Source organism: Nostoc sp. FACHB-892, from assembly GCF_014698795.1.
Lineage (GTDB): Bacteria > Cyanobacteriota > Cyanobacteriia > Cyanobacteriales > Nostocaceae > Nostoc.
Map to the genome: position 1 here is coordinate 403093 of NZ_JACJTR010000002.1, position 52025 is coordinate 455117.

Genomic DNA, 52025 nt, shown 5'->3' on the forward strand with positions numbered 1-52025 from the left:
CCAGGTAAGCGGATGGCAGGGCGTTTAGGTGGCAAACGTATCACAATCCGTAAGCTGACCATAGTGCGAGTTGATGCAGAACGCAACTTATTACTTATTAAAGGAGCAATTCCTGGTAAACCGGGCGCTCTAGTAAGTATTTTGCCTGCAAAAGTAGTGGGATAGTCAAAAGTCATTAGTCAAACGTCATTAGTCATTAGTCATTGGCTAAAGACAAATGGCATAAAGACAAATGACAAATGACCAATGACAAAGGACAAATAATAAAGATGGTTGAAAGCGTAGTTAAAAATTGGCAAGGAGAACAGGTCGGCGAGACGACCTTCGAGTTGCGCGTTGCCAAGGAAGAAACAGCGTCTCATATTGTGCACCGCGCCTTAGTACGGCAATTGACTAATGCTCGTCAAGGAAATGCCAGTACAAAAACTCGTTCAGAAGTCAGAGGCGGTGGCCGTAAACCTTGGCGACAAAAAGGTACTGGTCGCGCTCGTGCAGGTTCTATTCGTTCACCACTGTGGCGTGGTGGTGGTGTAATCTTTGGGCCAAAGCCCAGAGACTTCAACCTCAAGTTGAACCGCAAAGAGCGACGTTTGGCACTGCGGACAGCATTTGTAAGCCGCATTGACGACTTAATCGTAGTAGAAGAATTTAGCAGCGAGTTATCTCGCCCCAAGACTAAAGACTTAGTGGCAGCGCTTGCCCGTTGGGGAGTAGTACCAGAGAGCAAGTCCCTGTTAATTTTGTCTGAAATTGCGGATACAGATAATGTTTATTTGTCAGCCCGCAACATTGAAAATTTAAAACTAATTGCAGCCGACCAGCTAAATATTTTTGATTTACTGCACGCTGACAAAATTGTAGTTACGGCATCAGCCCTAGAAAAAATCCAGGAGGTCTACAGTGCCTAGCTTTGACCCCCGTGACCTTGCCGACTTAGTACGTCGCCCAATCGTCACCGAGAAAGCGACCATCTTAATGGAGCAGAATAAGTACACCTTTGAAGTAATTCCAAAGGCATCTAAGCCAGAAATCAAGGCTGCGATCGAAGACTTGTTTCAGGTCAAGGTTGTAAAAGTCAACACCAACTTACCACCACGTAAAAAGCGGCGCGTTGGTAAATTTATTGGTTATAAGCCTCAATATAAGCGAGCTATTGTTACAGTCGCACCTGGGGATGAAGACAAGATTAGACAAGTTCTATTCCCAGAAGTTTAACAAAGTTATGAGTTAGGAGTTAAGAGTTACTAAACTCAAAACTCAGCACTCAGCACGGGCTAAACACCCCGCTAACGCTATCAGCACTCAGCACTTAAAAATATGGGTACTCGTTCTTATCGCCCTTATACCCCCAGCACTCGCCAAGTTACAGTTTCTGACTTTGCGGAGATCACAAAAACCGAGCCAGAAAAATCCCTAACTACCTCGAAGCATCGCGCCAAAGGTCGGAATAATACTGGGCGGATTACCAGTCGTCGCCGGGGTGGCGGACACAAACAACTTTACCGGATCATCGATTTTAAAAGGGATAAGCATAATATTCCTGCCAAAGTCGCAGCAGTTGAATACGATCCTAACCGCAATGCCCGAATTGCCCTTTTGTATTACCAAGATGGCGAAAAACGGTATATCCTTCATCCCAACGGATTGAAAGTTGGAACAATAATTATTTCTGGGCCTGAAGCTCCCTTTGAAGATGGTAATGCTTTACCTCTCTCAAGGATTCCCTTGGGTACTGGTGTTCACAACGTAGAACTGACTCCTGGCAAAGGTGGTCAAATTGTGCGTGCTGCTGGTGCTAGCGCTCAAGTTGTAGCAAAAGAAGGTAATTATGTAACTCTCAAGTTGCCATCAGGAGAAGTCCGCTTGATTCGGCGCGAATGCTACGCCACCATTGGGCAAGTAGGCAACACCGATGCGAGAAACTTGAGTGCAGGTAAAGCCGGACGAAATCGTTGGAAAGGTCGCCGTCCTAAGGTTAGGGGTAGCGTCATGAACCCAGTGGATCACCCACATGGTGGTGGTGAGGGTAGGGCACCTATCGGTAGATCAGGGCCTGTTACACCTTGGGGTAAACCCACATTGGGCGCGAAGACACGCAATCGCAAGAAACTGAGCAGCAAATTGATTATCCGTCGTCGCCGTAAGTCTTCCAAACGCGGTCGCGGTGGTCGTGAGTCTTAAAGAGTTAGGAGTTATGAGTTAAGAGTTATAAGTTGAGAGTAAAATCTAACTCCTAATTCCTCACTCCTCACTCCTCACTCCTAATTCCTAAATCCTAAATCCAAAATTGAACTATGGGTCGTTCTCTAAAAAAAGGTCCTTTCGTTGCGGATCATCTCCTAAAAAAAATTGAAAAGCTCAACGACAACAACAGAAAAGAAGTTATTAAAACTTGGTCAAGAGCTTCGACAATTTTGCCTCTAATGGTAGGTCATACCATAGCTGTTCACAACGGACGCCAACACGTTCCAGTTTTTGTAAATGAACAGATGGTAGGACACAAGTTGGGTGAATTTGCCCCGACACGCACCTACAGGGGTCATGGAAAAAGTGACAAGAAAGCAGGTAGGTAGTCATTAGTCATGAAGTCATTAGTCATTAGCTAAAGACAAGTGACAAATGACAAATGACAAATGACAAAATTGGAGAAAACTATGGCTACTAATACTACTGAAGTAAAAGCGATCGCTCGTTTTATCCGCATCTCGGCCTACAAAGTACGTCGGGTACTGGATCAAATTCGGGGGCGATCGTACCGAGAAGCGTTAATCATCCTAGAATTCATGCCCTATCGCGCTACTGAACCCATATTGAAGGTTCTTAGAAGCGCTGCTGCCAATGCCGAACACAACGCTGGGTTAGATCGGACTCAATTAGTGATTACTCAGGCTTATGCCGATCAAGGTCCATCGCTGAAGCGGTTCCAACCAAGAGCGCAAGGTAGAGCTTACCAAATTCGCAAACCGACGTGTCATATTACTGTGGCTGTAGCAGCTGCCCCAGAAAAATAAGCTTTTTTTACACGAAATAAATTGCGTAAAGTAAGAAATTTTAGAGGAAGCATTCGTGGGACAGAAGATTCATCCAGTTGGTTTTCGCCTGGGTATTACACATGAGCATCAATCCCGTTGGTTTGCTGTTCCTGATCGTTATCCAGAACTTTTACAAGAAGACTACAAACTGCGTCAATATATAGAACAAAAGCTGGGTAGGCAGGCTCAAAACAACGCCGGAATTTCCGAAGTGCGGATTGAGCGCAAAGCCGACCAAATCGATTTAGAAGTACGTACAGCTAGACCAGGTGTAGTAGTGGGCCGTGGTGGACAAGGTATCGAATCCTTGCGTACCGGACTCCAAGGACTGTTGGGTAGTAACCGCCAAATTCGCATTAACGTAGTTGAAGTTCAACGAGTTGATGCTGATGCCTACCTAATTGCTGAATACATTGCTCAACAATTAGAACGCCGGGTATCCTTTCGGCGGGTAGTGCGGCAATCGATTCAACGTGCCCAACGCGCTGGTGTCCAAGGGATTAAAATCCAAGTCAGCGGTCGCCTCAACGGTGCAGAAATTGCCCGGACAGAGTGGACTCGTGAAGGTAGAGTACCTTTACATACTTTACGGGCTGACATTGACTACTCTTATTGCACCGCAAAAACTGTTTACGGCATTTTGGGTATCAAAGTATGGGTGTTTAAGGGAGAAATTATTCCTGGACAGGAACCAGATCCCCTACCACCAGCAAGCCGCGATCGCGAACGTGATCCCCGCGATCGCGATCGGGAACCCCGTCGTCGTCAACAACAACGTCGTCGCCAGCAATTTGAAGACCGCTCAAATGAAGGATAAATCGTCATTAGTCATTAGTCATTAGTCATTAGTAAATGGCAGATGACAAATGACAAAAGACAAATGACAAATGACAAGTAACAAACCATGTTAAGCCCTAGAAGAACTAAATTCCGCAAACAACAGCGCGGACGGATGGAGGGACTAGCCAGCCGTGGTAGCACCCTCAACTTCGGTGATTTTGCACTCCAAGCACAAGAACCAGCTTGGATTACTTCCCGGCAAATCGAGGCTTCTCGACGGGCAATGACTCGTTATATTCGTCGGGGTGGACAAATCTGGATTCGGATTTTCCCTGACAAACCTGTAACCATGCGTGCTGCTGAAACCCGGATGGGTTCCGGTAAAGGTAATCCAGAGTTTTGGGTAGCTGTAGTCAAGCCAGGACGAATTTTGTTTGAAATCGGTGGGGTTTCGGAAGAAATCGCCCGTGAAGCTATGCGTTTGGCTTCATTTAAACTGCCTATAAAAACTAAGTTTATTGTGCGCTCTCAACCACAGGAGCAGGAGTAGCTTATGCCTCTTCCCAAGATTTCAGAAGCTAGAGAATTAAGTGACGAGAAGCTCTCTGATGAAATTGTTGCGATCAAAAGACAACTATTTCAGTTGCGCTTGCAAAAAGCAACAAGACAATTAGAGAAGCCCCACCAGTTCAGACAGGCTCGACATCGCCTAGCCCAATTGTTGACATTAGAGACAGAACGCAAACGGGCAGCAAGTCAATTGGCTAAAGAAGAAAAGTAGGAGATTATGGCAGTTAAAGAACGAGTTGGCTTGGTAGTGAGCGATAAAATGCAAAAAACTGTGGTAGTCGCCATAGAAAACCGCGCTCCTCACCCCAAGTACGGCAAGATTGTGGTTAACACCCAAAGATATAAAGTTCACGACGAAGAAAATAAGTGTAAAGTAGGCGATCGCGTTCGCATTCAGGAAACTAGACCCCTGAGCAAAACCAAGCGCTGGAAAATCACAGAAGTCTTGAACGTCAAACCTACTTAAACCTCATCGTTGTTAGAAACTAACAACATCACAAGGGAGAATAATTGTGATTCAACCCCAGACTTACCTGAATGTCGCAGATAATAGCGGCGCCCGTAAACTAATGTGCATCCGCATCTTAGGTGGAGGCAACCGCCGTTATGGTTTTATCGGTGATAAAATTATCGCCGTTGTTAAAGATGCTACACCCAACATGGCTGTAAAAAAGTCTGATGTTGTGGAAGCAGTAATTGTCCGCACTCGCAAAGCTGTATCTCGTGACAGTGGCATGAGTATTCGCTTTGATGATAACGCTGCTGTAATCATCAACAAAGACGGTAATCCCAGAGGCACACGGGTTTTTGGCCCAGTTGCACGGGAACTACGCGATAAAAACTTTACCAAAATTGTTTCTCTGGCTCCGGAGGTGCTTTAATGGCAACCAAACAGGGTACGCCCAAAGTATTCCACAAAATGCACGTCAAAACTGGTGACACCGTACAAGTGATTGCTGGCAAAGACAAAGGAAAAGTTGGTGAAATTATCCAGGCACTTCCCCAACTGAGTAAAGTCATCGTCAAAGGTGTCAACATTAAAACTAAGCACGTCAAACCCCAGCAAGAAGGGGAATCTGGGCGAATTATGACCCAAGAGTTCCCAATTCATAGCTCCAACGTAATGCTTTATTCCACTAAGCAAAACGTTGCCAGTCGTGTTTGTTATACCTTTACTTCAGAAGGCAAAAAAGTCAGAAAACTTAAAAAAACTGGCGAGATTCTGGATAAATAGTTAGAAGTTAGGAATTAAGAGTTAGGAATTAAATTTAACTCATAACTCATAACTCATAACTCATAACTCGTAACTTTGTTCCCTGACCAAGCCCAGGGATATCAGGACAAAAAACTATGGCGACAACAAGACTCAAAAGCTTATATCAAGAGACAATCGTCCCCAAACTGATCAATCAGTTTCAATATACCAACGTTCATCAAGTACCGAAGTTGGTAAAGGTTACTATTAACCGGGGTTTGGGTGAAGCAGCTCAAAATGCGAAGTCGCTAGAAGCATCCATAAACGAAATTGCGCTGGTAACAGGTCAAAAGCCAGTGGTGACACGGGCAAAAAAGGCGATCGCTGGCTTTAAAATTCGTCAAGGGATGCCTGTGGGAATCATGGTTACCCTCAGAGCCGAACGAATGTATGCCTTTTTTGACCGACTGGTTAGCCTATCACTGCCCAGAATTCGAGATTTCCGTGGCGTTAGCCCTAAAAGCTTTGACGGACGGGGTAACTATACTCTGGGTGTGAGAGAACAGCTAATTTTCCCAGAAGTCGAATATGACAGCGTTGATCAAGTACGTGGTATGGATATTTCCATCATCACCACAGCAACAAACGACGAAGAGGGCCGCGCCTTACTTAAAGAATTAGGAATGCCCTTTCGCGATCAGTAAGTTCATCTATAGAGGGAACGATGGCGGCTAACGACACAATTGCAGATATGCTGACGCGCATCCGCAATGCCAACCTGGCGCGGCATCAAACTACACAAGTGCCAGCTACAAAAATGACCCGCAGCATTGCCAAAGTGCTACGGGAGGAAGGCTTTATTGCTGAAATCGAAGAAGCAGAAGAAGGGGTAAAGCACAACCTAGTGATTTCCCTGAAATACAAAGGTAAGAATCGTCAGCCTCTAATCACCGCCTTAAAGCGAGTGAGTAAGCCAGGCTTGCGTGTTTATTCCAACAGAAAAGAATTACCAAGAGTACTAGGCGGCATTGGCATTGCCATTATTTCTACATCCAGTGGGATTATGACTGACCGCGAAGCGCGGCGTCAGAACTTGGGTGGCGAAGTGCTTTGCTACGTCTGGTAGTCATTGGTCATTAGTCATTTGTCATTAGTCATTAGTGAAAGACAAAGGACAAAAGGCAAAGGACAAATAACAAAGGACAAAAAGTAATGTCTCGTATTGGTAAACGTCCAATTACTATTCCCGCCAAAGTTCAAGTGGCGATCAATGGTACGAATATTGTGGTGAAAGGTCCGAAAGGGGAACTTTCTCGCACTCTCACACCTAATGTTTCACTCTCTCAAGAGGGAGACATATTACAGGTAAATCGTCGGGATGAAACTCGTACTTCAAAGCAACTGCACGGCTTGAGCCGCACTTTAGTTGCCAACATGGTCGAGGGAGTTTCCCAAGGTTTTCAGCGCCGTTTAGAAATTCAAGGTGTTGGCTACAGGGCACAAGTTCAAGGACGTAACCTAGTTTTAAATATGGGTTACAGCCATCAAGTGCAAATTGAACCCCCAGATGGAATTCAGTTTGCAGTCGAAGGTACCACTAACGTTATTGTCAGCGGCTACGACAAAGAAATCGTAGGCAACACAGCTGCAAAAATTCGCGCCGTTCGTCCACCTGAACCTTACAAAGGTAAAGGCATTCGTTATGCCGGTGAAGTGGTAAGACGTAAGGCTGGTAAGACTGGTAAGGGTGGTAAGAAGTAGAAATGAAACTTACTCGTAGAGAATCAAAAAACCGTCGTCATCGACGCGTTCGTGGCAAAGTTGTTGGCTCTCCAGAACGTCCGCGTTTAGCCGTATTTCGTTCTAATGAGCATATTTATGCCCAGGTAATTGATGATAGTCAGCATCAAACCATAGTGGCAGCATCGACTTTAGAACCAGATTTGAAATCTAGTTTAGCGTCAGGTGCAAACCGCGACGCATCGGTGCAAGTTGGTAAGTTGATCGCAGTGCGATCGCTAGAGAAAGGCATCACCAAAGTAGTCTTTGATCGCGGTGGTAACTTATATCATGGCCGTGTCAAAGCATTAGCTGATGCAGCACGCGAAGCTGGTTTAGATTTCTAAAGTCATTGGTCATTAGTCATTGGTCATTAGTTATTGGACAAATGACAAAGGGCAAATGACATAAAGATCAAATGACATAAAGACAAATGACGTTCACCAGAGCATAAATTATGGCAACAGAGCGTAAAAGTAAAACAAAGCGTGCCAAAAAAGAAGAAACTACTTGGCAAGAGCGGGTTATCCAAATCCGCCGCGTGAGCAAGGTCGTCAAAGGTGGTAAAAAACTCAGCTTCCGAGCGATCGTTGTTGTCGGTAACGAACGCGGTCAAGTTGGTGTCGGAGTAGGCAAAGCTTCAGATGTAATTGGCGCCGTCAAAAAAGGCGTAGCCGACGGCAAAAAACACCTCATCGATATCCCAATCACCAAATCCAACTCCATTCCCCATCCCATTGATGGTGTCGGTGGTGGTGCGAAAGTCATGATGCGCCCAGCTTCACCTGGTACTGGGGTAATTGCTGGTGGAGCTGTGCGGACTGTGCTGGAATTGGCAGGAGTTCGTAACGTCTTAGCCAAGCAGCTTGGCTCTAACAATCCGCTCAATAATGCTAGAGCCGCAGTCAATGCCTTATCTACGCTGCGGACTCTTGCTGAAGTCGCGGAAGATCGCGGTATTCCTATTGAAAGTCTCTACATTTAGTAGAGTCGCAATTGCAGAGGTTTTGTGTAAACAAGAACTAATTACATCATGAGACTCAACGATGTTAAGCCGCAAAAAGGCTCAAAAAAACGCAAGAAGCGTGTAGCCAGAGGCATTTCTGCTGGTCAAGGCGCCAGTGCTGGTCTAGGTATGCGTGGTCAGAAATCTCGATCTGGTAGCGGGACTCGACCAGGTTTTGAAGGTGGTCAGCAGCCATTGTACCGCCGCTTACCTAAGCTGAAGGGCTTTCCGATTGTGAATCAGAAGATTTACACTACGATTAATGTAGAGAAGCTAGCCTCCCTTCCCGCTAATACGGAAGTAACTTTGACCTCATTGAAGGCAGCAGGTATCCTTACTGCTGTGAAGGGGCCATTGAAAATTTTAGGTAATGGGGAATTGAGCACTCCGCTTAAGGTACAAGCGGCAGCTTTCACAGGTACAGCTCGTAGCAAAATTGAGGCAGCTGGTGGTAGTTGTGAAGTCTTATGAGTGAGCCGGAACAGCGCACTTAAATAGAAGCCAACTCGCTGTCAGCGCCTGGTTCACTATAAAGGTAGCACTCTATGATCAGTCGAGATAAAGCCCCAACGGCTCAAGAAACTTTTATGCAGATGGCACAAGCAGCTGGCCTCAGAGGTAGGCTGCTTGTCACCGTCGGTATTTTAATTTTGGTTCGCCTGGGCATCTTCTTGCCCGTACCAGGGATTGATAGACCGAGATTTGCCGAAGCCATATCGGGTAGTAATTCTATATTCGGCTTATTGGATATATTTTCCGGGCGAGGACTTTCCACCTTAGGAGTCTTTGCTTTAGGGATTTTGCCCTTCATTAATGCGTCTATTATCATCCAATTACTGACCGCTGCAATTCCATCTTTAGAAAATTTACAGAAAAATGAAGGCGAAGCAGGTCGGCGAAAAATATCGCAAATTACCCGCTATGTAACTGTAGGTTGGGCAATTCTTCAAAGTACAGCTTTTTCGGCATTATTCCTCCAGCAATTTGCCTTAAACCCAGGGCCAATCTTTGTAGCTGAAACTGCGATCGCTCTGACTGCTGGTTCTATGTTCGTAATGTGGGCATCAGAACTCATTACAGAACGTGGCATAGGTAATGGAGCATCTTTGTTGATTTTTGTCAATATAGTTGCGTCATTACCAAAAGCTTTGGGTGATACCATCGACTTGGTACAAGCCGGTGGTCGGGAAACAGTAGGTCGTGTGATCGTGTTGATCTTAGTTTTCCTAGCAACAATTGTTGGTATCGTGATTGTGCAAGAAGGAATGCGCCGCATCCCAATTATTTCGGCTCGTCGCCAAGTAGGTCGGCGAGTGTTGGCAGAGCAGCGTAGCTATCTGCCTCTGCGGCTAAATCAAGGCGGCGTAATGCCAATTATTTTTGCTGCTGCCATCCTCAGTTTGCCACTGCTGATCGCCAATTTTACTAAAAATGCCGATTTAGCCAATATAGTTAACACTTATTTGAGTCCAGGCGGTTCTAGTTCCTGGGTCTATGCCCTGGTGTACATGATTTCCATTGTTTTCTTCAGCTACTTTTATTCTTCGTTGATTCTCAACCCAGTAGATGTGGCGCAAAACTTGAAGAAAATGGGTTCTAGTATTCCTGGTATTCGTCCCGGCAAGGCAACTAGCGAATATATCGAACGCGTATCCAACCGACTTACTTTTTTGGGTGCGATCTTTTTGGGCTTGGTTGCTATTATCCCCACTGCCGTGGAAAGCGCTTTGAATGTGAAAACTTTCCAGGGAATAGGTGCTACCTCTTTGTTAATTTTAGTTGGTGTGGCAATTGAGACAGCTAAACAAGTCCAAACTTATGTCATCTCTCAGCGCTATGAAGGAATGGTGAAATAATAGTGACGCGATTAATCTTCTTGGGGCCGCCTGGAGCTGGTAAAGGAACACAAGCTCAAACTTTGGCTGGACACTTAAATATTCCCCATATTTCTACTGGTGAAATATTAAGACAAGCCATGAAAGAGCAAACTCATTTGGGAATCAAGGCTCAAAACTATGTAAATAGCGGCGAGTTAGTCCCCGACCAGCTAGTGCAGGATTTGGTACAGGAGCGCCTCAAACAACCAGATGCAGAAAATGGTTGGATTCTTGATGGTTTTCCCCGCAAAGTGACGCAAGCGGCTTTTCTAGAAGAATTGCTGGAAAGAATACATCAGAGTGGTGAAAGGGTAGTCAATTTAGATGCACCAGATGATGTTGTGGTAGAACGTTTGCTAACTAGAGGGCGAAAAGATGATACCGAAGAGGTGATCCGTCGTCGTTTAGAAGTGTACCGCGCTGAAACTGAACCTTTAATTGATTATTATCGCGATCGCCAAAAACTTTTAACGGTAAATGGCAATCAGTCCCAAGAAGATGTCACTAGTGAACTGCAACAGGTCATAACTTCCTAACTTGAGAAGAGGGAGTAGAGCATTCAGCACTCAATACTCCCCACTCCCCCTACCAAGAAAAAGATGAATTTTAGCTAAGATATATTAATAAACTGTTGATATATTTCTTAAAGTGTGTTCTCTTGCAGATGAAGCGCTGCAACTGAACACGAAATTGTTGAGTTGAGGAAAAAACAAATTGTCTAAGCAAGATTTGATTGAAATGGAAGGCACGGTTACAGAGTCCCTGCCCAATGCAATGTTTCGCGTTGACTTGGACAATGGATTTAACGTGCTAGCTCACATTTCCGGCAAAATTCGCCGAAATTATATCAAGATTTTGCCCGGCGATCGCGTCAAGGTGGAGTTAACTCCTTACGACTTGACCAAAGGCAGAATTACCTATCGACTACGAAAGAAGTAACTATATGTAGAAAATTTTACCATAAAACCATTCTTTTGACTGTTTACTAGTTAATTAGCTGGATTAATTTCCCTAGAAATGCTATAATTTAATATTTGGAGTCAAAAAATAAAAGGCATGAAAGTTAGAGCCTCAGTCAAGAAAATCTGTGAAAAGTGTAACGTGATCAAACGTCGTGGTCGTGTCATGGTGATCTGTGTGAACCCCAAGCACAAGCAACGTCAAGGATAACGCTCTTAACAACAGAGTGAGTTATAACACCCATATCATCAATTAAAACGAAAAGACGCGATTAATCACGTTTTTCTAACTAACCAACAGTAATTGCGAAAACAATAGGGAGAGTTCATTGTGGCACGTATTGCCGGAGTAGACCTTCCACGCGATAAGCGCGTTGAGATCGGTCTGACTTACATTTATGGAATTGGTTTATCACGCGCTCAAGAAATTATAGCGACTACTGGTGTGAACCCAGACACCCGCGTTAAAGACTTAAGTGATGCCGATGTAACAACCCTACGAGGGGAAATAGAAAGCAACTATCAAGTTGAAGGCGACTTGCGGCGCTTGGAGTCTTTGAACATCAAGCGCTTAGTTGACATTGGTACCTACAGAGGACGTCGTCATCGCATGGGACTACCAGTCAGAGGACAAAGAACTCGTACCAATGCCAGAACCCGTCGAGGCAGAAGGCAGACAGTGGCTGGGAAGAAAAAAGCTCCAGGGAAATAAATTTGCAACGCTTGCTAATCTGAGCAAGTTTTACCTTAAATCAACTAAACAAGTATGGCGAGACAACCAACTAAAAAATCCGGGAGCAAGAAGCAGAAACGGAATGTACCCAGTGGGATGGCCTACATCCAGTCTACTTTCAACAATAGCATTGTCACTATTACCGATCAAAATGGAGATGTGATCTCCTGGGCTAGTGCTGGTTCTAGCGGTTTTAAGGGAGCAAAAAAGGGAACTCCCTTTGCAGCGCAAACTGCTGCTGAAAGTGCAGCCCGTAGAGCCATTGATCAAGGAATGCGCCAAATTGAGGTAATGGTTAGTGGGCCAGGAGCAGGTAGAGAAACCGCTATCCGGGCACTTCAAGGAGCAGGGCTGGAAATTACACTGATCCGGGATATTACCCCGATTCCTCACAATGGTTGCCGTCCACCCAAGCGCCGTCGAGTTTAAACACCAAGGCTTGGACATTGAGGACGAAAAGCTACAATCAAAATAAGTGAAATTGCTTAAAATGATTGATTGGGCTTCTAACGTGGAAATTGTCATTTTGTGAAAGCTTGGGCGACCAAAAGTGCGTCAGATTTCCCATAGAGAAAGCTGTTAAACTTGAAGAACCCAAAATATTATTAGCGCCTGCAAGCTCAATGGGGTGTCAAACTATACCGTATTTATATGCTAATAGTTTGATATACCTGTAATCTACAGGACATAAATTCAATTCGGGAGGCAATTGATTTGTCTGCTAGCAGCACCTTAGAAAAAGGGAGGCTCATCCGTGGCGCAGTTTCAGATTGAATGTGTAGAGTCGAATACTGAAGAAAGTCGAAACCATTACAGTAAATTTGTTCTGGAACCTTTAGAACGCGGTCAAGGAACAACAGTTGGCAACGCACTACGACGAGTTTTACTGTCTAACCTAGAAGGTACAGCAGTTACAGCAGTGCGGATTGCAGGCGTTTCACACGAGTTTGCTACAGTTCCGGGCGTGCGGGAAGATGTGTTGGAAATCCTCATGAGAATGAAGGAAGTTATCCTAAAAAACTATTCTTCGCAGCCCCAAATTGGTAGATTACTCGTTAGCGGGCCAGCAACAATCACTGCGGCGCATTTTGATTTGCCTAGTGAAGTAGAAGTTATCGATCCGACCCAGTATGTAGCCACCATCGCTGAGGGTGGAAAGCTGGAAATGGAATTTCGGATCGAGAAAGGCAAAGGCTATCGCACTGTAGAGCGAGGACGTGAGGAAGCCACATCGTTGGACTTTCTGCAAATCGACTCAATCTTTATGCCAGTGCGAAAAGTAAACTACAGTGTTGAAGAATCTCGTGGGGAAGGCTTGATTCCAAAAGACCGACTACTGTTGGAAGTTTGGACAAATGGCAGTATTTCCCCACAAGAAGCACTATCTTCGGCCGCTGGGATCTTGGTAGATTTATTCAACCCCTTGAAAGACATCTCCCTAGAACCAACAGACACAGGTTCAGAGATTCCAGACGACCCAACTGCCCAGATACCCATCGAAGAGCTGCAACTTTCTGTGCGGGCATACAATTGTCTCAAACGGGCACAAGTTAACTCTGTGGCAGATTTATTGGATTATACCCAAGAAGACCTCTTGGAAATTAAGAACTTTGGTCAGAAGTCAGCAGAAGAGGTCGTGGAAGCTTTGCAGCGCCGCTTGGGCATCACCCTGCCAATGGAAAGAGGCTCTAAACATCCTTAAGAAGAACCGTTCATAACTCATAGTGCATAATTATGCGTCACCGTTGTCGCGTCAAAAAACTCAGTAAACCAGCCGATCAACGCCGTGCTTTACTGCGATCGCTCGCCACCGAGTTGATCCGTCATGGTAAGATCACCACCACTTTAATTAGAGCGAAAGTTCTACGAAGTGAAGTGGAAAAAATGATTACTCTAGCTAAAAATGGCTCCTTGGCAGCACGCCGGGAAGCTCTTGGCTATATCTTCGATAAACAACTGGTTCACGCTCTATTTGAGCAAGCTCCAACTCGATATGGCGATCGCCAGGGCGGTTATACCCGCATCCTGCATACCGTACCGCGTCGGGGCGATAATGCAAAAATGGCAATAATTGAATTGGTTTAATTCATTAGTCATTGGTCATTGCTCATTAGTCATTGGTCATTAGTGAATAACAAAGGACAAGTGACAAAGGACAAATGACAAAAGGCAAAGGACAAAATCTGTATGTTAGAAAGCCACCAGCCTACACAAACTCATCGAGTAGCCTTGGTAATCCAATACCTGGGCACTCATTTTCATGGCTGGCAACGGCAAAAAAAACAACGGACTGTCCAAGAAGAGATAGAAATAGCGATCGCTACTATTCTTGGCTACCATGTGACACTACATGGGGCTGGGCGAACCGATTCTGGAGTTCATGCTGCTGCTCAAGTAGCCCATTTTGAAGCAACAGGTTTAATTCCGCCTCACAAGTGGGCAACAATCCTAAATAGCTATCTGCCGCCAGATATATTAATCAGGGCTTCAGCTAGTGTAGATAACCGTTGGCACGCTCGCTTTAGTGCAGCTTATCGACGGTATCGTTACACAATATATACTGAAGATCGGCTTAACTTGTTTGTAAGAGCCTTTAGTTGGCATTATTATTATGCACCCCTGGATGAATCTTTAATTCAAGCTGCCTTGAAACCTCTTTTGGGAAAACATCACTTAGCTGCTTTTCACCGTGCAGGCTCAAAGCGATCGCATTCCTGGGTAGAGGTGCAAGCAGCAGAGTGTCGTCGCAGTGGGCCATTTATCCATATTGAAATACAGGCAGATGGATTTTTGTATGGCATGGTCCGGCTGTTGGTAGGGATGCTGGTACAAGTAGGTTCTGAACAACGAACACTTTCTAGCTTCACCGAACTCTGGAAAGAACAACGTCGGGAAGAAGTGAAACACGCCGCACCGCCTCAAGGCCTGTGCTTGTTGCGAGTCGGCTATCCAGATTTTCCCTTTCCAAAAGAGATTTGGTACGACACCTTGCCAAAATTCGTCACTAGTCAAGAGTCATTAGTCATTGGTTCTTAGTAACGACAAATGACAAAAGACAAATGACTGATGACAAATAACAAATGACAAAGGACAAATGACAAATGACAACAGTTAAAACATACCTTCCTTCTCAAGCAACCCTTGAGCGTGAGTGGTACATAGTAGATGCCACCGATAAACGTCTCGGTCGCCTCGCCAGTGAAATCGCTCAGGTATTGAGAGGCAAAAAGAAACCTGAATATACACCCCATTTAGATACAGGTGATTTCGTAATCGTCATCAATGCCGAAAAAGTAGCAGTTACAGGCAAAAAGCGCACTCAAAAGCTTTACCGCCGCCATTCTGGTCGCCCTGGTGGGATGAAAACCGAAACTTTCGCTAAACTGCAAGACCGTATACCAGAGCGAATTTTAGAACAGGCTGTTAAAGGTATGCTACCTAAAAATAGCCTTGGCAAGCAGTTGTTCACTAAGCTGAAAGTTTACGCTGGGCCTACACATCCCCACGATGCTCAAAAACCTAAAGAACTAAAAGTTAGTACAATTCCTGGAGAAGAAAATTAATGGTAGTAGCAGATGCTAATAGCGGTCGCGCCGTATACTGGGGTACTGGCCGTCGTAAGAATGCAGTAGCACGGGTACGCTTGGTTCCAGGCACCGGTCAACTGATTGTGAACGGTAAAGATGGAACCTTGTATTTCCAATTTAACCCCAACTATCTGGGAGTCATCAAAGCACCCCTAGAAACTCTGGGATTAGAAAACGAATATGACATTTTGGTAAAAGCAGAAGGCGGCGGCTTGACTGGACAGGCTGATTCTGTCCGTTTGGGTGTTGCTCGTGCTTTGTGTCAACTAGACCCAGACAACCGCCCACCTTTAAAAACCGAAGGTTATTTGACTCGCGATCCCAGAGCAAAAGAGCGGAAGAAATATGGTTTACATAAAGCTCGGAAAGCGCCTCAGTACTCTAAGCGTTAGGGCATTGCGCATGGGGCATTGGGTATTGGTTTCTCCCACTTCCTCATCTCCCCCTACTCCCTACTCCCTAGCTCCAATTGAAACCTGAAAGTTATAATTGATATAGATTCATCACAAAAAGAACAATGGCTAAAGCTGATATTCACCCCAAGTGGTATCCAGATGCTAAAGTTTACTGCAACGGTCAAGTTGTTATGACCATTGGCTCTACCAAGCCAGAATTGCACGTGGACGTTTGGTCTGGAAATCACCCATTTTACACCGGCACTCAGAAGATTATTGACACTGAGGGTCGAGTAGAGCGCTTCCTCCGCAAGTACGGCATGAGCAGCACTCAAACATCTGGCGACGAACAAGACAAAAAGTAGCGGGTTGGCTCTGCTGTTAACGACGGCCCTGCATCAGCTGGGTCGATTTTCATTTATATGCTCGAGCCAATTTGTTATTTTTTTAAGGAGCGATCGCAATCGTCATGGCTGAATCATACTTACTGGACAAGCTAAAATCCGTTGAACAAACTTTTAATGAATTAACACGTCGTCTTGGTGACCCCGATACGGCTAGCAATCCTGATGAGTATCAAGAAATTGCTAAGTCTCGTTCTTCTTTGGAAGAGGTGGTTAATACTTATGAAATTTGGAAAACAGCCCAAGAAGACTTGATTGGAGCGCGTGAGGTTTATAAAGAATCTGCGAGTGATCCAGAGTTGCAAGAAATGGCATCACTGGAAGTAAAAGAACTTGAAGAGAAAATAGAACATTTAGAGTCTCGCTTGAAAGTCTTACTGCTACCACGCGACCCCAATGATGAAAAGAATATCATGTTGGAAATTCGCGCTGGTACTGGTGGCGATGAAGCAAGTATTTGGGCTGGCGATTTGATGCAGATGTACACCCGCTATGCCCAAACTCAAGGTTGGAAAGTTTCTCTAGTGAGCGAATCTCGCGGAGAAATGGGTGGCTGGAAAGAGGTCATTCTCGAAATTAAAGGTAATGATGTTTACAGCCAGCTAAAGTTTGAAGCTGGAGTGCATCGTGTGCAGCGCGTGCCGGCAACTGAATCTGGGGGACGGGTTCATACTTCTACAGCTACCGTAGCGATTATGCCAGAGGTAGATGATGTGGAAATTCACATTGACCCGAAAGATATTGAAATGACTACAGCTCGTTCTGGTGGTGCTGGTGGACAAAACGTCAACAAGGTGGAAACAGCCGTTGACTTGATGCACAAACCGACGGGAATACGCATTTTCTGTACAGAAGAACGCAGCCAGTTGCAAAACAAAGAACGAGCGATGCAAATTCTGCGGGCGAAGTTGTATGACATCAAGTTAAGCGAACAACAAGCAGCTGTTACTTCAATGCGCCGATCGCAGGTTGGTACTGGATCGCGATCGGAAAAAATTCGCACCTATAATTATAAAGATAACCGCGCTACCGATCATCGGTTAGGTCAGAATTATTCCCTTACCCCTGTTTTGGATGGTGATTTAGAGACACTTATCCAATCTTGTATATCTCTAGACCAACAAGAACGTCTTGCAGAGTTAGCGACTTCTGCCGCTAACTAATTCTTACTGTTAAATATTATGTAAAACCACTTGTTGTACTGTTCCTTTTAACACAGACAGGTGGTTTTCTAATATCGCGTGGAGTGTATCTTCTATCTCACTAGGATAATGGTAATAGGCAAATTCGTACTTCATAAAGTAGTTTAGCTTCGCCCATTCCTTCAAGGTTTGACAGGTATAAATTAATTTCTCTACTTCCTTTTGCCAACGCGCAAAAATCCGGTAGCTAAAAAAGCTGCTGCATATATTGCCTTTTGTATCCCAGTAAGAAATACACACTTGATGCTTCAGAAGGCGGATTTTTTTGATTTGCTTAACCTTGTAGCCTTTAACTTTTAAAGCTTCTTTGGTTTCTGGGTCAGAAATGTTCCACTGTTCTGATTTAATTTTATTAGTGGCTATAAGGTTTTTACCTTTGCGGCGATATTGGTTAATTTTGCATGGCTTGCGAAACATGATGCACCTTCGATATTATTTATTCGCAGCAAAGTCTAGCTACTAGCACAACCGCCGTAGCAAACTAAGTTTTTTGCGTTGGTTAAAGATAGATAGGTTATTCTACTAGCTTGATGCCTGTAGTTGCCGATTTACAACCAGAGGTATAGTTTAGTACTAAAACACAAGGCTGTCAATATAAAAGTAAACTTGTAATATTGAAAGTAAACTTGTAAATACAGTTGGCTAGCTATACAAGCAGTGAAGATCGAAAGCAAACAAAAACTGATTGAAATCATTAAACTAGCTCGCGGTTCAATGAGTCAGCGAGCATTTGGTAAGCTTTTGGGGGTATCTGCTACTGCTGTTCAGATGTGGGAAAAAGGTGTGAAGGTTCCAGATACAGAAAATTTGGCTCGAATCGCATCGAAAGCAGGCTACACAATGGAAGAGTTAATTAGCTGCATTGATGGCAAGCCAATTCCAGAAACCTCAGATTTGAGTCTGATTCTTAGACAAATCCAGCATATGCCTTTGGCTCAAGTGGCTCAAATCGTTCAAGCTGCGGCAGAGAGATTGGCGGCTGTGGCTGAAGCATCTGGGGATGAGGCGAAAGCTAGTTGAATATTAAAATAATTCGTAATTCGTAATTAAGTTTCTTTTCCACAGCATTGCCCGTATTTATTTGATAATGCGATCGCAGACAATTTTCTGTGCGATACTCGTCAAGAGTGGGAAGGATAATTACTACCATTTTTCTTGATTAATTCATAACATAGGAATTGCTAAAAACACTTAAGGCAATCACCAATCGAAAATGGTAGCAGCGACACCTGAAAGTCTAAATAATTTTGTTAGAACGGGATAAAAATCGTCGAGATGTCAGAAGATTGAATTGGTGGAAGTTTGGCGAAAATGCACCAAAAATGAGAAAAGCTATCTCATCTTTATCATTAGAACAGCAGATCAAAATTTCAAATGATAAAAAGTTGTGAAAACAGACATCATCTTTTATCGGCTGTTTCAAGAATTTCCTGATACCTTCTTTGAACTAATTGGTAATCCTCCAGAATCAGCTAGTTTTTATCAATTTTCATCAGTTGAAATCAAACAAACAGCCTTCAGAATCGATGGTGTGTTTCTGCCTACACAAGGAAGTGAAAACCAGATTTACTTTGTAGAAGTGCAATTTCAAGCAGATGGGGAAATTTATTCACGGCTAATTGCAGAAATATGTTTATACCTCCGTCAGAATCAACCATTAAATGACTGGGGTGCTGTGGTTTTATACCCAAACAGGAATGTAGATACAGGCGATATCAAACATTACCGTGAGTTTTTCACAAGTGGGCGCGTCAGGCGCATTTATTTGGATGAATTAGGTGAAGGTGCATCGCTTCCAATTGGCATTGCAACTGCTAAATTAATAATTGCAACCGATGATATAGCGATCGCACAAGCAAGGGAGTTGATAGACAAAACCAAATCAGAGATAAGCTCACCCTCAAAACAGCAGCAATTATTACAATTTATAGAAACTATTTTGGCTTACAACTTTCCCACAATGAGTAGGGAGGAGATCGAGCAAATGTTTAGCTTAAGCGAGTTAAAACAAACCAGATTTTATCAGGAAGCCTTTCAGGAAGGTGTTGAACAAGGTATTGAACAAGGTAAGGTTCAAGGGAAACTAAAAGCAGTACCAGCAATGTTGGCAGCAGGGTTGACTGTAGAACAAGTAGCAGAGGCGTTAGATTTGAGTGTCGAATAAGTTAGACGAATAACACAAAGTCAACCTTGAGATGATGTGGTAAATTTTATGCGTGGTTCAAGCCAAATTTGGTTTGCGCCTCCCCGACTTTCCCACGACGAATTTATAGTTAATTTTTGTTAATATTAGAGGCGGTGTTAGTACTTCGTCCTCAACCACTCACTCCCTACCTGAGAGAAACTTAATGCTGCGACTAGAACATATAAGTAAAATTTATCCCACAGGCGAAGTTCTCAAAGATATCAACTGGGAAGTTAAACCAGGCGATCGCATCGGCTTAGTCGGTGTCAACGGTGCTGGAAAATCTACCCAGCTAAAAATCATTTCTGGAGAAATGGAACCCACCGCTGGCGAAATTATCCGTCCCAATAGCTTACACATAGCCTACCTCAACCAAGAGTTTGAAGTAGACCCCACCCGCACCGTTAGAGAAGAATTTTGGACTGTCTTCAAAGAAGCCAACGAAGTACAGCTATCTCTGGCGCACATACCACAAGAGATGGAAACTGCTAGCCCAGAAGAACTGGATCGACTGATCGACAAGTTGGATCGGTTGCAGCGCAAATTTGAAGCCTTAGACGGCTACAACTTAGATGCACGCATTGGGAAAATCTTACCAGAGATGGGGTTTGGGCTAGAAGATGGTGATCGCCTCGTCAGTGCCTTTAGTGGTGGTTGGCAGATGCGGATGAGTTTAGGGAAAATTCTCCTGCAAAAACCCGACTTGTTGCTACTGGATGAACCGACTAACCACCTAGATTTAGAAACTATTGAGTGGTTGGAAAATTACCTCAGAGGCCTGATTACGCCGATGGTAATAGTCTCCCATGACCGGGAGTTCCTTGACCGCCTCTGCACCCAAATTGTGGAAACAGAACGTGGCGTTTCCAGTACCTACCTTGGTAACTACTCGGCATATTTGGAACAAAAAGCCGAAAGTCAATCAGCACAACTGAGTGCTTACGAACGTCAGCAAAAAGAATTAGAGAAACAGCAAACCTTTGTTGATAGATTCCGCGCCAGTGCTACCCGCAGTACCCAGGCAAAAAGCCGGGAAAAGCAACTCGAAAAAATTGAGCGTATTGAAGCACCTATCGCAGGGGTAAGAACTCTACATTTCCGTTTTCCCCCTGCACCCCGCAGTGGACGCGAGGTAGTAGAAATTAAAGATTTAACTCATCTTTATGGTGATAAAATCTTGTTTTTGGCAGCAAATCTGTTAATTGAAAGAGGTGATCGCATTGCTTTTCTTGGCCCCAACGGTGCTGGAAAATCTACCCTTCTGCGCGTAATTATGGGTATGGAACAACCCACAGAAGGTATCGTTCAATTAGGGGATCATAACGTTATTCCCGGTTACTTTGAGCAAAATCAAGCTGAAGCTTTGGACTTGAAAAAAACTGTCATGGAAACTATCCATGATGAAGTTCCAGACTGGGATAATCAAGAAGTCCGTACGCTTTTGGGACGCTTTTTATTCACTGGTGATACTGTATTTAAGGCAGTTGGAGCATTAAGTGGAGGAGAAAAAGCTCGTCTGGCGCTGGCAAAAATGCTCTTACGCCCCGCGAACTTACTAATTTTAGATGAGCCGACAAACCACCTAGATATTCCAGCGAAGGAAATGCTGGAAGAAGCGCTCAAAAATTATGATGGTACGGCAATTGTAGTTTCCCATGACCGCTACTTTATTTCTCAAGTAGCTAATAAAATCGTCGAAATTCGTGATGGGGAATTCCGCGTTTACTTAGGAGATTATCATTACTATCTCCAGAAAATTGCCGAAGAAAAAGAACAAGCAAAATTAGCTGCGATCGCTGCTGAAAAAGCTGCTAAAAAAGCTGCAAAAGCTTCCAGTAAAAAGAAATAAGAGATTGAGTACGGACTTGGTAGTAGTGCTAAAATGCTACTACTAAGTAATTACTTGTTATTAGCGATCATCGACATTACATAAAAATTGCTAAAGTTTAAAAAATCATTCAGAAAACTGCAAGTCTTTCATAAAATAAATTAATAAGCAAAAATTCACTTGCGGCGTGGATTAGCAGTGGTATCATTCGGATATTACAAAAAGTAAAGGGCAATTTTACTATGACCAAAGCACCTGTTGCTCCTGTGGTGCTAGTCATTTTAGACGGATGGGGCTACTGCGAGGAGAAGCGAGGAAACGCTATTAATGCTGCTAAAACTCCCATTGTGGACAGTTTATGGACAGCTTACCCGCATACCCTCATCCGCACATCAGGAAAAGCCGTAGGGTTGCCAGAAGGTCAAATGGGCAACTCGGAAGTAGGTCATTTGAACATTGGTGCTGGGCGAGTTGTACCGCAAGAACTGGTACGCATCTCTGATGCGGTCGAAGACGGTTCTATTGCCTTAAACCCAGCACTTGTCAAAATTTGCCAGGAAGTTCGTTCTCGGAATAGCAAGCTGCATCTAGTAGGGCTTTGTTCTGAGGGAGGGGTACATTCGCATATTACCCATCTATTCGGACTACTTGACTTAGCCAAAGACCAGCGAATTCCAGAAGTTTTTATTCACGCCATCACCGATGGTCGTGACACCGCTCCGACTGACGGTGTAAGAGCAATCACAATGCTGCAAGATTATATAGACCGTATAGGCATTGGGCGCATAGTCACCCTCAGCGGTCGCTACTACGCGATGGATCGCGATCACCGCTGGGATCGGGTCAAACGCGCCTATGACGTGATGACTCAAGATGGTTCAGGTGATAATCGCAACGCCGTGGAAATCTTGCAAGCATCTTATGCTGAAGGGGTAAAAGATGAATTTGTCAACCCAATCCGAATTGCCCCAGGGGCAATAGAACCAGGGGATGGGGTAATATTTTTCAACTTCCGCCCCGATCGCGCCAGACAACTGACTCAAGCTTTGGTCAGTCCCACGTTTAACGGTTTTGAAAGACAGCAAATCACACCTCTATCTTTTGTCACCTTTACGCAGTATGATTCAGACTTACCAGTGGCTGTAGCCTTTGAGCCGCAGAATCTCAGTAATATTCTGGGAGAAGTAATAGCCAATCATAGTCTGAATCAGTTCCGCACCGCTGAAACAGAAAAATACGCCCATGTCACCTATTTCTTTAATGGGGGTCTGGAGGAACCTTTTGCTGGAGAAGATCGGGAACTAGTAAGCAGCCCGATGGTAGCGACTTACGATCACGCCCCAGCAATGTCAGCAGCAGCAGTGACAGATGTAGCGATCGCAGCGATTCAAAAGGGTATATATTCCCTAGTTGTGATTAACTATGCCAACCCAGACATGGTAGGGCATACTGGTCAAATTGAAGCTACCATTACAGCAATCGAAACAGTTGATCGCTGTTTGGGACGCTTGTTAGAAAGCGTTATCAAAGCCGGTGGTACAACAATTATTACTGCTGACCACGGCAACGCTGAGTATATGCTAGATGAAGGGGGTAATCCCTGGACAGCTCATACTACTAACCCAGTCCCCTTAATTTTGGTAGAAGGCGAGAAAGTCAAAATACCTGGATATGGTACAAATGTCGAACTGCGAAGCGATGGCAAGCTATCCGACATCGCCCCCACAATTCTAGAGATTTTACAGCTACCTCAGCCACCAGAAATGACCGGGCGATCGCTTCTGAAAACAGCAGAATATGAGCTGCAACGTACTCGCACCCCCGTGCAAGTAGGGCTGTAAAAGAATTAGGAGTTAATATTGAGGAGTTAATAATTAAGAGTTGATAGTGAAAAGTGATGAATTAAAACTTTCCTAACTCCTAACTCCCAATTCCTAACTCCTAACTTCCAACCCTAACTCATCTTTTTTGAAATTTTTTATAAATGAGATTTCTACCATGACAGTTACTAATATCGTGCAAGGCATTTGGGCTTTCTCCGCCACTGGTTTGATTATCTTGGTTTTACTGCATAGTCCCAAAGGTGATGGCATTGGAGCCATTGGTGGACAAGCGCAATTATTTAGCAGTACCAAAAGTGCAGAAAACACCTTAAACCGAATTACTTGGGCATTGACAGTAATTTTTCTCGGTTTAACAGTGGTTTTAAGTGCTGGTTGGCTGCCTAAATAAGGATAGGTAAATGGGGAAAAGAACCCAACACCCGATACTTAACACTCTAATAAATTCGATTTCACGACGGTTAATTACAGCTCTTGCCTTGTTTATTGGCACAGGGCTGTTAATGATTTTTACTAATATCCAGTTGAGTAATGGGTTTGCAATAGTACCAGAATATGTACATTTAGATTTAATAATTTCTCTCGTCACTTCCCCAAAACCTCATCCTTTACCGCCCACACTGGCGCAGTGGCAAGATAACACTAACAGCGGTGACTACTTTTCACAAGTTACAACAACCCAAGTTGGTTATTTAGTCTGGTCACAATTTCCTGTTCGAGTTTACGTAAAACCACCAAAAGCCGTCAGCGAAAAACAAGCTCAAGCATGGGTTAAGGGTGTCTTGCAGGGTGTGCAAGAATGGAGTACTTATTTGCCTTTAACAGTAGTCGAACAGCCAGAAGTTGCTGATATTAAGATTGTACGGAAAGCGCCACCTCTACAAATTTCTCCTGGTACTAACATACCCCGGGCGCGATCGGCACAAACTACTTACGAGTTATACACCAGCAACAACGTTTTATCACACCGCTTCACCATCTTACTAAGTCCCAGTCAAACAGGTGAGTATCTCATTGCAGCTAGCCGCCACGAATTCGGTCATGCACTGGGAATTTGGGGTCATAGTCCGCGACAAACTGATGCCTTATACTTTTCCCAAGTTCGTAACCCGTTGCCTATTTCTCCTAGAGATATAAATACTCTAAAGCGGGTTTATGAACAGCCAACCAGTTTGGGGTGGTCTTTAGTGGATAATTCAAAGTTAAATGTATTTTCTTTAGATATTCAAGGTAATTAGGCAGCGCTTTTTATAGTGTGAAAAATCCGTTTACTTTTTTTCGATTTACCGTTAAGGGACTTCCAAATAAAAAAATGTTCCAAAACTGATGCAAAAACTTTCTCTATTCTTCCTCTCTCTGTGTTCTCTGTGTCTCTGTGGTTCGTTTATTTGGATAATTTATTTCTTGGAAATCCCTAAAAGACTTCCAACTAAAAATATCCCACTGCGTTTAGGGCAGGGGAGCAGGGAGCAGGGGGAGGAACAGTCGTATTGAATCCAGAAATTGGGATAATTTATTTTTTGGAGTTCCCTAAATAAACAAACCATAGTTAACCCGAAAAAATTCTCCCAAAGCCTTAGCCTGAGCTTTGCTGATTTCTCGCTTGTCATTAACCACTTCCGAAACAACCCCTTTAGAGCCAATAACACCCACCAAATCAGACTGTTTAAGATTCCTTTGCTCCATCAAAAAAAGTAATATAGAATGAGGCTGAGATGCGTTTCCAGGCAAATAGTATTCCTGTTCAAACTTTTCAATCAAAATAATTAGCAATTAATAAAGTTCATCTTCTTCAGGGCTACGGTTATAAAGGTGCATCAATTCTTCTACAATAGCTAAAGGTTTTTCATTCTCTTCTTCATTTTTAATCAGTTTTGGCTAGTGCTGACTTCGTGCATCTAGGCAAAAGTGATGAGCATAAAAATGCGTAGGCACAACCCGCGCTTCTCTACGAACGCGAACAGTATATCGCAGACAGACGCTCTTGCTAGCTTGCTTCTCCTTAGGGGTAAGACAAAGCTCAGTGGCCACCGTAGGGGCATCGGACTTTTCCCTTTCCCTACGCTCTACGACTTAACGGTAGAGGTCGTTGTGCTAAAATTTCTTTATAAAGTTCTTCAAGTAGAGTAATATTTTTACTAAGGGTATAGCGGTCTAATACACGCTGTCTAGCTTTTTGCCCCAGTAAGGTTGTTAACTCTGGATGGTCTTGCAACACTGGCAAGAGGGTTCTTAATTGCGATCGCGCTGTTTTAGTATTAATAACTATACCTGCGCCCTTTTCCAATACTTCTCCATCTGCACCTACATCTGTTGCTAAACAGGCCAACCCACATGACATTCCTTCTAACAGAGATAGGGACAAACCCTCTACTAATGAAGGCAAAATAAATACATCTGCGCCCCGCAAAATCTCAATGCGTCGGTCTTCATCAGCGACAAATCCCAACCAGATAATGCCGTATTCTGAACCATAAAATTGCTCTAAGGAAGACTTTAAAGGACCATCACCAACAATTAGCAACTTAGTGTCAGGCCCCATTGCAGACTGCTTCCAAGCCCGGAGGAGGGCTTCGACATTTTTCTCTGGTGCTATTCGACCCTGATAGACAAACAAGCGTTCGGCTTTAAATTCTGTTTTGATTTGAGAAAACCCTGGAGAATACTTAGCCGTATCAACACCATTGGGAATTACAGCTATATTTTCTTTCCTGACACCCATCCCTGCCAATAATTCTCGCTGAATTTGGGAAAATACAATCACGCGATCATAGTTAACTAAAAAAGGCGCGTAGAGCTGATAAGCCAAAAGTTGTGTTCCCGATATCAGCTTTGCTCCCTTGCCAGCAAACGGTGTGTGAAAAGTGGCAACTAGGGGCAACCTGAGTTCCTCACAGATTTCCGGTAGAAAAAAGTCTAGAGGAGATAGCGTCAAGGAAGCATGGACTATATCTGGCTTGATTTTCCGCAGCGACTCCGTTAAAAGTTTGGTCGCTTTAAAAGTGGGAATTGTATAAACCTGGGACTTGTAAATGAAAGGGAGAGAAACCTCGCGAAGATTTGGCCAATTGTCAGGTTCAGACTCTTCCTGGGCGAAGTGAAGAAAACTAACTTGATGTTCCCTATCTAGCAAAGCATTTGTAATTTCTCGACTGTAGGTGACATTGCCGCAAAAGGGTGATTTTTTTCCAATCCAGGCTATACGCATTCTTTATTTAGCTGTAAGAAAAGCGGGTTTGATATATTACTTGTGTGTCCTTCGTGATTTTTATTTTATCTAACTATACTTGCTGGTTTTTTTAGTTATTACAGATTTCCAGGATAATCTAGTTCAAAAAGCCTATTTTAAGCTGATTAAACCAGTGGATTTATGGCTTTATTTATTCTACTTATAAGTTGTTAATTTCTAATATTTAAACAACTTATTCTGACTAATGTCAGATTGATATCCCGCAAGTATGTGATAAATTTTCACTGGACACAGTTTAGCATGAACACAAAACCTTTAAAGAAATTACTAATTACTTCAAGGTAATGAATAATAACTCTTGTTAGCTGATAACTACTTATGTGAGTTATACCAGGTTAATATACCTCCTGAAAAGACGATCACAGCTAATCCCAAAAAAACTGCCTGTAATCCCACAAAGGTTTCAGCTACACCTGCTAATGCCAAAGGTAAAGAGAGAGCAATATTAATTACATTATTTTGTAAACCAAAGACTTTACCGCGCATTTCTGGAGGTGTTTCTGTTTGGATCGCTGTTTGCATAGGAATTCCCACTAACGCCCCAAAGATACCTAATAGCGTCACTAGTAGCAAGACTAGCCATAGTTGGGTTGTAAATACTGATAAACCAATTAAGGATGTTGCCATGCCTATACAACCGTACAGACTTAGCTGGGTATAGGAGAAGCGTTGACCAAATTGACCAAGAATTGTTGCTCCAGCAGCGATGCCAACACCACCGGCTGCTAGTAAAAAGCCGAACTGGGAGGCTTTCATGTTGGGAATGATTTCCGCCATGCGAACGGCTAGAACAGTTAATGCTGCAAAGACAGAGAACAAGATAATCAACTGAAGCAAAGCATTGCGGACGCGATGATTTGCTCTGAGGTAGGCAAAACCATCTCGCAAGTCAGAGAATACGTGAGGGAATTCTGTATCGGGGTGGTGCTGTTTTTCCTTAGTTGCCAAGAGGAATAAAATTAGTCCAGCGATCGCATAACTACCACCTACTAAAAATTCTTTGCCCAAACTACCACTACCACCAATTTGCAACCAAAGACCATCGGCGATCGCTAATAACGGTTCCCCGACAGCAAACCCAACAATCACCGATGCCATCATCGTTGTCGTATAAAGCGAATTTGCCGAGAGTAAATCCTGTTCTTCTACCATTAAGGGAATTGCCGCCTGTTCTGCTGGTGCAAAAAACTGCGTCAGTGTGGAAACCAAAAAGGTCACACCCAGAATGATCAAAAAACCCACTGGCAACACTCCTATAGGTTTCCAGCCATGAGTCAACCACATCAGAAAAGGAATTGACAAAACTAGGATGCCGCGCCAAATATTTGTTGCCACCAGCACAGCCTTTTTCGGCCAGCGATCAACAAACACACCAGCAACGGAACCAAACAATACCGCTGGAATAGTAAAAGCCATCATCAAGGCTGATACCCAACCACTAATGCTCTGATTACTAGCCTGAAACTGAGTATTAATCAAAGCAATCATCAACACCAAATAAACTTTATCTGCTAGTTGAGAGAAAACTTGACCGCCCCAAAGAGCCAAGAAATTAGGATTTTTTAATACAGGCAAAAACCCCTGCTGTTTGACATTTCCTGAAACAGCTTCTCCACCTGAACCAGATCCATCTAATTTTGGTGGTTCTTTTTCTGAGATATTAGCAACTGGCATCTGCCCGTTGCTACCTACATCAGGAGTGGTTAATATGTTCTCAGATTTTGTTTCTGATTGACTTGGAACATCCGTTTTTGGTATCTGGGCTGTCCAACTTTGATCGTTTTTAGAAACATCTTTTGGAGACATTTCTTGGCCATTGATTTGACTAGGTGTAGACTTAGAAACAGCACTTAAGTGATTCCTAGCTATAGGATCTAATGCCCTATTCTGTTTTTTGGCGAGGCTTGGTGACAAAGGCAGGATTTTTTTATCCAAATCAGACGGTTGCATCATGGTTGGCAGCAAAATAAGAGTCTATCAAGGTAGCAGAGCGAATAGGGCGACCTAATTGATACTGAGCATACTGGCGCAAAATCTGCTCAACAGATAACCAGTGATGATCTCTAGCACCATCAATTTGCATTATCTCTGGTTGTGACAGATGTTGAAGCAAAGCCAGTTCCATAGCACCCGGACGACTAGAAATTACAGGTATTTCTTGCCGATGCACAACAACGGTTTGAGCATGGGGTATAGGGAATGGGGCACTTGTACTAAGCTTTGCTGGTGGCGCAGCATCTTGTAAAGAAGTATGGGGCACTTGTACTGAGCTTTGCCGTTGGCGCAGCCTCTCGTAGAGAACTATTTGGTTATTAATCTCCCCCTCTCCCCCTCTTCCTCTCTCTTCCTCTCTTCGTAAACGTTCCCTAGTTTCTAAGCAAACTGTCCCACCCGCAGGGATGCTAAATCCTACCTGCCAGTTGGGGTCTGTAAAATCTGGGTTGAGGGGGCGCCCAGATAGGCAACATACTTGCACTTGCGGCGTTACTCCTGCTAAGGCTAAAAGGTGAAACACTCCATGAGCCAGATGAGCCAAAACACCAGATGCATTTGCACTAGACAACGCCTCCAACCGATGGAGATGTTCATTGAACAACTCATAAAGTTCTTCTTGGGGTTGTTCGCTCAAAGCTTGACACAAGACTATTTCTGCTAAATACTGGCTGGCAGCCAATTTTCCCAAATCTTTAGCTAGGCCAGGATAAGTTTTTAACGTCTGTGCTTGAGTAATTTTATCAAGCGATCGCCCTTTCGCAATCAATAGTTCATTCACAACGAACATACCACTCCTGCCACCCAGGCTGGAGTTGTGCTTGCGTGCCCCTGGGGCCACTGCTCGAATCAGACCGAATTCTGGTGTCAAAATCGTCACTATTTTATCCGATTCTCCTAGCACCTGGGTTTTAAGATTAATTCCGGTTGCTTTGTAGGTTCTACTCATTAGTCATTGGTCATTAGTCATTAGTCATTAGTCATTAGTCATTGGTCATTCTTCAATTGCAAAGGACAAAGGACAAATGACAAATGACTATTCACCCTTTCCCAGGTTATCGCGCTGGCGGATCAAATCGATACCGCGAGATGTGCCTAATCTAGTAGCACCCGCTACGATTAAGTCTAGAGCTTGATTGATAGTGTGGATACCACCTGAAGCCTTAATTCCTACTTTTTCTTTTGCCAATTCCTGCAAAAGTCGTACATCTGCCACTGTTGCACCACCATTCCAGCCTGTACTAGTTTTTAAGAATGCTGCTCCCGCCTCCATAGCTATTTCAGCAGCTATTTTTTTTTCGGCATCTGTCAATAGGTTGGTTTCCAAAATTACCTTGACAGTTTGCCCAGTCTCTTCACAAATTTCGGCAATTTCCCGGTGAACTTCTTCAGTTTTACCAGCTTTCAACCAGCCCAAGTTCATAACCACATCCAACTCAGTGGCTCCATTCTCCGCCGCTTCTTGAGCTTCATACAGTTTCACTGCTGAAGTCGTCGCACCAGAGGGAAAACCAATTACTGTACAGACTTTTGGATTCTTGCCGTGCAAGAGTTCCACTGCTTGTTTAACATAGGCGGGGTACAAGCAAACCGCCGCAAAATTGAATCTGTATGCTTCTTCACACCACTGCTTAACCTGCTCTGGAGTAGCTGTTGGCGTTAACAGGGCGTGATCGATAAATGGCGCAATATCAATATTCGGATAGTCTGCTGCCATCGTGTCTTCTGCCACTAATTGATTATTAAACTTTATAAAAAATTAAAACATTTCTTATATATATATTAAACCATATTTATTACGAGTTTATTCTGCAAAGAAGTTACTGACTTCTCTTGGATGTTGGGTTATGTAGATGTCGCGGAGTTACTGTGAGTGTTTAAGTTGACATTAGGCAGTAGTAAGCTTAGAAATATCAACAGTATTTGTCATGCCAGTTCCTAAAAAGTGAAAAATAGTTTTAGCTAACGCCTTCGATGCCAAATATGGTACGCCATTACCAATAGTCTTAAACATATTCGTGAGAGACATATTCTCTGGAAGTACAAAATTTGCAGGTAAAGATTGTATTGCTAAAGCTTCCGCCACAGATATTCGCCGGATTTTATAGGGATGCAAATGAACTTCATTATTTCCATAACAAGCTGTCGGAGAATAACGCCATCTGTGAAGACGCTTGAAAGATTTTTTAGAATCATCTCCTTCATCAATAGCAGCAAATCTTGTAATACCTGCCCTTGGTTGAAAGCAGTTTTCTGCATTGGGATGCTTTAGCACATTATTTTTTCTAAACCAGTATTCAACTGTTAATTCTTGAGGTATACCGTCAGGGCAAGGGATGATAGAGTTTTCTTGGAATGGTTCGCACTTACGCCAAGGATAAGCAAAAACCTTTGCTTGAGGATATAAAATCTGATTGTTCCAAGGAAAAATCTCTTCAGGTAGTAACTTTTCACTACTGATTTTTATTCCTCTATCCTTGATAAAACTATTTCGGAAACCAATGAGAATAATTCTTTCTCTATCTTGGGGTACGCCATATTCGATAGCATTAATTAATCGCTCTGTTAATATGTAGCCTGCTTCCAGTAATTGTTGCTTGAGCGATTCAAAAAATAAACGGTGCTTTGTTGTTTTCCATAATCCCTTAACGTTCTCAAATAAAAAGAAATCTGGAAGGTTGCGGCAAATTAATTCAATGTAAGAAGCAGAAAGCTTGCCATTATCTCCTAAACGTCCTCTATTTTTACCGCCAATAGAAAAATCAGGACAAGGAGGCCCCCCAATAAAACCGACAATATTATTAGATTTACGACAGTCTTCTACTAACTCCCGTAGGTGTTGTGTTTGCAAACTTTCGAGAAGTTTGGTGATATCTCCTGCTTCTCCTTCATGATACCCGTATTTTGGCAACGGTAGATTAAGAAACTGCCGTGAATAGCGGTATGCAGCTATGAATGGTGAAAAAATTTCATTGACGTAAACAATGTTAAAACCACTGGTTTCAAAACCTAAATCCAGGAATCCGGAACCAGCAAAAAAGGAGAAAATACAAGGGCGATCGCTCATTTAATAATTAGTATTGAGAAACAGCCTTACAGTCTTAATTAATATCAGAATATATAGGGATTATACTTACGTACCAGTCAAAAAATAGCAATTTTAAGATTGCTATAAAAGTAAAAAAAAATTCACAGTTTCTCTAAGTATTTAGTATCAAAGTTTATTTAATCTTTAAATAAAATACCTGACATAAAAACAGTCTGAAGTCACAATTAAATATAGGAGTTTCTAAACTCTGAATCATATTTAAGACAAATATTTGTCATTAAATAAAAAGCCGGACTATTTCGGACTAATTTTTATGCGAATTTTAATTTACTCCTACAACTACTATCCAGAGCCAATTGGTATTGCCCCACTGATGACTGAATTAGCAGAGGGACTAGTGAAGCGTGGGCATGAAGTGCGTGTAGTCACTGCTATGCCCAATTACCCTGAGCGTCAAATTTACCGGGAGTATCGGGGCAAGTGGTATCTCAACGAATATAAAAATGGCGTTCAAATCCAACGCAGTTACGTTTGGATTCGTCCTCAACCCAACCTATTAGATCGGATATTACTAGATGCTAGTTTCGTTGTCACTAGCTTTGTGCCCGCCCTCATCGGTTGGCGCCCAGATGTGATTCTTTCAACATCACCATCCTTGCCAAGCTGTGTACCAGTTGCTCTTTTAGGATGGTTACGTGCCTGTCCTGTGATCTTAAATCTACAAGATATATTACCAGAAGCAGCCATCCACGTCGGTCTACTGAAAAATAAATTACTTATAAAGTTATTTACAGTGTTGGAAAAGTTTGCGTACCACACTGCTAGTAAAATTAGCGTCATCGCCGATGGGTTTGTGGATAATTTACGAGCTAAGGGCGTAGAAGCTGACAAAATTGTGCAAATTCCCAACTGGGTTGATGTAAATTTTATTCGTCCTTTGCCTAAAGAAAATAATCCTTTCCGCGCAGTACATAACCTGAATGGCAAATTTGTAGTACTTTATTCTGGCAACATTGCCCTAACCCAAGGTTTAGAAAGCGTTGTCAAAGCTGCTTCTGTGTTGCGCCATATCCCAGATATTGTTTTTGTCATCGTTGGAGAGGCAAAAGGTTTACAGCGATTGCAACAAGAATGTTTAGACTGTGGGGCAGATAATGTTTTGCTACTGCCATTTCAACCCCGCAAATCTTTGCCACAAATGTTGGCAGCTGCTGATGTTGGCTTGGTGGTGCAAAAGAAAAATGTTGTATCCTTCAATATGCCGTCAAAAATTCAAGTGCTACTTGCTAGTGGAGCAGCCTTAGTTGCCTCTGTGCCTGACAATGGTACAGCAGCAAGAGCCGTCAGGCAAAGCGGCGGTGGAGTTATCGTTCCTCCAGAAGATCCCCAAGCTTTAGCAATGGCAATTTTAGAGTTGTACCAAAACCCCGCAAAGGTCAAAACTCTGGGTTATAAAAGTCGCCAATATGCCGTTGAGCAATATGCTTTCGAGCAAGCTTTAAATCAGTATGAGTCTTTGTGTTACTCACTGATGGCAAAACGTGGGCGTAGATCAATTCAATCCACAAGAGTTACCAAACAAGAAGTTTAATTTACAGCAGTGGGGTTAGATTACCCAAAGTGCTAAATTCAAAACCCCAGCGATTCTGCTTTAGTTGGTCTAGCTGTTGCAGGATAATTTTTGTATCCTGTTTATAGCTAGGCTGTACTTAGAAGCTAAACGTTGTCCGAACCGTACCAACATAAATGCTGCCATTACTATCATTATGTTCTGGACTTGTAATCACGAACAATCCCGGAGTTATTGCTAGATTATCCGTGACTTGAAAGTGGTAAAAAGCTTCCAAATGTAGGGACGTATCTTTATCTTTGAAGTCATCGCCGAAACTATTGTGAGTCACCTTGGGAGGTTGACCCACGGCAAATCCTGCAAAGCTGCCTTCTTGTCCAATATCTGTAAGAGCCAGTAGCACTGCCCATGTGAAGATGGACGCATTGGGATCTGCTGGTAAATCTTCTGCTTTTGCATGAATAAAACCAACTCTACCACCGAGAGTAATAACTGGGCTAAGTTGCCAAGCAGCTTCTGCACCAAATGAATTAGCAACGATCGCATCTGCCTCATCATTAAATGGATCACTGGTTAATTCGCTTCCAGTTCCTGTATTCAAATTGTTATAAGAGTGAAGATAGGTAACGCTAAGTGCTGTTGTTTTAGTGGGTTCGAGCGTCAGTTGAGCGATCGCTCCGTAAGGGCTAGCAAAAATTCCCTTCTCTGAATTAGCTGCATTGCTGCTGATATATGCTACTGACAAATTCAAAGCTTTATTCAAATTATGAGAAATACCTATACCTGCGCCACCACCTTGTCGGCGAATGGGATTTTCTCGCCCAAATGTAGAAATCGATCCGTCTTCACTACCGCTAAAAAGAGGATTAACACTAGGAACAAAGTCACCTAACCCTCCTCCCAACGCGTACAAAGTCATGCGGGTTTCTTTACCTAGTGGAAATCTGTACTCTAGCTCATCTACTTCCACCTCATTTTTATCATCACCATCAAATCCCAAATTTGCCATTTGAGTTCCAGTTACATCTTCTAATGCTGGTGTGTTTCTTGCTTGTAAGCGCACTTGCAATTTATCTTTGCCAGTAAAACTGCTTACTAAGCTCAGACGAATGCGATCGCTCAAGACTAAATTTTCATTTATTGGTTTACTGCTATTGGCTCTCTTTTCACCAGCGAATCCAGTCACAGCAAAGATGGCTTCCGCCTCAAGCTCAACATGGGGGGAAAACTGTTGCGTTTCTAATGCAGCAACGTTAGTTTCTAATGAAGTAACTTGTTTATCAAGGGTTTTTGATTCTGTAGATAATTCAGAAACAGATGTGATTTTACTTAATGCATGATTATTAGCATTAGATTCCCTGAAGTTATTAGGTTGATCGGGAATCGGTGTTGCAATAGCTGGAGTTATCCGACTCAAAGTGCATGAGATAATTAAACTAATTAAGCGAAATTGTCGCCAATGAGTTGAAGCTAACAATGCTCTCTCCTGAAAATTAGCAATTAGAATATAGGAATTTAAATATCAAGCCGAACCGCAGAGGCACAGAGAACACAGAGAGAATTTTTATAAATTTAAGATTTTTCTAGAAATAAGAGTTTAAATCATCATACATTTCTAATATGTAAGCGTTGTTCACATAGTTTTAATAATGTTTCTGTAAAAAAACGACGTTCTAAGAATTGTGTGCTGATGTAAATATGTCGTACTAGTGTTAAGGTAACGTAGGATTCAATTGAAGTTTTGAATTCCTCGCTTGTAAGCTGGATAAATTTTTCAGTTAGGGCAGTTTCCCAATCGCTTAATGCTTCTGAATTGCCAAGGATGCGAAGGCTGTATTCTTTAATATGAGCAATGAAGTTACCGATATCAATGGCCGGATTACCTTCACAATATAAATCAAGGTCGATAAGATACAAACGAGAACCATTAATAATCACTTGATCGGGATAAAAATCTCTATGGATACCACAGTGTTTTTGCTCTAAAGTATTTTTTCCTAAATAATTAGACGCTGCTAATATTTGTTCTAAGCGTTCTTTCCATTCTGGATATTCTTGGATCACCAATGGAATCCTTTCATTCAAGATTCGCAGTTCGTCTGACACGGTATGAGAACGGCGAGGAGTAATGTTAATTTGGTGAAGTTTATGAGCAACTTCAGCAATTCGTTTTGCTAGAAAACTGGTATTGGTTTGAGGTAAGAATTGAGTTGCGATCGCTCCTTGAACTTTTCGCTGCAACCACATCTGCCATTCGGGGATTATTCCTACAGGTTGCGGTACTGAAATTCCATCAGCACTATCATCTGCAAATCCTTTTTGCCACAAGGATTTTTGTAATTCATAACTATTAAAGTCTGTTCCTTTAGCTCGGATTTTGCCAATTAGTGTAATGGTTTGCCCGTGATTATTGAGCAATTCATATTCAATCAAACAACGCCGCCCTAGTTTGTGACGAATAACTTGAATTTTTTGCAGTTGGGCATTTTGAAATGTTGGCAAGTACTCAGAGAACCGTTCTTGTACTTCCAATGGATCAATGGCTGCTGATAAAAATGGCATTTTGAGATCAGTTACACTGTTGAAGCGATCGCTGACGAAAACAGTCATATTTATTGGGTGTAAATCTAAAAACTTTTATTCTCTCTGCACAATATGCAGCGCCATAATTGGGTTATGTCATCAGAGGATTTGGCTTTTCCTCAGTTCGGATTGCAGTCTGCATTTGATACAATGCCGCATAGCGACCATTCTGTTGCATTAATTCCCGATGAGTGCCTTGTTCTAGCACCTGTCCATTTTCTATGTAAAGAATTATATCTGCGCGAGTTGCAAGATACAGATCGTGAGTAATTAAGAAGGTGGTGCGGTTTTCTGAGAGCCGTTGTAGAGCATCAACGATCGCTTTCTCGTTACCTTGATCTAGCCCAGTTGTGGGTTCATCTAAAATCAAAATTGGAGCTTGACGAATAGCAGCGCGAGCGATCGCAATTCGTTGGCGTTGTCCACCTGAAAGGGTTGCGCCTCGTTCTCCTACAAGTGTGTTGTATCCTTGGGGTAAAGCTTGGATGAAACTATCAGCATTAGCTAGACGAGTGGCTGCTTCAATTTCTGCATCTGACACGCCTGCAATACCGTAGGCAATGTTTTCTCGAATGGTAGCGGCAAATAAAAGACTGTCTTGTAAAACTACACTAATTTGTGGGCGTAATGATTCCAATGTGTACTCGCGGATATCTCGCCCATCAATCATGACTTTACCCATCGTTGGGTCATAAAGTCGTAATAATAGACTTACTAAAGTAGATTTACCACCACCTGATGTACCAACGATCGCTACTTGCTGCCCTGGTTGAATGGTTAAATTTATGTCTTCCAGCAGAACTTGTCCTGGTTCATAGGCAAAGTGAACATGATCAAAACAAACCTCACCTCGGAAAATTGGAGCCGATATTGCATCCGGCAAATCTCGGACATCAGGTTGCTGTGATAATACATCTAAAATTCGCTCACCAGAGGCAGCAGCTTTAGCAAGTCTTCCGGTGTACTTAGCAAAGTTCTGAATCGGCTTAAAGGCATTTTTAAGATAGGTGAGAAATACCAGCACATCACCCGGTGTCAGAGCATTTCGCAATGCCAGCCAGGAGCCGTACCATAAAACAAGTGCTGTTCCTAGTGCAATCACAGCATCAACGGTTCGTTCGAGATGAGCTGCAAGGCGTTGGGTTTTGACGCTCTCCTTTAGGCTATGGTGATTTTGTTGAGAAAAAACTCGCGCAAAGGCATCTTGTAGTGAAAGGGCTTTGACTAATTTAATGGCAGCAATTGACTCAGCCGCCGTCGCCGCCACAGCCCCTTCTTGTTTCCGTTGCTTTAATGAGGACTCTCGAATTCGCTGACTCAGCCGATTTGTTACTAATGCAAACAATGGTAAAGTGAGCAGTGCCAGTAGGGTGAGGCTGCGATTTATCCAAAGCATTACGCCAATCATGCCAAACAGTGTAAGGATGCTTACTACCAGTGGTAATGCTGCCGTGATCATAATTTCTTGCAGACGGCTAGCATCGCTACTTACACGAATAATTAAATCGCCGCTACGAGCTTTGGTGTGGTAAGACAAAGACAAATCTTGAAGATGACAATACAGATGATTACGCACCTCAGTCATGACTCGGCTACCTACTGTTGCTAATCCAACGGTACTCCAATAGGCGGCAAGTGCGCGTAATCCGGTAATGACAAGGACTGTAACTGCTGAAACTGTCAGTAATGTAACTGGCTCTAGGCGATCAATTAATGGAATATTGGTAGGTCGATCGCCTCGAATTAGAACGTAATCAAAGACAAACTTCAGGGGCCAAGGTTCCAGCACCCGTAGTCCGACATCCGCAACCAGAGCGATCGCAGAAATCAAAAGTAGTCCATACTGTTTTTGAATGTAAGGCCAGAAATAACGTAGTATTCCCCATAGACCAGGAATAGCTTTTTTTTGTGGCTTTGAACGTCCCATTTATCCTCTCACCTCCACTTGGAATTGAGGTGGGGTATTTAATCCAGCTATATGCAAAATCTGTTGCGCGATCGCCTCCCAAGTGTGATGTTCTATAACCGTTTTCCGCGCCGCTTGTCCCAAAGAATGGCGCAAAGTAGGCGATCGCCACAATTTTTCTAATGCCTCTGCTAAGGCGATCGCATCACCTGGTGGGCAAAGAATCCCATTCACCCCTGTGTGAATTAGCTCCAGCAATTGCCCAATACCACTAACAACTACTGGCAAACCAGCCGCCATATATTCATAAACTTTCAACGGTGAGAAGTAAAAATCGGATTCAGCCGGATATGGTGCAACAGCAACATCCATTGCTACTAATAATTTGGGAATTTCATCAGGATTTACCGCTCCGGTGAATTTAGCATGAGAGTGTAATCCTCGTGCCAATAATTCGGCTTCGAGATTTACGCGTTCGGGGCCATCGCCAACAATCAAAAGTTTGGCATTGGGAACTTGTTGATGCAGTTGAGCAAAAGCTGCTGTGAGAATTGGCAATCCATGCCACGGTTTCAATGTGCCGACAAATCCCACTGTAAAGGTTTCTTTTTCCGTTGAAAATTCACGATTAAAAGTAGGGAAGCGATGAGGATTTACACCATTTGGGATGACATGAACTTTGCTACTTTTGACATAATTCATTAAGTAAGTTTTCACTTCAGATGAAACAGCAATAAGTGCTGTAGCAGCTTGAAAAACCCGATTAGCGACCTGTTGGGCGCTGTGGCAATCAATCAAGCCGCGATGCTTTGCCTGTTCTGCAATTAGAGGTGAATTTACCTCTAATAATCCGGGAATTCCCATTGCTTGAGCAAATTCCATTGCGCCATAACTCCAAAGAGAATAACGCTCATAAATTAGGTCAAATGGGCCAAACATCTCCAAATCTAAACGCAAATCGGGATTAATTGATAAGGCAACTTGCTCTCGCACAGCGCGTTCTAGTTTTGGGATGGCTGGAAGTTGATGAACTGAAACATTAGTTAAGTCTGCGGGTGGTTTTCCACCAATACGAGTAGCAAACAATTCAACTTGGATATTTTGCCCTTGCAATGCTCGAATTACTTCTTGGATATGAATAGAGCATCCTTTTTGCCCAAATACAGGAATTCCTGGATCGGCACAGATATAGGCAATTCGCACGCTCTAAACCTCCTGAACTACTTTTAAAGTCATGGCAGCATTCGGTTCAGCCGCATGAAATATTGCTCGTAATGCTGCGCTATTGCTATGAATGTCAAACTCAGATTCAATTAAGTGTCTGGCTTGGCTTGATAATTTGACTCGCAAGGCTGGATTGGTAAGGAGTTGTTGAAGTGCGATCGCTAATTGTTCGGCATCATGTTGTGGCACAATTAATCCAGTCTGGCGATCGCGCACTAATTCAGGAATTCCAGTTACATCTGTACTTACACAGGGCGTTCCCAATGCCATCGCTTCGAGTAAGACTGTCGGCAGACCATCCCGGTTGCCATCTTGTCCAATAATATATGGAGCTGCAAACACAGCAGCTTGCTGCATCAAGTAAAATACATCATTTTGAGGACGTGGCCCGATAATTTCCACAGTAGATTGCAACCCTAAATCTTGGATTTTTTGTTGCAATACAGCTTCTAATGATCCAGTACCCACAATTTGACATTGGAAATCACAATTTATTCGCTTCAGAATTGCACAAGCATCTATTAAAATAGATAGCCCTTTCTTCTCAATTAATCGACCGACTGAGAGAATCAATGGAGGACGATAAACCGGGGAAGAATATTGTAATTGTCGTAAATTTAAGCCATTGTAAATGCGTTGAACTCGCTTTGCGCCATAAGTTTTTTGCAAATAATTGAGGTTATAGTTACTGACAGTTACGACTGTGGCAGCATCCTTAAGCTTGCGTTGCATATCCTCAAATTCAACACTTTCATGAAAGATGTCTTTAGCATGAGCGGTGAAGGTGTAGGGAATGCCCGCGAAGTGAGATGCTAACCGAGCTACACTGGTTGCAACTGTGCCAAAGTGAGCGTGAAAATGGGTGATGCCTTTGAGTCGCGCTTCCCGTGCTAGCCATGCAGCTTGGTAAACGGTGCTAGCTTGTTCACCTTGAGCATAAGCCAACTTTGACCAAAAATCTGGAATAACTTTACTCGCTTCTTGTAATTCTGCCCAAAAATAGCTTGCTGCTGTGGGAGTAAGACTATTGAGGGATTCGCTCATTCGACCTTGAATTGGTTTACGAATGTAGTTGACGGTAGCACGTACCTGGGAAATAATATTTTGAAAGTGAGTGTCACACGGTGGCCTCAAAGCAAAAATTTCAATATCTAAACCAGCCGCTTCATGAGCCAAAATTTCATTAACGACGAAGGTTTCAGAATAGCGAGGATAACGTTTAAGAATGTAACCAATATAGATTGACATAATTCGTAATTCGTAATTCGTAGTTAATAAGGTTATTTTTTAGGCTCCCTCATCTTTTATCAAGAAGCTTGTTGCGATGAATGATGAGCAGAGATTAGTATTTCATTTACTAATTGAGGAATGCGGGTAAGTCCATCAAGATCAATACGATTACGGGCTTGTGGCGGCTCAACTTCCTGCATTAACCAGTCTGTCAATGCTTCAGGTTTCAAATCATGCGGGTGCAGCATATCAACTAAACCGAGTGCCTGTAAGCGTTCGGCACGGATAAATTGCTCTCGACGGGGCTTGATTCGGGGTACAATGAGCGATCGCTTTTGAAATGACAGCAATTCGCAAGTTGTGTTGTAACCACCCATAGCAATGACGCGTTCAGCCTGATTCAACAACAGCGTCGGTTCAGCTAAATATTTCAACACCCGCAAATTGGAACGTTTAGCAGCATACTTCTGAAGCCGTTGCTGTAGCTCTCGCGGCATGAACGGGCCTGTCAAGATGATGCCGTTCATATCTGGTGGTAGTTCAGCACAAGCAAATGTTTCTGCTAAACGCGCTCCATCTTGTCCGCCTCCCACCAAGCACAACACGAATCGTTCAGATGGCAAATTCAATGATTTCAACGCCTGAACGCTATCCATATCTACGAATTTCAGGCGGTTACGCTGGTCAAGATAGCCAGTGTAGCGTAATTTTGCTAAAGTCTTTGCATTGAAGCGATATTCCTGTCCTACATCATAAATGGCTGGATCACCATACACCCAAACCGCATCATAGTAGGTTTGAATCGCCTCTTCATTAGCTATTCTTTTCCAATCTCGATGCACGGATGTAGGATCATCTAACACATCCCGTAAACCTAAAATGCAGTGCGTTTTTCCTTGGGTACGCAAATAATCTAGTGTTGGTTCTAGCTCTCTCACCGCTCCTCGCGGTACATTATCCACAATCAGAATATCGGGTTTAAAAGTTTTGATTGTGGTAAGAATAACTTGCGATCGCAGCGTAATAATTTCCTGCAATGATAGATCCAATCGTCGCGCCTGATATTGCCCATCAATATTTTTGTGCAGAGCAGGTAGGGTCAAACAATCAACTCCTGGTGGGGTTGGTACATTGCTGGCATCTTGTATCCCACTAATCAGCAAAACATCAATTTCTAGGGCTGAACATCCTAATGTTTGAGCAATCAACAAATTACGCCGCTTATGTCCCAGTCCCATTGTGTCGTGCGAATATAAAGCGATGCGACATTTACGAGCATTGCTAGATAAACTATTAAATTCTGAAGACCCTATTTTAGCCGACGTTCGTTCTATTTCTTGAATGCGAGATAACAAGTTTTTCATATCTACTCCTGACACAGTTTTTATCCGGTGGCTGACGAATTGCAAATTGAATTAACACTTTTTTAAAAGTTTAAATTTTAATTATTGAGTTGACTTAACCTGATAGATTACTGATAGCCTTATTAAATGAATTAAATAGAATAAAACTTTTTCAATTATTTATATATTGAGATAAGTTAGGTAGATTTTTCATGAAAGCTGCTAATTTTAGTCTTTGAAAATCTTGTCTTTAAAACCTAAAATTAAAATTAGGTTATTATTTTGTTAATAAAAGTTAAAGACCACTTTATAAGTTATCAATTCCTCATGAAAAGTACATGAGAAATTGATGAAAATCCTCTCATCAAGAAATAATCAATAGATTTAAGGACTTAAATCGAGGATTTAAAGACTGATAAAAAGAGTCGTTATGCCAAATTTTATTCAGGACAAAAAATTGGTATAAAGCATAACTACTTACCCGATTCCTTACACAGACCAAGTAACAAAGTTAACTTGAAGGGATAAATAGTAATTTTAAGTAACATTACTTATTGGCAAACAAGAGATGAATTCAAACGACCTCAAATGAGATGAGTAAAAATGAGCAGGGTAATAAACCGTTTTCGCGATCGTATGTCTGTTTTCAAAATATCTCAGTTGCTTTTAGTTTGGCAGCAACTATTGGGAGAAGCACGCACCCGGATTTTGCTCTGGTACTTGCTGATTTTAGGAATGATGTTTCTCATCGCCATTCCGGCATTTCGCTATCAGCTATACCAGCGCATTGACGAGCGTGTTCGTCAGGATATGGAAGCAAACATGATGGCTTTCAAGGCGTTGATTAAGGGCGAAAAGTTTGTTATGGAGAATAGACTTACTGATTATGACTCAGAAGAGATATTGAACGAGTCAAAGCAATTGAACAGATTATTCTATGGAGAAGAACAAATCACTGCTCCAGCCTCCGTAGAAGACTTAATCAAGCTTTTTAGAGCTTATTTGTTGTATCGGCGACTAGAAGATGAGTCCTACTTTATCACTTTTATAGATGGTGAATTCTACAAATCTAGTCCTAGCGCCCGCCCTAAGCTTTTAGCCAGAGACTCACTACTCATGAGACGGTGGGCAAAACAGACCCAACCAGAACAGGGAGAACAAGAATTTTTCGCCCCTGACGCTATTAATATTCTTTACATGGTAGAACCGATTACTATTAATGGACAAACACGAGGAGTCTTTGTCGTTGCCCACAGTAGCACTGGGGAAAGGACAGAAGCTTTAGAAGCAGTCACTGTGATTATTCAAGTTTTCAGCTTAGTGTTTGTGGTGTCGTTAATTCTCACCTGGTTAGCTGCGGGGCGAATACTAGCTCCTCTGCGGACAATTCTGACTACAGCTCATGCCATCAGTGAGTCAGATTTAACTCAGCGTTTGCCTATGCAAGGTAAGGGAGAATTGTGGGAACTGGCAAAGACATTCAATGAAATGATGGACAGACTAGAAGCAGCCTTTGCCAGCCAGCGTGAATTCGTCAACGATGCTGGACACGAACTGAGAACTCCCATCACTATTGTTCGCGGACACCTAGAACTGATAGGAGATGATCCCCAAGAACAACAGGAAACCGTGGCATTAGTCATTGGAGAACTAGACCGGATGAGCCGTTTAGTTGATGATATGATTTTGCTGGCAAAAGCAGAACGCGCCGACTTTTTACAGGTAGCAACAGTAAATGTGGCAGATTTAACCAAAGAATTATTTGTTAAAGCCCAAGCACTGGCAGAGAGAGATTGGCAACTAGACTCTGTAGCCAAAGGTCAGATTGTTGTTGACCGTCAAAGAATTACCGAAGCCGTGATGAATCTAGCCCAGAATGCTACTCAGCATACTAAGGAGAGTGATACTATTTCCATAGGTTCAGCGATCGCCAAAGAGAAGGTGCGCTTCTGGATACGCGATACAGGCGAAGGCATTCCACTGGTTGATCAAAAACGAATTTTTGAACGCTTTGCCCGGTCTTCCAACAGTCGCCGTCGTTCAGAGGGGGCTGGGCTGGGGCTTTCTATCGTGCGAGCGATAGCAGAAGCTCACTCTGGCCAAGTATTACTTCGTAGTCAGTTAGGAGTAGGTTCGATGTTTACTATCCTTTTACCGCTCGATCCCCCCAATAAATAAGCGTCTATGCCCAATATTCTCATTGTTGAAGATGAACCCCGGATTGCCTCATTTATTGAAAAAGGGTTGCGATCGCAAGGGTTCACAACAACAATTGTCACAGATGGGTTGTATGTGCTGGATGTGATCCAAAGTGGAACCTTTGACTTGTTAATTCTGGATCTGGGGTTGCCTGGAAAAGACGGGTTTCAAGTACTCGAAGAACTGCGCGGACAGGGAGAAGACATACCTGTGATTATCCTCTCTGCCCGGAGTGACATTCACGACAAAGTTGCTGGACTAGAAGGGGGTGCAGATGATTATGTCACCAAACCCTTCCGATTTGAAGAACTATTGGCGCGGGTAAGGTTACGGTTGCGAAGTACTAGACCTGCCAGAGATGCCCAAGAATTTATCCTCAAAGCTGGTAATATTGAGCTTAATTTGCGAACTCGACAAGTGAAAATAGGCGATCGTCTAGTAGAACTACCTGCCCGTGAATTTGCTATGGCAGAAATGTTTTGCCGCCATCCAGGACAAGTAATCAGTCGAGAACAACTCCTTGATCACGTTTGGGGTTACGACTATAACCCAGGTTCTAATATTGTCGATGTGTATGTCGGTTATCTCCGTAAAAAACTAGGTAGCAAACTAATTGAGACAGTTAGAGGTATGGGTTATCGCTTGCAAACTAAGTGTTGAGGTAATGAGTCCTGGGTAAAAAATTGTCCCCCTTGTCCCTATACCGTCCAGTTAAGCTTTTTTCCCCCTACTCCTCCTGTCCCCTGCCCCCTACTGGAACGCATTCAAGTTCATCATGGTCGTGGTTGATTATGAAACAGCATTACAACTTTGATGAACTGGCTTTTGGCCGGTCAAATATCCCCTTGCAATCTACTAACTCCAGTCCAAACACAAGCAATTCTAGATATTGGTTCAGTCATCTGAAGGTTGGTCAAAAGATTGGCATTGGATATGCACTGATTTTGAGCATCGCTGTACTCGGAACTAGCATTGGGTTTCTGATTGCAGATCATTACCAGCGACAAGCGCAAAAGCGGGAAGAAGCGGCGATTGAAGAGTTATATAAGATGTATCAACTGAAAACCAGCGTGTTTCGTGTTCGTACCAACCAACACAAGCTGATTTTATACATGGATCAACCAAAAAGATGGCAAGAACAATATACTTTGTTACTTAACTATGTTGATCAAGCTAAACAAGTTTGGTTTGAGTTCAAAACTAACTACAGCATTGAGAACCCGAACCTATATGATTCTGTAATTGAACAAGAAGCACTTCACCGCTTGTTGCAGGTCCACAAAGGCTTTGATACTTACTTACAGCGCACAGAGGCTCTATTTTACGATAACAATCCCAGTAAATTATCACCCAACGAAATTAGAACAGCACAAACTCAACTGTTCAATTTCATGCATAGCTCATCAATTTTTATGATTGATGATTTTCTTGATGACATCACCAACCTTGTTGAAGTCATAGCCGAAGAGTATCAGCAAGCCAATTGGGAACTGGGAAGGGCAGAGAAATTACGTCTAAATATTATCTTAGGCAGCCTGTCACTATCGATCGCGATCGCCACATTATTAGCAATTTTCACTAGTCGAGCTATTGCCCGTCCTATTCAAACAGTCACCCATATTGCCCAACAGGTTACAGAAGAATCTAATTTTGACTTACAAGCACCCGTAACAACCAACGATGAAGTTGGGATTTTGGCTACTTCCCTCAATCGTTTAATTTTGGAAGTTCAGCAACTCATCACAGTCCAAAATGATGCTAACGAACAGCTAGAAGTATACAGCCAGGTACTAGAAGAGAAAGTACGCGAACGAACACGGGAGTTAAATGAGAAAAATATTAGCTTAAAGTTGGCATTAGAGGAATTGCGGTCTACTCAAGCTCAACTTGGAGAAACTGAGGACAATGGCAATAAAACCTGAAAACAACAGCCATTCGCAACTGCTGATTGCTAATATCGAAATCTAAGCAGTCAATTATCAAACTAGCCCCATAGACACGCGTTTTTTTGTTAGTATTCAAAAAAACCTATTGACACATTTTCAGATCAATTGTTTGTGATTTGTAAGTAAATGTAAACAATTGTTTCAAAAGAAAGCACCTGAGGTTTAATGACTGATTTTTTCCAAGGAAATTTCCCATTACAATCCGTCCCACTGACGAAGAGTGTGGCAAAAAGCCATGCCCATACTGAAGAGGAGAGCGGAAAATTAGCTGCAACGATCGCAGAAGCTGCATCAGACCGCAAAGCTGGTGAGATTTTATTGCTCAAAGTAGCAGAAGTATCTTACTTGGCCGATTATTTTGTGATGATGACTGGCTATTCTAAGGTACAAGTCAGGGCGATCGCTCAAGCAATTGAAGGAAAAGTCGAAACTGAGTTGCAACGACGTCCCATAAGGACAGAAGGAAAACTCGAGGGGAGCTGGATACTACAAGATTACGGTGATGTGATCGTTCACATTATGATGCCCAAAGAACGGGAGTTTTATAATTTAGAAGCGTTCTGGATTCATGCAGAACGTATTTCTCTTCCAGAATCTGATGAGGATGAGGGTAAGCCAACATGATTAGGTCTTCGGTTTCAAATTGCCCAGTTCCCACAGACCAACAACCGCTAAATGAGTACGAAGAGTTAAAAACTTCCTGGCTATTTCGTGATAGCACTTTAGATTTGCGCGAGTATATCACGAAAATTGCTTGGATTTGGAGTTTATCTTGGCTGGTCGCAGGGCCTGTGGCAGCAGCAAGTTTTCCTCCCAACAAGTATATTGCACATTTTATCCTCTGTGGTGCGGCAACAGCGAGTGTTGGGGTAGTGCTGGCACTGGTAAGATTGTACTTAGGCTGGTTTTACGTGTGTGATCGCCTTTGCAGTCCCACAGTATTTTATGAAGAGTCCGGCTGGTACGACGGACAAACTTGGACGAAGCCACAAGAAATCCTCAACCGCGATCGCTTAATTGTTTCATACGAAATTAAACCTATTCTGCGGCGGTTACAATTTACTTTCGCTGGCTTGGCGGGAATGTACGTTATTGGTACTATAGTTTGGCATTTGTTTTAAAAAGTCATTGGTCATTAGTTATTAGCTAAGGACTAATGACTAATAACCAATGACTAATTAATTAAAAAAGGTAATAAATATAAACCCATGACAATGGGAAAACGAACTCAAGCCACAGCACTGGAAGTCCGGTTGCTGCGGGAAGGTATTATTGAATCCAGGCATATAGTCCAGGCTGTTGTATGCGACGAACGAGGACGGGTTCTAACCGTCGCCGGGAATTCTGAAACTGCTGCATTTATTCGTTCAGCCCTCAAACCGTTTCAGGCACTCGCAGTCACCACCACAGGTACACTGGAACGTTATGACCTCAGCGATCGCGACTTAGCAATTATCACAAGTTCCCATAAAGGAAGAATAGATCAAGTCCGACAGGTATTTAACATCCTTTGGCGGGCTGATCTTGACCCGACTATACTCCAGTGTCCAATTCCTGAAGGTAAGCACAGTCCTCTGGAATACAATTGCTCTGGTAAACATGCGGGAATGTTAGCTGTTTGTCAGCAACGCCGTTGGCCCTTGAATAACTACTTGGATCGCAAGCACCCAATACAGCAGTTAATTTTGGGCAAAGTAGCAGAATTGCTGCGAATGCCAGCAGCAGAATTTATCAGCGCGCATGATGACTGTGGCGCACCAACTTATCTGATGCAACTCGGTCACATGGCATCTTTGTATGCACTATTAGCCTCTAGTACCAACTTAGATATGGAGCGCATTGTCCGTGCTATGACTCATCACCCTGCAATGGTAGCAGGAGATGGAGAATTTGATACGGAACTGATGCGCTTAACTCCAGGCGAACTAGTCAGTAAAACTGGTGCCGAAGGAGTACAGTGCATTGGTAGACTCGGTGAAGGCTTAGGATTGGCAATCAAAGTCATGGATGGGGCAAAACGAGCAAAATACGCCGTGGCTATTCATTTACTCCAGCAAATGGGTTGGATTAGTCCCAGCGCCGCCGAAAGCCTCTCAGAAAAATTTGTCACCTTAGGAAAATACAAGCGTTTAGAAGTAATTGGAGAATTATCATTTTTGTAGTTGCCAAACTCTTGACTATAGGTTATGATAAAAAAGTCAAGAGCGACGCGGGATAGAGCAGCCTGGTAGCTCGTCGGGCTCATAACCCGAAGGTCAGTGGTTCAAATCCACTTCCCGCCACCAAATAGAAGATAAAACAAAAACCTTGCAATCAGTAAAGATTGCAGGGTTTTTATTTTATTTTGATCTATTCTGGAAGAAATAGCCATCCAAAAAGGCACGGATAATCATGGTTGTGAAGTTGCAGCGGCCAATTTTAGTGGGAGGATTGGGACTGTCCTTTTCTCTATGGATGTTACAAAGTTGGCACGATTCTATAGTGCAGGTGGGTGAGTTTGGTTTATTGAGTGCCTTAGCTGTAGGCGGTGGTTTGTGGTTGTTCCAAAAAAATCGCCCGAAAGACAGTTTAGACGAGCTAGATGGTATGGTGGTGGATCGGGCGACAGTAGAAAGTGCGATCGCTAAAACTGAAACTGTAATTAATCAACTGGCACAAGAAGTAGAAAATCACACAGCATTAGAAGCACTCAGAGAACAAGTTGCCCAATTGTTGTTGGAGTTAGACAGACAAGAAATTAAAGTTGCTGTGACTGGCGGTAAATCCGTGGGTAAAAGCACTTTAATTAAAGTGTTAAAGGAAAATGTCGAGACACGAAATTTGGTGTCTCTAGAAGAAACAGCACCTTTATTTAGAGAAGTATTTAGAGAAGCGGGTGACAATTCAGATGCAGCTGTTTTAGCCGAAGTGGCAAAATCTGATTTTGTTCTGTTCTTAACAAACAGTGATTTGACAGACTCAGAATTTCAAGCCTTACAGCAGCTAAAAGCAGCAAATCAGCCCAGAATCTTGGTTTTGAACAAACAAGACCAGTATTTAGCCGATGAAAGCGCCAGCGTCTTGCTGTCATTGAAACAGCGAATGCAGGGAAATGTAGTTGCAACTGCGGCATCTCCTACTCCCATCAAAGTCCGAAAGCATGAGGCTGATGGTTCTGTGCAAGAGTGGATGGAACAACCAGCACCAAATATCCAGCAGTTGACGCAGCAGTTGGATGAATTGGTACAGCAGGGACAACGCCTAGTTTGGCTAACAACCATGAGAAAAGCCGGGTTGTTGAAAGCTGAGGCGAAAAACTGGCTCAATGGAACCAGACGCGATCGTGCTACCCCAATTATTGAACAATATCAATGGATAGCTGCTGCTGCTGCCTTTGCTAACCCGGTCCCAGCCCTTGATATCATTGCAACTGCGGCAATTAATGCTCAGATGGTAATGGATTTGGGTAATATCTATCAGCAAAAATTTTCCCTAGAACAAGCACAAACCGTAGCTGTAACAATGGGAAGTTTGATGCTGAAACTGGGTTTAGTTGAGCTTTCTACAAAAGCTATTAGTACTGTTCTTAAAAGTAATGCCGTTACCTTTGTTGCTGGTGGCGTAGTGCAGGGAGTAAGTGCAGCTTATCTAACTAGAGTCGCAGGGTTAAGCTTAGTTGAGTATTTCCAACAGCAGGAAATAGCAATAGATTCTGGGACTGGTTTGAATTTGGAAAATTTGCGGCAAACTTTGCAAAAGGTATTTCAGCAAAATCAGCAGATTGGTTTTTTGCAGGGATTTGTTAAGCAAGGCGTGAAGCGTTTGTTGCCAGAAGTACAGCAGGTTGAATTGGTAAAATAAATACTCCTTATTACTAATGTAGGGTGGACATTGCCCACCCTACTGCTGTTGATTATAAAAAGGCATTGGGAAAACCCACTCTTTTTAAAGATGGGATGAGAGACACCTTGATGCCGTTGACGGTTAACTGTCAACAGTCTTTCGTGTTATCTCATCCCCAAAAGGGGATGAGCTTAATTTTTGTGAGACTATAGTGGACGATAGACGCGATAGTTGATTTCGGGGAAGATATTATCCATTAACTCGACTTTTTCTAGCCAACCACTGTCAACTTTGCCGATTTTCACGTCTTCGTAGAGCTTATTGAACCGCATCAGGTGCGATCGCGTCCTTCTAATTGCATAGGGTACCATTGTTCCCGTCCGCATAATAAATGCCCAGTCAGAAGATTGTGCTAATAACAATTCCCGCGCCGCTTGGTTAAGCGCTTTCCACTGCAATTCATCTTCTGGTTCTAAATGCGATATTTCAATCATCCGTTCAGCAGCTTTGTGCAAATGCGGATAAACCCATGCATTTGTTTCATTTAACCAATACTCGTGGAAACCCTTGAAACCCCAACTCGACTGCGAAGGACGACAAACTTGTTGCGTTGGCTGATCTCGCAAATAGTCTGCTAAATGAGTCATTGCATAGGTTCCTTGGTCGTACCACGACTTACGGAATAGGTAATCGATGAACCAAGGTCCTTCATACCACCAATGCCCAAATAACTCTGCGTCATAAGGAGAAACAATAATCGGTGGGCGCTGCATCATACCATAGAGATGCTCAGATTGGCGCTCTCGGTTATACATAAAGTTAGCAGCGTGTTCAGCAGCCTTTTCTCTAGCCCAATAAGGATCGTAGAGCGCTTTATCGGATAGACCTAAACCACGTCCCGTAATTTTGTGATACTTAATACCCGTATTCTTCCGTTGGCCATTGGGCATGATGTAGGGCTTGATGTACTCATATTCTGCTTCCCAGCCCAAATCTTTGTAAAATTCTCGATATTCCGCCGCCCCAGGATAGCCCACTTCAGAAGACCATACCTGTTGGGACGATTCATGATCTCGACCAAAGACCGCAACACCAGTTTCTGTATAAATTGGGGCATAAGTGCCAAAGCGCGGACGGGGACGGGCGTAAAGAATGCCATGCCCATCAGTGAGGAAGTAGCGTAACCCTGCATCGGCTAGCATCCGCTCTAAACCTTCATAGTAGGCGCATTCCGGCAACCAAATGCCTCTGGGCGGTTGTCCAAAGGTTTGCTCGTAATGTTCACAGGCTACCTGAATTTGCGCCCACACCGCCTCTGGATACATCTTCATCAACGGCAAATAGCCGTGAGTAGCGCCGCAAGTGATGATTTCCAGGTTGTTACTGTCTTGGAACTGCTTAAAAGCTGTCACCAAGTCACCTTGATTGCGTTCCCATATCTGACGCGCTTCTTTAAACTCAGTAATGTAATGTTCGGCTAAATAACGAAGATGTCCGTTATTGACATTATGTTCTGCTTCTAGCGCTATAAGTTCTTCTAGTTGAGTCAAGTGTGCGTCATAGCGTTCTTGCAGCAGAGGGTCACGAAGCATCGACACTAGAGGTGGTGTCATACTCATCGTGATTTTAAAGTCGATACCGTCTCGCTTTAAGCCTTCAAATACTTTCAATAAGGGGATGTAGGTTTCTGTGATGGCTTCATAGAGCCATTCTTCCTCCAGCACGTAGTCACTTTCCGGGTGACGAACGAAGGGCAGATGTGCGTGAAGTACAAGCGCGACGTAGCCTATAGCCATAGTGATTTTGGGGTGATACTTGTAAGTTGAAGGTCGAGAGGTTTGCCTGAAATTAACAATATTTTAAGACTTTATGGGGATAGTGAAGATACGAGTGTCAACTTTTCACATAAAAGGAACGCTTAGGCTGCTTCATGTTAATTGTTCATTTGTAATCAAATTATCAATCCTAATCTCTAGTACCTATCTCTAGTACCTACTAGATGTACATGACTTCAAGTCGTGACAAGTATATTTTCCAACTTTTTAGGTGCATGGCTGGCGTAAAAGCAGCAAAGTTGGAATGTATCTACTAATTACTATTTTCATGTTCAGCAAGATACTGATATCCAGCTTGCTTCACTAATTTCCCAAACTCCGCGTCGGGAATCACTCTTTACAAGTCCTTCTTTCATCAATTTGTAACGAACCCATTTTGTTCTTTTTTGCCAACGGGGTTCTACGACAGTATAAACACCTGTTATATTTTTATACTTATAATCTAGATAATTAGGACTTACGCATTGACAAAAAAGATTATCTATGTTGTCTAGAAAATGCCATCACTGCTAAGGTTTGCAAAAATATGCTCACGTACAACTAATGTGAACATGTTGCGTTGTATTTCGTACCAATTGCTAATTATTTTTTCAGACCGCATAAACTCCAATCTAACAAAAGCTTGAAGTGAACAAAATATGTGAGTCTTGATTGCATAGGTATCCCTAACCATGAACCGACAAATTCCACATACTTGTTTTAT

At 43.0% G+C, this 52025-nt stretch carries 60 protein-coding genes, 1 tRNA gene and 1 pseudogene (1 of these 62 running past the window's edge); 46 read left to right on the forward strand and 16 right to left on the reverse strand.

Annotated features, from left to right (window positions below):
* The 31 genes from rplC to prfA form a co-directional block, all read left to right on the forward strand.
* Positions 1 to 165, forward strand: partial view of a 50S ribosomal protein L3 gene (gene rplC / locus H6G96_RS04485; protein ID WP_190910322.1) — the 3' portion only. It extends 468 nt beyond the left edge of the window; the window shows 165 of its 633 coding nt (coding positions 469–633); its start codon lies off the left edge, out of view; its stop codon occupies positions 163 to 165.
* Between the two features lie 104 nt (positions 166 to 269).
* The gene (gene rplD, locus H6G96_RS04490) at positions 270 to 908 is read left to right on the forward strand and encodes a 50S ribosomal protein L4 (protein ID WP_190727987.1); all 639 of its coding nucleotides are present in this window, start codon (positions 270 to 272) and stop codon (positions 906 to 908) included.
* Positions 901 to 1215: a 50S ribosomal protein L23 gene (locus H6G96_RS04495; RefSeq protein ID WP_012410723.1), complete on the forward strand. Its 315-nt coding sequence runs from the start codon at positions 901 to 903 to the stop codon at positions 1213 to 1215. Before rplD ends, H6G96_RS04495 begins: the two co-directional genes overlap by 8 nt.
* A gap of 102 nt (positions 1216 to 1317) precedes the next feature.
* A complete protein-coding gene (gene rplB, locus H6G96_RS04500) occupies positions 1318 to 2181 on the forward strand; it encodes a 50S ribosomal protein L2 (protein WP_100901241.1) in 864 nt (287 codons plus the stop codon).
* Positions 2182 to 2294: 113 nt separating this feature from the next.
* Positions 2295 to 2573 (forward strand): 30S ribosomal protein S19, encoded by a 279-nt coding sequence (gene rpsS, locus H6G96_RS04505; protein ID WP_012410721.1) that lies wholly within the window; start codon positions 2295 to 2297, stop codon positions 2571 to 2573.
* Between the two features lie 81 nt (positions 2574 to 2654).
* Positions 2655 to 3011 carry a 50S ribosomal protein L22 gene (rplV, locus tag H6G96_RS04510; protein ID WP_190727944.1) on the forward strand — a complete coding sequence of 119 codons (357 nt, stop codon included), beginning with the start codon at positions 2655 to 2657 and terminating at the stop codon, positions 3009 to 3011.
* A 55-nt stretch (positions 3012 to 3066) separates the two neighbouring features.
* Positions 3067 to 3849, forward strand: a complete 783-nt coding sequence (gene rpsC, locus H6G96_RS04515) for a 30S ribosomal protein S3 (RefSeq protein WP_094342453.1) — start codon at positions 3067 to 3069, stop codon at positions 3847 to 3849.
* Between the two features lie 87 nt (positions 3850 to 3936).
* Positions 3937 to 4362, forward strand: coding sequence for a 50S ribosomal protein L16 (rplP, locus tag H6G96_RS04520; RefSeq protein WP_190727943.1), 426 nt, complete (start codon positions 3937 to 3939; stop codon positions 4360 to 4362).
* Between the two features lie 3 nt (positions 4363 to 4365).
* A complete protein-coding gene (gene rpmC, locus H6G96_RS04525) occupies positions 4366 to 4593 on the forward strand; it encodes a 50S ribosomal protein L29 (RefSeq protein WP_190910323.1) in 228 nt (75 codons plus the stop codon).
* A gap of 6 nt (positions 4594 to 4599) precedes the next feature.
* On the forward strand, positions 4600 to 4848 hold the full coding sequence (gene rpsQ, locus H6G96_RS04530; RefSeq protein WP_100901244.1) for a 30S ribosomal protein S17: 249 nt from the start codon (positions 4600 to 4602) through the stop codon (positions 4846 to 4848).
* Between the two features lie 46 nt (positions 4849 to 4894).
* Positions 4895 to 5263 carry a 50S ribosomal protein L14 gene (gene rplN / locus H6G96_RS04535; protein WP_069070772.1) on the forward strand — a complete coding sequence of 123 codons (369 nt, stop codon included), beginning with the start codon at positions 4895 to 4897 and terminating at the stop codon, positions 5261 to 5263.
* Positions 5263 to 5616 carry a 50S ribosomal protein L24 gene (rplX, locus tag H6G96_RS04540; protein WP_190910324.1) on the forward strand — a complete coding sequence of 118 codons (354 nt, stop codon included), beginning with the start codon at positions 5263 to 5265 and terminating at the stop codon, positions 5614 to 5616. The genes rplN and rplX overlap by 1 nt, the downstream gene beginning before the upstream one ends.
* Positions 5617 to 5732: 116 nt before the next feature.
* On the forward strand, positions 5733 to 6281 hold the full coding sequence (gene rplE / locus H6G96_RS04545) for a 50S ribosomal protein L5 (protein WP_190727942.1): 549 nt from the start codon (positions 5733 to 5735) through the stop codon (positions 6279 to 6281).
* Positions 6282 to 6301: 20 nt separating this feature from the next.
* A complete protein-coding gene (gene rpsH, locus H6G96_RS04550; RefSeq protein ID WP_012410712.1) occupies positions 6302 to 6703 on the forward strand; it encodes a 30S ribosomal protein S8 in 402 nt (133 codons plus the stop codon).
* Positions 6704 to 6789: 86 nt separating this feature from the next.
* On the forward strand, positions 6790 to 7338 hold the full coding sequence (gene rplF / locus H6G96_RS04555; RefSeq protein ID WP_190910325.1) for a 50S ribosomal protein L6: 549 nt from the start codon (positions 6790 to 6792) through the stop codon (positions 7336 to 7338).
* A gap of 2 nt (positions 7339 to 7340) precedes the next feature.
* A complete protein-coding gene (gene rplR / locus H6G96_RS04560) occupies positions 7341 to 7703 on the forward strand; it encodes a 50S ribosomal protein L18 (RefSeq protein ID WP_094328454.1) in 363 nt (120 codons plus the stop codon).
* 110 nt (positions 7704 to 7813) lie between these two features.
* Positions 7814 to 8341 carry a 30S ribosomal protein S5 gene (gene rpsE / locus H6G96_RS04565; RefSeq protein ID WP_190910326.1) on the forward strand — a complete coding sequence of 176 codons (528 nt, stop codon included), beginning with the start codon at positions 7814 to 7816 and terminating at the stop codon, positions 8339 to 8341.
* A gap of 48 nt (positions 8342 to 8389) precedes the next feature.
* The gene (gene rplO, locus H6G96_RS04570) at positions 8390 to 8833 is read left to right on the forward strand and encodes a 50S ribosomal protein L15 (protein ID WP_190727939.1); all 444 of its coding nucleotides are present in this window, start codon (positions 8390 to 8392) and stop codon (positions 8831 to 8833) included.
* 74 nt (positions 8834 to 8907) lie between these two features.
* Positions 8908 to 10218, forward strand: a complete 1311-nt coding sequence (gene secY, locus H6G96_RS04575) for a preprotein translocase subunit SecY (RefSeq protein ID WP_190910327.1) — start codon at positions 8908 to 8910, stop codon at positions 10216 to 10218.
* A gap of 2 nt (positions 10219 to 10220) precedes the next feature.
* Positions 10221 to 10775, forward strand: a complete 555-nt coding sequence (locus tag H6G96_RS04580; RefSeq protein ID WP_190910328.1) for an adenylate kinase — start codon at positions 10221 to 10223, stop codon at positions 10773 to 10775.
* 178 nt (positions 10776 to 10953) lie between these two features.
* Positions 10954 to 11178, forward strand: a complete 225-nt coding sequence (gene infA, locus H6G96_RS04585; protein ID WP_006276978.1) for a translation initiation factor IF-1 — start codon at positions 10954 to 10956, stop codon at positions 11176 to 11178.
* Positions 11179 to 11295: 117 nt separating this feature from the next.
* Complete coding sequence (gene rpmJ, locus H6G96_RS04590) at positions 11296 to 11409, forward strand: 50S ribosomal protein L36 (RefSeq protein ID WP_015129703.1); 114 nt, start codon at positions 11296 to 11298, stop codon at positions 11407 to 11409.
* 120 nt (positions 11410 to 11529) lie between these two features.
* Positions 11530 to 11910 (forward strand): 30S ribosomal protein S13, encoded by a 381-nt coding sequence (rpsM, locus tag H6G96_RS04595; RefSeq protein ID WP_190910329.1) that lies wholly within the window; start codon positions 11530 to 11532, stop codon positions 11908 to 11910.
* Positions 11911 to 11964: 54 nt separating this feature from the next.
* Complete coding sequence (gene rpsK, locus H6G96_RS04600; protein WP_012410703.1) at positions 11965 to 12360, forward strand: 30S ribosomal protein S11; 396 nt, start codon at positions 11965 to 11967, stop codon at positions 12358 to 12360.
* Positions 12361 to 12685: 325 nt separating this feature from the next.
* Entirely contained in the window at positions 12686 to 13633 is a 948-nt protein-coding gene (locus H6G96_RS04605) for a DNA-directed RNA polymerase subunit alpha (protein ID WP_190727935.1), read from the forward strand.
* A gap of 32 nt (positions 13634 to 13665) precedes the next feature.
* Positions 13666 to 14016, forward strand: coding sequence for a 50S ribosomal protein L17 (gene rplQ, locus H6G96_RS04610; protein WP_100901254.1), 351 nt, complete (start codon positions 13666 to 13668; stop codon positions 14014 to 14016).
* Between the two features lie 102 nt (positions 14017 to 14118).
* Entirely contained in the window at positions 14119 to 14967 is an 849-nt protein-coding gene (gene truA, locus H6G96_RS04615; protein ID WP_190910330.1) for a tRNA pseudouridine(38-40) synthase TruA, read from the forward strand.
* 65 nt (positions 14968 to 15032) lie between these two features.
* Complete coding sequence (gene rplM, locus H6G96_RS04620) at positions 15033 to 15494, forward strand: 50S ribosomal protein L13 (RefSeq protein ID WP_012410699.1); 462 nt, start codon at positions 15033 to 15035, stop codon at positions 15492 to 15494.
* Positions 15494 to 15910, forward strand: coding sequence for a 30S ribosomal protein S9 (gene rpsI / locus H6G96_RS04625; protein WP_104906415.1), 417 nt, complete (start codon positions 15494 to 15496; stop codon positions 15908 to 15910). The genes rplM and rpsI overlap by 1 nt, the downstream gene beginning before the upstream one ends.
* 125 nt (positions 15911 to 16035) lie before the next feature.
* Complete coding sequence (gene rpmE / locus H6G96_RS04630; protein ID WP_069070756.1) at positions 16036 to 16278, forward strand: 50S ribosomal protein L31; 243 nt, start codon at positions 16036 to 16038, stop codon at positions 16276 to 16278.
* A gap of 104 nt (positions 16279 to 16382) precedes the next feature.
* On the forward strand, positions 16383 to 17480 hold the full coding sequence (prfA, locus tag H6G96_RS04635; protein ID WP_190910331.1) for a peptide chain release factor 1: 1098 nt from the start codon (positions 16383 to 16385) through the stop codon (positions 17478 to 17480).
* A gap of 9 nt (positions 17481 to 17489) precedes the next feature.
* Here the strand turns inward: prfA and H6G96_RS04640 are convergent, their stop codons facing one another.
* Positions 17490 to 17936 carry a hypothetical protein gene (locus H6G96_RS04640; protein WP_190910332.1) on the reverse strand — a complete coding sequence of 149 codons (447 nt, stop codon included), beginning with the start codon at positions 17934 to 17936 and terminating at the stop codon, positions 17490 to 17492.
* 240 nt (positions 17937 to 18176) lie between these two features.
* Here H6G96_RS04640 and H6G96_RS04645 point away from each other — a divergent pair, with 240 nt between their 5' ends.
* Positions 18177 to 18539: a helix-turn-helix transcriptional regulator gene (locus H6G96_RS04645; protein ID WP_094328443.1), complete on the forward strand. Its 363-nt coding sequence runs from the start codon at positions 18177 to 18179 to the stop codon at positions 18537 to 18539.
* Here the strand turns inward: H6G96_RS04645 and H6G96_RS04650 are convergent.
* Complete coding sequence (locus tag H6G96_RS04650) at positions 18532 to 18669, reverse strand: hypothetical protein (RefSeq protein ID WP_190910333.1); 138 nt, start codon at positions 18667 to 18669, stop codon at positions 18532 to 18534. The genes H6G96_RS04645 and H6G96_RS04650 overlap by 8 nt on opposite strands.
* 237 nt (positions 18670 to 18906) lie before the next feature.
* Here H6G96_RS04650 and H6G96_RS04655 point away from each other — a divergent pair, with 237 nt between their 5' ends.
* The 5 genes from H6G96_RS04655 to H6G96_RS04675 all read left to right on the forward strand — a co-directional run bounded on the left by H6G96_RS04655 (position 18907) and on the right by H6G96_RS04675 (position 24611).
* A complete protein-coding gene (locus H6G96_RS04655; RefSeq protein ID WP_190910334.1) occupies positions 18907 to 19683 on the forward strand; it encodes an Rpn family recombination-promoting nuclease/putative transposase in 777 nt (258 codons plus the stop codon).
* A gap of 184 nt (positions 19684 to 19867) precedes the next feature.
* Positions 19868 to 21553 carry an ABC-F family ATP-binding cassette domain-containing protein gene (locus tag H6G96_RS04660; protein ID WP_190910335.1) on the forward strand — a complete coding sequence of 562 codons (1686 nt, stop codon included), beginning with the start codon at positions 19868 to 19870 and terminating at the stop codon, positions 21551 to 21553.
* Between the two features lie 221 nt (positions 21554 to 21774).
* Positions 21775 to 23373 (forward strand): 2,3-bisphosphoglycerate-independent phosphoglycerate mutase, encoded by a 1599-nt coding sequence (gpmI, locus tag H6G96_RS04665; RefSeq protein ID WP_190910336.1) that lies wholly within the window; start codon positions 21775 to 21777, stop codon positions 23371 to 23373.
* Between the two features lie 157 nt (positions 23374 to 23530).
* Positions 23531 to 23764, forward strand: a complete 234-nt coding sequence (gene secG / locus H6G96_RS04670) for a preprotein translocase subunit SecG (protein ID WP_094328436.1) — start codon at positions 23531 to 23533, stop codon at positions 23762 to 23764.
* Between the two features lie 10 nt (positions 23765 to 23774).
* Positions 23775 to 24611: a peptidase gene (locus tag H6G96_RS04675; RefSeq protein WP_190910337.1), complete on the forward strand. Its 837-nt coding sequence runs from the start codon at positions 23775 to 23777 to the stop codon at positions 24609 to 24611.
* Between the two features lie 292 nt (positions 24612 to 24903).
* Here H6G96_RS04675 and H6G96_RS04680 read toward each other — a convergent pair whose 3' ends face one another.
* The 6 genes from H6G96_RS04680 to H6G96_RS04705 all read right to left on the reverse strand — a co-directional run bounded on the left by H6G96_RS04680 (position 24904) and on the right by H6G96_RS04705 (position 31682).
* Positions 24904 to 25134 carry a hypothetical protein gene (locus H6G96_RS04680; protein ID WP_347242177.1) on the reverse strand — a complete coding sequence of 77 codons (231 nt, stop codon included), beginning with the start codon at positions 25132 to 25134 and terminating at the stop codon, positions 24904 to 24906.
* Between the two features lie 298 nt (positions 25135 to 25432).
* The gene (locus H6G96_RS04685; RefSeq protein WP_190910338.1) at positions 25433 to 26581 is read right to left on the reverse strand and encodes a glycosyltransferase family 4 protein; all 1149 of its coding nucleotides are present in this window, start codon (positions 26579 to 26581) and stop codon (positions 25433 to 25435) included.
* 354 nt (positions 26582 to 26935) lie between these two features.
* Positions 26936 to 28573 (reverse strand): MFS transporter, encoded by a 1638-nt coding sequence (locus H6G96_RS04690; RefSeq protein WP_190910372.1) that lies wholly within the window; start codon positions 28571 to 28573, stop codon positions 26936 to 26938.
* Positions 28560 to 29564, reverse strand: a complete 1005-nt coding sequence (gene recO, locus H6G96_RS04695) for a DNA repair protein RecO (RefSeq protein ID WP_190910339.1) — start codon at positions 29562 to 29564, stop codon at positions 28560 to 28562. The genes H6G96_RS04690 and recO overlap by 14 nt, the downstream gene beginning before the upstream one ends.
* Positions 29565 to 29651: 87 nt before the next feature.
* The gene (deoC, locus tag H6G96_RS04700; RefSeq protein WP_190910373.1) at positions 29652 to 30332 is read right to left on the reverse strand and encodes a deoxyribose-phosphate aldolase; all 681 of its coding nucleotides are present in this window, start codon (positions 30330 to 30332) and stop codon (positions 29652 to 29654) included.
* Between the two features lie 171 nt (positions 30333 to 30503).
* Positions 30504 to 31682, reverse strand: coding sequence for a DNA cytosine methyltransferase (locus H6G96_RS04705; RefSeq protein WP_190910340.1), 1179 nt, complete (start codon positions 31680 to 31682; stop codon positions 30504 to 30506).
* Between the two features lie 295 nt (positions 31683 to 31977).
* Here H6G96_RS04705 and H6G96_RS04710 point away from each other — a divergent pair, with 295 nt between their 5' ends.
* A complete protein-coding gene (locus H6G96_RS04710; RefSeq protein ID WP_190910341.1) occupies positions 31978 to 33255 on the forward strand; it encodes a glycosyltransferase family 4 protein in 1278 nt (425 codons plus the stop codon).
* Between the two features lie 118 nt (positions 33256 to 33373).
* Here H6G96_RS04710 and H6G96_RS04715 read toward each other — a convergent pair whose 3' ends face one another.
* From H6G96_RS04715 to H6G96_RS04740, 6 genes are all read right to left on the reverse strand, one after another.
* A complete protein-coding gene (locus H6G96_RS04715) occupies positions 33374 to 34711 on the reverse strand; it encodes an iron uptake porin (RefSeq protein ID WP_190910342.1) in 1338 nt (445 codons plus the stop codon).
* Positions 34712 to 34839: 128 nt separating this feature from the next.
* A complete protein-coding gene (locus tag H6G96_RS04720; protein ID WP_190910343.1) occupies positions 34840 to 35844 on the reverse strand; it encodes a phosphotransferase in 1005 nt (334 codons plus the stop codon).
* Between the two features lie 64 nt (positions 35845 to 35908).
* The gene (locus tag H6G96_RS04725; protein ID WP_190910344.1) at positions 35909 to 37744 is read right to left on the reverse strand and encodes an ABC transporter ATP-binding protein; all 1836 of its coding nucleotides are present in this window, start codon (positions 37742 to 37744) and stop codon (positions 35909 to 35911) included.
* Positions 37745 to 38926: a glycosyltransferase gene (locus H6G96_RS04730; RefSeq protein ID WP_190910345.1), complete on the reverse strand. Its 1182-nt coding sequence runs from the start codon at positions 38924 to 38926 to the stop codon at positions 37745 to 37747.
* A gap of 3 nt (positions 38927 to 38929) precedes the next feature.
* Positions 38930 to 40195 carry a glycosyltransferase family 4 protein gene (locus H6G96_RS04735; protein ID WP_190910346.1) on the reverse strand — a complete coding sequence of 422 codons (1266 nt, stop codon included), beginning with the start codon at positions 40193 to 40195 and terminating at the stop codon, positions 38930 to 38932.
* A gap of 59 nt (positions 40196 to 40254) precedes the next feature.
* On the reverse strand, positions 40255 to 41541 hold the full coding sequence (locus H6G96_RS04740) for a glycosyltransferase family protein (protein ID WP_190910347.1): 1287 nt from the start codon (positions 41539 to 41541) through the stop codon (positions 40255 to 40257).
* Positions 41542 to 42123: 582 nt separating this feature from the next.
* Here H6G96_RS04740 and H6G96_RS04745 point away from each other — a divergent pair.
* From H6G96_RS04745 to H6G96_RS04780, 8 genes are all read left to right on the forward strand, one after another.
* Complete coding sequence (locus H6G96_RS04745; RefSeq protein ID WP_242063164.1) at positions 42124 to 43698, forward strand: ATP-binding protein; 1575 nt, start codon at positions 42124 to 42126, stop codon at positions 43696 to 43698.
* Between the two features lie 6 nt (positions 43699 to 43704).
* Complete coding sequence (locus H6G96_RS04750; protein ID WP_190910348.1) at positions 43705 to 44379, forward strand: response regulator transcription factor; 675 nt, start codon at positions 43705 to 43707, stop codon at positions 44377 to 44379.
* 131 nt (positions 44380 to 44510) lie between these two features.
* Positions 44511 to 45641 (forward strand): HAMP domain-containing protein, encoded by a 1131-nt coding sequence (locus H6G96_RS04755; RefSeq protein WP_190910349.1) that lies wholly within the window; start codon positions 44511 to 44513, stop codon positions 45639 to 45641.
* A gap of 189 nt (positions 45642 to 45830) precedes the next feature.
* Positions 45831 to 46289 (forward strand): ribosome silencing factor, encoded by a 459-nt coding sequence (rsfS, locus tag H6G96_RS04760; RefSeq protein WP_190910350.1) that lies wholly within the window; start codon positions 45831 to 45833, stop codon positions 46287 to 46289.
* A complete protein-coding gene (locus H6G96_RS04765; protein ID WP_190727911.1) occupies positions 46286 to 46786 on the forward strand; it encodes a CGLD27 family protein in 501 nt (166 codons plus the stop codon). The genes rsfS and H6G96_RS04765 overlap by 4 nt, the downstream gene beginning before the upstream one ends.
* Before the next feature lie 87 nt (positions 46787 to 46873).
* The gene (locus H6G96_RS04770; RefSeq protein ID WP_190910351.1) at positions 46874 to 47827 is read left to right on the forward strand and encodes an asparaginase; all 954 of its coding nucleotides are present in this window, start codon (positions 46874 to 46876) and stop codon (positions 47825 to 47827) included.
* A gap of 46 nt (positions 47828 to 47873) precedes the next feature.
* Positions 47874 to 47950: transfer RNA gene (locus tag H6G96_RS04775), tRNA-Met, on the forward strand.
* Positions 47951 to 48056: 106 nt separating this feature from the next.
* Positions 48057 to 49505 carry a DUF697 domain-containing protein gene (locus H6G96_RS04780; RefSeq protein WP_190910352.1) on the forward strand — a complete coding sequence of 483 codons (1449 nt, stop codon included), beginning with the start codon at positions 48057 to 48059 and terminating at the stop codon, positions 49503 to 49505.
* Between the two features lie 188 nt (positions 49506 to 49693).
* Here H6G96_RS04780 and H6G96_RS04785 read toward each other — a convergent pair whose 3' ends face one another.
* Complete coding sequence (locus tag H6G96_RS04785) at positions 49694 to 51283, reverse strand: glycoside hydrolase family 57 protein (RefSeq protein WP_190910353.1); 1590 nt, start codon at positions 51281 to 51283, stop codon at positions 49694 to 49696.
* A 529-nt stretch (positions 51284 to 51812) separates the two neighbouring features.
* Positions 51813 to 52025: pseudogene (locus H6G96_RS04790) on the reverse strand (IS701 family transposase); the annotation flags it as partial.

Bases quoted from the DNA above. Each gene is read 5' to 3' on its own strand.
- secG (WP_094328436.1), top strand. From the start codon at position 23,531: ATGACAGTTACTAATATCGTGCAAGGCATTTGGGCTTTCTCCGCCACT.
- H6G96_RS04735 (WP_190910346.1), bottom strand. From the start codon at position 40,195: ATGTCAATCTATATTGGTTACATTCTTAAACGTTATCCTCGCTATTCT.
- H6G96_RS04765 (WP_190727911.1), top strand. From the start codon at position 46,286: ATGATTAGGTCTTCGGTTTCAAATTGCCCAGTTCCCACAGACCAACAA.
- secY (WP_190910327.1), top strand. From the start codon at position 8,908: ATGATCAGTCGAGATAAAGCCCCAACGGCTCAAGAAACTTTTATGCAG.
- rpmC (WP_190910323.1), top strand. From the start codon at position 4,366: ATGCCTCTTCCCAAGATTTCAGAAGCTAGAGAATTAAGTGACGAGAAG.
- rplM (WP_012410699.1), top strand. From the start codon at position 15,033: ATGACAACAGTTAAAACATACCTTCCTTCTCAAGCAACCCTTGAGCGT.
- H6G96_RS04770 (WP_190910351.1), top strand. From the start codon at position 46,874: ATGACAATGGGAAAACGAACTCAAGCCACAGCACTGGAAGTCCGGTTG.
- rpsQ (WP_100901244.1), top strand. From the start codon at position 4,600: ATGGCAGTTAAAGAACGAGTTGGCTTGGTAGTGAGCGATAAAATGCAA.
- deoC (WP_190910373.1), bottom strand. From the start codon at position 30,332: ATGGCAGCAGACTATCCGAATATTGATATTGCGCCATTTATCGATCAC.
- rplP (WP_190727943.1), top strand. From the start codon at position 3,937: ATGTTAAGCCCTAGAAGAACTAAATTCCGCAAACAACAGCGCGGACGG.
- rplX (WP_190910324.1), top strand. From the start codon at position 5,263: ATGGCAACCAAACAGGGTACGCCCAAAGTATTCCACAAAATGCACGTC.
- rplQ (WP_100901254.1), top strand. From the start codon at position 13,666: ATGCGTCACCGTTGTCGCGTCAAAAAACTCAGTAAACCAGCCGATCAA.
- gpmI (WP_190910336.1), top strand. From the start codon at position 21,775: ATGACCAAAGCACCTGTTGCTCCTGTGGTGCTAGTCATTTTAGACGGA.
- H6G96_RS04640 (WP_190910332.1), bottom strand. From the start codon at position 17,936: ATGTTTCGCAAGCCATGCAAAATTAACCAATATCGCCGCAAAGGTAAA.
- H6G96_RS04755 (WP_190910349.1), top strand. From the start codon at position 44,511: ATGAAACAGCATTACAACTTTGATGAACTGGCTTTTGGCCGGTCAAAT.
- rpmE (WP_069070756.1), top strand. From the start codon at position 16,036: ATGGCTAAAGCTGATATTCACCCCAAGTGGTATCCAGATGCTAAAGTT.
- H6G96_RS04685 (WP_190910338.1), bottom strand. From the start codon at position 26,581: ATGCGTATAGCCTGGATTGGAAAAAAATCACCCTTTTGCGGCAATGTC.
- truA (WP_190910330.1), top strand. From the start codon at position 14,119: ATGTTAGAAAGCCACCAGCCTACACAAACTCATCGAGTAGCCTTGGTA.
- rplD (WP_190727987.1), top strand. From the start codon at position 270: ATGGTTGAAAGCGTAGTTAAAAATTGGCAAGGAGAACAGGTCGGCGAG.
- H6G96_RS04780 (WP_190910352.1), top strand. From the start codon at position 48,057: ATGGTTGTGAAGTTGCAGCGGCCAATTTTAGTGGGAGGATTGGGACTG.
- rpsS (WP_012410721.1), top strand. From the start codon at position 2,295: ATGGGTCGTTCTCTAAAAAAAGGTCCTTTCGTTGCGGATCATCTCCTA.
- H6G96_RS04785 (WP_190910353.1), bottom strand. From the start codon at position 51,283: ATGGCTATAGGCTACGTCGCGCTTGTACTTCACGCACATCTGCCCTTC.
- H6G96_RS04705 (WP_190910340.1), bottom strand. From the start codon at position 31,682: ATGAGCGATCGCCCTTGTATTTTCTCCTTTTTTGCTGGTTCCGGATTC.
- rpsH (WP_012410712.1), top strand. From the start codon at position 6,302: ATGGCGGCTAACGACACAATTGCAGATATGCTGACGCGCATCCGCAAT.
- H6G96_RS04720 (WP_190910343.1), bottom strand. From the start codon at position 35,844: ATGACTGTTTTCGTCAGCGATCGCTTCAACAGTGTAACTGATCTCAAA.
- H6G96_RS04650 (WP_190910333.1), bottom strand. From the start codon at position 18,669: ATGGTAGTAATTATCCTTCCCACTCTTGACGAGTATCGCACAGAAAAT.
- rpmJ (WP_015129703.1), top strand. From the start codon at position 11,296: ATGAAAGTTAGAGCCTCAGTCAAGAAAATCTGTGAAAAGTGTAACGTG.
- rplO (WP_190727939.1), top strand. From the start codon at position 8,390: ATGAGACTCAACGATGTTAAGCCGCAAAAAGGCTCAAAAAAACGCAAG.
- rplR (WP_094328454.1), top strand. From the start codon at position 7,341: ATGAAACTTACTCGTAGAGAATCAAAAAACCGTCGTCATCGACGCGTT.
- recO (WP_190910339.1), bottom strand. From the start codon at position 29,564: ATGAGTAGAACCTACAAAGCAACCGGAATTAATCTTAAAACCCAGGTG.
- rsfS (WP_190910350.1), top strand. From the start codon at position 45,831: ATGACTGATTTTTTCCAAGGAAATTTCCCATTACAATCCGTCCCACTG.
- rpsI (WP_104906415.1), top strand. From the start codon at position 15,494: ATGGTAGTAGCAGATGCTAATAGCGGTCGCGCCGTATACTGGGGTACT.
- prfA (WP_190910331.1), top strand. From the start codon at position 16,383: ATGGCTGAATCATACTTACTGGACAAGCTAAAATCCGTTGAACAAACT.
- rpsK (WP_012410703.1), top strand. From the start codon at position 11,965: ATGGCGAGACAACCAACTAAAAAATCCGGGAGCAAGAAGCAGAAACGG.
- H6G96_RS04740 (WP_190910347.1), bottom strand. From the start codon at position 41,541: ATGAAAAACTTGTTATCTCGCATTCAAGAAATAGAACGAACGTCGGCT.
- H6G96_RS04675 (WP_190910337.1), top strand. From the start codon at position 23,775: ATGGGGAAAAGAACCCAACACCCGATACTTAACACTCTAATAAATTCG.
- rplV (WP_190727944.1), top strand. From the start codon at position 2,655: ATGGCTACTAATACTACTGAAGTAAAAGCGATCGCTCGTTTTATCCGC.
- rplE (WP_190727942.1), top strand. From the start codon at position 5,733: ATGGCGACAACAAGACTCAAAAGCTTATATCAAGAGACAATCGTCCCC.
- H6G96_RS04725 (WP_190910344.1), bottom strand. From the start codon at position 37,744: ATGGGACGTTCAAAGCCACAAAAAAAAGCTATTCCTGGTCTATGGGGA.
- rpsE (WP_190910326.1), top strand. From the start codon at position 7,814: ATGGCAACAGAGCGTAAAAGTAAAACAAAGCGTGCCAAAAAAGAAGAA.
- H6G96_RS04745 (WP_242063164.1), top strand. From the start codon at position 42,124: ATGAGCAGGGTAATAAACCGTTTTCGCGATCGTATGTCTGTTTTCAAA.
- H6G96_RS04660 (WP_190910335.1), top strand. From the start codon at position 19,868: ATGCTGCGACTAGAACATATAAGTAAAATTTATCCCACAGGCGAAGTT.
- H6G96_RS04750 (WP_190910348.1), top strand. From the start codon at position 43,705: ATGCCCAATATTCTCATTGTTGAAGATGAACCCCGGATTGCCTCATTT.
- H6G96_RS04710 (WP_190910341.1), top strand. From the start codon at position 31,978: ATGCGAATTTTAATTTACTCCTACAACTACTATCCAGAGCCAATTGGT.
- rplB (WP_100901241.1), top strand. From the start codon at position 1,318: ATGGGTACTCGTTCTTATCGCCCTTATACCCCCAGCACTCGCCAAGTT.
- H6G96_RS04690 (WP_190910372.1), bottom strand. From the start codon at position 28,573: ATGCAACCGTCTGATTTGGATAAAAAAATCCTGCCTTTGTCACCAAGC.
- rplF (WP_190910325.1), top strand. From the start codon at position 6,790: ATGTCTCGTATTGGTAAACGTCCAATTACTATTCCCGCCAAAGTTCAA.